The organism is Allokutzneria sp. NRRL B-24872 (assembly GCF_002155965.1).
Taxonomy (GTDB): domain Bacteria; phylum Actinomycetota; class Actinomycetes; order Mycobacteriales; family Pseudonocardiaceae; genus Allokutzneria.
In genome coordinates, this window is sequence record NZ_MUMH01000032.1 from 1 (window position 1) to 55,131 (window position 55,131).

Consider the following 55,131-nt stretch of genomic DNA (forward strand, 5'->3'; position numbering starts at 1 on the left):
TCGCCGAGCACGGTCGTCCGGTGCTGCGCCTGCACCTCACCGACCGGGCAGAGGGCCTGGTCCACCTGGTGAAGGCGGTGCAGGACTCGCTGTGAGTGCCAAGAGCTGGCGCAACCCGCTGCGCGACGAGCGGGACAAGCGACTGCCCAGGATCGCCGGGCCCTGCGGCCTGGTGATCTTCGGCGTGACCGGTGACCTCAGCCGCAAGAAGCTGATGCCGGCGATCTACGACCTGGCCAACCGCGGGCTGCTGCCGCCGGGCTTCGCGCTCACCGGCTTCGCCCGGCGGGAGTGGGCCGACCAGGACTTCGAACAGGTGGTGTACGAGGCGGTCAAGCAGCACGCCCGCACGCCGTTCCGGCAGGAGGTCTGGGACCGGCTCGCCGAGGGCTGCCGCTTCGTGCAGGGCAGCTTCGACGACGACGCGGCCTTCGACAGCCTGGTGGAGACCATCGGCGACCTGGACCGGGTCCGGGGCACCGGTGGCAACCACGCGTTCTACCTGTCCATCCCGCCGGGCGCGTTCCCGGCGGTCTGCCGCCAGCTGGCCCGCTCCGGGCTGTCGGCGCAGAACCCGGACCAGTGGCGCCGCGTGGTGATCGAGAAGCCGTTCGGTTCGGATCTGGCCACGGCCAAGGACCTCAACCGCGTGGTGAACGAGGTCTTCCCCGAGGACTCGGTGTTCCGCATCGACCACTACCTCGGCAAGGAGACGGTCCAGAACATCCTGGCGCTGCGCTTCGCGAACCAGCTGTTCGAGCCGATCTGGAACTCCAACTACGTCGACCACGTGCAGATCACCATGGCCGAGGACATCGGCCTCGGCGGGCGCGCGGGCTACTACGACGGCATCGGCGCGGCGCGCGATGTGATCCAGAACCACCTGCTCCAGCTGCTGGCGCTGACCGCGATGGAGGAGCCCGTCTCCTTCGACCCGGCGGCGTTGCGGGCGGAGAAGGTCAAGGTGCTCTCGGCGACCCGCCCGGCGGGACCGATCGACGAGACCACGGCGCGCGGGCAGTACACCGGCGGCTGGCAGGGCGGGCAGAAGGTGCCCGGTCTGCTGGAGGAGGGCGGCTTCGCCCCCGACTCGGTCACGGAGACCTTCGCCGCGGTCGAGCTGGAGGTGAACACCCGCCGCTGGGCCGGGGTGCCGTTCTACCTGCGCACCGGCAAGCGGTTGGGCCGCCGCGTCACCGAGATCGCGGTGGTGTTCAAGCGCGCTCCGCACCTGCCGTTCGACTCCACGGCCACCGAGGAGCTCGGCGAGAACGCCCTGGTGATCCGCGTCCAGCCGGACGAGGGCATCACGCTGCGCTTCGGCTCCAAGGTGCCCGGCACCGCGATGCAGATCCGCGACGTGACCATGGACTTCGGCTACGGGCACGCGTTCACCGAGTCCTCGCCGGAGGCCTACGAGCGGCTGCTGCTGGACGTGCTGCTCGGCGAGCCCTCGCTGTTCCCGATGAACGACGAGGTCGAGCTGTCCTGGAAGATCCTCGACCCGGTGCTCAAGCACTGGGCCGCGAAGGGCCGTCCCGAGGAGTACAAGGCAGGCACGTGGGGTCCCGCGTCGGCTGACGCGATGATGGCCCGCACGGGCAGGCACTGGAGGCGGCCATGAGTCACAATGCCCGCTCTCGTGGATGCCGACCGGGTGCGGGTGTCCCGCATGAGCGCAGGAGGCGGCCATGATCATCGACCTTCCCTCGACCACGACCTCGCAGGTCAACAAGAAGCTGGTCGAGCTGCGCGAGCAGGGCGGAGCGGTGGCGCTGGGCCGGGTGCTCACCCTGGTCATCGTCACCGACGACGGCGCGCGCACCGAGGAGGCCATCGACGCGGCCAACGACGCCAGCCGCGAGCACCCGTGCCGGGTGATCGTGCTGGCCCGCGGCGCCCGCAAGGCCGCGGCCCGCCTGGACGCCCAGGTCCGGGTCGGCGGCGACGCGGGCGCGAGCGAGGTCGTGGTGCTGCGGCTCTACGGCCCGCTGGCCGACGAGGGCGCGGGCTGCGTGGTGCCGCTGCTGCTGCCCGACGCGCCCGTGGTGGCGTGGTGGCCGTTCGAGTCCCCGGAGAACCCGTCCCAGGACCCGATCGGCGCGCTGGCCCAGCGCCGGATCACCGACGCCGCCGCCGAGCGCAACCCGATCAAGGCGCTCGACCAGCGTCGCGAGTCCTATGTGGACGGTGACACCGATCTGGCGTGGACGCGGCTGACCTCGTGGCGGGCCCTGCTGGCCGCCGCGCTGGACCTGCCGCCCTACGAGAAGGTCACCGCGGCCACCGTCTCCGGCGAGGCCGACTCGCCGTCGACGGACCTGCTCGCGGCGTGGCTGTCGGCGCGGCTGAAGATCGCGGTGACCCGCACCAAGGCCAGCTCCGGCCAGGGCATCGTCTCCGCGGTGCTGGAGCGGCGCTCCGGCAACGTCGAGCTGATCCGCCCCGACGGCAAGGTCGGCACGCTCGACCAGCCCGGCCAGCCCGACCGCCGCGTCGCGCTGCAACGGCGCCCGGTCCGCGACTGCCTCGCCGAGGAGCTGCGTCGGCTCGACCCCGACGAGACCTACGAGGAGACGCTGCGGGCGCTGCCCAAGGTGGTCCGCGGTCGCGCGGCCCCGAGGAAGCCCGCCGCCAAGGCCGCGGTGAAGGCGAAGAAGCCCGAGCCCGCTCCAGCGGCGGAGGCCGATTCCCCGGAACCGGCCAAACCCAAGAAGGCCAAACCGGCCAAGGCGAAGGCCAAGAAGTAACGCGAGAGGGCGTCCACTCCGGTGGGCGCCCTCTTTTTCTCCCCCATTCCGTGCCATCTTGCGGCGGCGGCACAGATTTCACCCCCTTTCCCCACGTCGCGCCCGATTTTCCTTGCCACTACGGAAAAAGTCGATTCGTGCCATGATTGCCTGGCATTTCTCCAGAGCACCCACGGGTGTTTCTGCTCCTTTCGGGCGAACGTGACGCTTCGGCACTCCGAAAGACCTTCCCCCGGGCCGTTACGGGGGTGACCATCAGTGGCACGCGAGGGACTCGGGGGGGAGTCGATGAGCGAACTCGAAGAGGTGCGGGCCGAGCTGCACGCCGTCGACCAGGAGATTCCACTGCCCAGGGTCGCCTCAGCCCACGCACGCCTCGGCGACGTGCACGCCGAACTGAGCGCGGCGTGGGCGAAGTCCCTGGACCGCCGCCCGGACAAGGCCAAGGACCACCTCGTCCACTCCCAGGCCGCCGTCGACCGCTCCCAGCAGGCGCTCGCCCAGGCGCGGGAGCACCTGGGCACAGCGATTTCGGGGCTGTGACGCCATGACCTCCTCCATCCGCGAACTCCGCGCCCGCTTGCAGTCCGCCGTGGACGGCCTCCCGCTCGACGACCTCACCGAGGCTCGCGAGCACCTGCGCCACGTCGTGCTCCCCCGCCTGGAACACCTCACCCTGTCCACCGCGAACCCCTTGCTGCACAAGGCGATCGCCGCACTCCACCAGGCCGGGATCGAACTGGACAACGGGCGGCTGCACGCGCACGAGACGCACCGCGTCACCCGCGACTACATGCACTCGTGCCTCGGCGCTGCCGAGGAGGACGGCCGCACCTACCGCTACGTCGAACCCGCCGTGCACGCTCCGCCCTTCCGCTCGGTCGGGGAGACGTCACCCGTCGTCCTCCCCCGCCGTCAGCCCGCGCCGTGGGTCACGGACGACCGCTCCACCTGGCCGGGCCGAGTCGACGAATCCCTTGTCCCCCAAGACTTCAAGTTCGAGGACGACGAGCGGGTCATCGCGAACTGGCTGGCTCGGCTGTACCCCTACCGCGTCGCCCCCATCCCGAGGAGGAACAGTCCCCGCACCGCCGACTCGGCCGTCAACGGCTACACCGTGGAGTTCAAGACCCTCTGCCCGTCGCCTCAGCTCCCTCGGCACGAGGCCAAGCACATCGGCAGGGCGATCGCCAAGATGCAAAGGGACGAGCCGGGGGGCGCAGGTCAGGGAAACAACATCATCATCGACGCCTCCCGCTCGGGTCTGTCGCGCGAGGAAGCGCTCACGGGACTGAAGGACTACCTGACCCGCTTTCCCGAGCGAGTCGAACGGCTGGCGCGCGTCCGCATTCTGGGCAACGACTACGAGATCGATTGGAACCGCACCCGTGGCTGACTACGTGGAGCTGTACTTCGGCACTCCCCAGGACGTCGACGACACCACCGCTATCACCTACCTCGGCGAACTCCTCGGAGTGCGCTTCGAACCCTCGTCAGAGTCCTACGCCGACTACGAAGCGCACGACGGACGGCGCAACTACGACCTCAACCTCGGCATCGAAGAAGACGAAGACGACCTGGCCGACGACATGCCTTTCACACAGATGCCGTTCGTGCTCACACTGCGCGGCGACCGCAACATGGACGCCGAGATGGAAGCCATCGGCCGCAAGCTCATCCCACAACTGCGCCAACGCGGCTACCTCCCGGCGCGACTCATCTACGGCACCCTGCTCCTCCTAGACAAGGCGGACTAGACATTGGCTGACCACGTGGAGCTGTACTTCGGCTCACCCGACGACACCGGCACTGCGGTCGCCTACCTCGGTGAACTCCTCGGAGTGCGCTTCGAACCCTCGTCAGAGTCCTACGCCGACTACGAAGCGCACGACGAACGACGCCACTACGACCTCAACCTCGGCATCGAAGAAGCCGACGACTCCGATGTCGACATGCCCTTCACGCAAATGCCGTTCGTGCTCACGCTGCGCGGCGACCGCGACATGGACGCCGAGATGGAGCGCGTCGGGCGTGAGCTGATCCCACGACTGCGCGAACGCGGCTACCTCCCGGCGCGACTCATCTACGGCACGCTGCTCCTCCGCGACAAGGCGGGCTGAAGCGGGGGTTTGCTGGTCTTGAAGACTGCTGGACCTCGGCGCGGTTTACTGGCGGGGTGGCGTTCGTGAAGTGGCCGTGGCGCGCGGTGTGCTATCTGTGCAGCACGTTGCCGGTGGCGGTGGTGTGGCTGGTGAGCCTGCTGCCGTTGGGGCCGTTCGCGGGAGTGCCGTTGCGCGCGGTGGAGCGCAGGAGGCTGCGCCTGCTGGACCCGACGGTGACGCCGGAGCCGCGAGCCAGGCACACGCTGCGCGAGCTGATCGCGGCGAGGTCGACGTGGGTGGCGTTGCTGTACGGGGTGGTGTTGCTGCCGCTGGGCACGATCGACCTGACGGTGGCGGTGGTGTGCGTGGCGGTGCCGCTGACGATGCTGGGCCTGCCGTTGTGGAAGAGCGCGGGCGCTGAGCTGGGCGTGGTCGCGGGGATCGACACAAGCACGGTCGCGGGCACGGCGCTGGTGATGGTGCTCGGAGCGCTGCTGGCAGCCTTGGGTGCGGCGTTGGTGACGGCGGTGGCCTGGGGACGGGCAGCGTTCGCGCGGGTAGTGCTGGTGGGGCCGAGGGAACGCGAGCTGGGCGAGCAGCTGGTGCGAGTGCGCTCGTCGCGGCTGAGGCTGGTGGACGCCTTCGAGCTGGAGCGACGGCGGATCGAGCGTGATCTGCACGACGGCGCGCAGCAGCGGTTGCTCTCGCTGATCATGACGTTGGGCCTGTTGCGCCTCGAGGTGCCGGAGCGGGCGCGGGAGCTGGCGGACAAGGCGCAGGGCGACGCGAAGGCGGCGCTGGACGAGCTGCGCGAGCTGGTCAGGGGAATCCACCCGGCGGTGCTGACGGACGCGGGGCTGGTCGCGGCGCTGGACGAGCTGGCGGACCGCTGCCCGGTGCGGGTCGACGTGCGGGCCGAAGCCGTCGATCGCCTCCCACCGACGATCGAGTCGACGGCCTACTTCTGCGTGAGCGAGGCGCTGGCCAACCTCGTGCGGCACAGCGAGGCGGACCTGGCTCGGGTCGCACTCCGCCAACGCGCCGACAAGGTCTTGATCACGGTGTGGGACAACGGGAAGGGCGGCGTGCGCGAGCTGACCTCGATCGCCGACCGGTTGTCCACTGTAGATGGTGAGCTGGCGGTGCTGAGCCCGGTGGGCGGCCCGACCGAGCTGAGGATGGAGCTGCCGTGCGCGTGGTGATCGCCGAGGACGCGGTGCTGTTCCGGGAAGGACTCGTGCAGCTGCTCGGGCAGTTCGGGCACGAGGTGGTCGCGGCGGTCGGCGACGGACCGAGCCTGGTCGAGGCCGTGGACCGGCTGCGCCCGGACGTCTCGGTGGTGGACGTGCGGATGCCGCCCGGCTACGCCGAAGAGGGCCTGCGGGCCGCGCTCGACGTGCGCGAGCGGCATCCGGGCGCCGCCGTGGTGGTGCTCTCGCAGTACGTCGCGCACCGCAGGGCGACGGAACTGCTGGAGAGCGGGACAGCGGGCATCGGCTACCTGTTGAAGGACCGCGTCGGCGACGTGACCGAGTTCGTCGACTCGCTGCGCCGCGTCGCGGAGGGCGGCACGGTGATGGACCCGGAGGTCGTCAGCACCCTGCTGCGGCGCAAGAAGAACCAGCAGCCGCTGGACCGGCTCACCCCGCGCGAGCGGGAGGTGCTGGGCCAGCTCGCGCAGGGGCGGACGAACGCCGGGGCCGCACGGGTGCTCTCGGTCAGCGACGCGGCGATCGCCAAGCACGTCAACAGCATCTTCGCCAAGCTCGGGCTCGAACAGACCCCGGACGACCACCGCCGGGTGCTCGCGGTCCTCGCCTACCTCCAGGGCTGATCGCGGGCGGACGTGCGCGCCGCGATCCGCGCGGGCAGCAGCCCACCGAGCGCTCCGACCACCACAGCGGCGCCGCACACCAGCAGGTACGGCGCAACGGGGAACGGCAGCCAGAGGTCTCCGGTGAGCGCGTAGCCGTAGCCGGTGAGCACCACACCCGCGACCGCGCTTCCGGTCAGGACACCGGTGACGACGGTGACGGCGACCTCGAAGCCGACCGCGCCGACCACGTGCGCGGTCCTCGCCCCGGCAAGGCGGAGCAGGACGAAACCACGGCGCCGGGACGCGGCGGAGCCGGTCAGCACGGTGATCGCGGCGATGCCCGCATAACCTGCGATGACCGCGACCACGGCGTACAGAATCCAGTTGTCACCGCTGCTCTGTCGCGCCACGTCGGCGAGGTGGTCGTTGCGCGACAAAGCATTCAGCCCAGCCAGCGCACCCGGCACATCGGTCCTGACGTAGATACCGCTGTCGAACGGCTCCAGCAGGTGTGGCCGGACGACGTCGCGCGGCACCATCATCGACGCGAAGGTCACCGATCCGGACTCGTAGACCACCGCAACCCGCGCACTGTGCGACGTCCCGTCCGGCAGGAGGAACGAAACCCGTTGCCCTGCTTGCCATTGGTAGTCCTGGGCGATCGTCTGCGAGACCGCGATCGAGTCACCGTTGAAGTCCTTCCAGTCGCCCGAACGCGCGGGCAGGTCGAACATCAGCGGTATGGCCGCCGGGTCGACGCCGAGCGCGTCCACGACAGTGCGCGGAGCATCGCCGTCCAAGGGCAGCAGGCCAGTGGAAACGGTGGCGGACGCGGCGTGCACACCGGGTGTTCGCCGCACCTGCTCCACGACAGAAGCCGGTAGCCCCAGGTGTTCCGCGCCGGTGACGACGACATCAGCGGTGAGCCGCTGGTCGTAGGCGCGGGACTTCGCCTCGGAGGTCGCCGAGTCCTGGAACAGGATCAGGCACGCGAACGCCACCATGAGCATCAACGGCGTGGCGACACCGACGGAGCGCTTGAGGTCACCACGGATCTCCCGATCACCGTAGTACGCCGCGAACACCTTGTCGCGCAACGGAAAGAGCACCGCAAGGACTCCGCCGACGATCTTGTGCCCGAACAGCACGGCGGCCATCACGAGGCTGGGCGCGGCGAGGAACATGAGCACGGGAGCGGACCGGGTGGCCACCGTCCCGCCGACGTTGCCCACGACAACGCCGCTGACCAGGCAGAGCACCGCGAACACCAGGTGCACGAAGCCCCACACCGTCCGACGGCGCGACGGCGCGGCGGGCTGGACGTCGGCGGTGCGCATCGCCTCGCCCGGCGAAACACGTGCGGCACGCCACGCGGGCAGCACTCCGGCGGTGACAGCGGCGACAACCGCGACTCCAGCGCCCACAAGGAACGGCTCAGCGCTGAGCACCACGCCGACATGACTGGGCAACATCCCTTGCGCGACAAAGAATCTGAGCGCGAGGTCGGCGAGCCCGACGCCCACCAAGCCGCCGACCGCTCCCGCCGCCAGGCCGACGAACGCGGCCTCGCCGAGCACGAGCAGCCGGACGCGCCCAGCGCTCGCGCCAACCGTGCGCAGCAACGCCAGCTCGCGCCTGCGCTGCATGACCGAAACGGACAGCGTGCTGGCAATGGTGAAGACCGCGATCGTCAACGCCAGCACCGAGATCGTGCCGAGGAACGTTCCCGCTCCGGCGGCCAGACCTGCCTGCGCAGGATCGAGCACGAACGCCCGACCCTTCGCTTCTCCTTGCAGCACAACGGCTTCGGGAAGGGCTTCGCGGATGCCCTCCACAGCCGTGCCCGGATCGACGCGGAGCAAAGCCATGATCGGCTCGCCGCCCATGCGCGCGGCGGCCGAGGCGGTGAAGAACAGGGCGTGCTCATTCCCCTGCCAGGAGCCGATTCCACTCACGCGGAACCGCTGCTCCCCCGACGCCGTCGTGATCATCACGGTGTCGCCGACACGCTTGCCGTCGAGCCGGTTCAGCACGACCTCGTCGTCCGCGCGCGGCTCGTGCCCCTCAGCGAGGGTGAATGGCTCGGCGAGCGCGGTGCTCCACGGGTGCCCCCACGAGCGGTGCGGCGCGTCGGCGGCTCCGACATAGGCAGGGAACGGGATTTCGCCTGTCACAGAACGAACTCCGCGCACAGATCGCAGCTTGTCGAGCTGCGCGGGCTTCAGGCGGGGCTGTTCGGGCAGCCGCAGCGCCAGGCCGGAGGTCGTGCGCACCTCGTCGGAGAGCTTCACCACGAAGTCGACATCACGGAGATCCCAGGTGCTCAGCGCGCCTGTGGACGACGCGTGCTCCACGGACTGCCCGACGATGAGCGCCGCCGCGGACAGCGCGGAGCCCAGCAGCACCGCCACCACGGACGCGACCGCCGACGGCAGACGCGCGCGCAGGCTCCGCCACGCCATGACGATCATCGCGACACCAGCCGGGCGAGCACTCCGTCACTGGTCGGCGCGACCAGCTCGTCGGCGATCATGCCGTCCCGCAAGAACAGCACGCGGTCGGCGAACGCGGCGGCGAGCGGGTCGTGGGTCACCATGGCCACGCTCTGCCCGGACTCGGAAACGGCTTGGCGGAAGAACTTCAGGACCTCAGCGCCCGCGCGGGAATCGAGGTTTCCGGTCGGCTCGTCGGCGAAGACCAGCTCCGGCCGGTGCACCAGAGCCCGCGCGACCGCGACGCGCTGCTGCTGGCCACCGGACAGCTCGGCGGGCCGGTGGCCCATGCGGTCACGCAGCCCGAGCGCGTCCACGAGGGTGTCACGCCACTCCGGGTCGACGGCGGGACCGCCCAGCCGCGTGCCGAGCGCGATGTTCTCGGCCGCGGTGAGCGTCGGGATCAGGTTGAACGCCTGGAAGACGAACCCGAGGCGGTCCCGCCGCAGCTCGGTCAGCTTCCGCTCGGAAAGCTGCGTGATGTCGGTGTCGCCGATGAGCACACGGCCCTCGTCGGGGCGGTCGAGCCCGGCGAGGCACTGCACCAGGGTGGACTTGCCGGAGCCGGACGGCCCCATGATCGCGACGAACTCACCGCGGTGGAAGGTCGCCGAGACACCGCGCAACGCCGTGACCGCCGTCGGTCCACTGCCGTAGGTCCTGCCGAGCCCGAGAGCTTCGGCCACTGGAACTGTCATGACCGAAGTCCATCGCGATCGTGCGCGGAAAACAGTCACGCCAGCTGGAGAACCGGGGTAGTACCAGTGTTACCCCCTCACTTCCCGAAGCTGCCCACCAGCGCCTCGGCGCGGTCGCGCTTGGCGTAAAGGTCCCAGAAGTGCTCGGCGAAGACCTCGGGGCTGATGACCTCGGGCTCGAAGTCCAGCGGCGTCGCGGTGAGCGCGCGGTGCGGGACGCTGCCCTCGATCAGCGCGCCGACGTTGACGGCACCGACGTAGACGCCCTTATCCGCGAGCGCGGCGTTGAGGTTGTGGAAGTAGTTGCGCAGCGCGGCCTGAGCCATGCCCGCGTTGCCGAGGAACGGCGTCGGGTGGAGGCCGGATTGCCCTGCGGTGAACAGGATCGCGCCGTCTCCACGAGCTTCCATCGCGGGGAGCACGGCCCGCACGAGTGCGACTCCGGAGAGCAGGAAGCGGTCGAGGATCAGCTGGAGGTTCTCCGGTGTGACGTCGAGCGCGGGCGCGATGCCCTCGCCCATGGAGCCGCCCCCTGGGTTGAAGGCCACCGCGTCGAGCTGCCCGAACCGCTCGGTGATCGCTTCGACGGCCGCGGCGATCTGCTCGCGGTCGTAGACGTCGGCGGTGAACCCGGCCGCCTCGATCCCCTCCTCGGCCAGGTCGGCGACGAGGCCGTCGAGCGTCCGCGCGGTCCTGGCGACGAGCGCGACGCGGAAGCCTTCGCGGCCGAAGCGGCGGGCCGTCGCCATGCCGAGCACGGGCCCGGCTCCGAAGATCGCGAGTGTCCTGGTCATGGGGTGTCCCTCCGGTGAAATAAGTTGAGGATGCCCTCAACTACGGCCGACAGTACACATAAGTTGAGGCAGCCTTCAACTTCGCTAGGATGGGCTGCGTGACGACGCCCAAACCCCTGCGCAAGGACGCCCAGCGCAATCGCGAGCAGCTCGTCCGCGCCGCGCGGGAGCTGTTCGCCCAGCACGGGATCGACGTGGCGCTGGAGGAGATCGCGCGCGCGGCCGGGGTGAGCATCGGGACGCTCTACAACCGCTTCCCCACCCGCCAGGACCTGGTGGACGCGGTGTTCGAGGACCGGGCGGAGACCGTGTCGCGGCTCGCGGAGCACGCGCTCGCGCTCGACGACCCGTGGGCCGGGCTCGTGCACTTCCTGGAGCGCGTGTGCGAACTCCAGGCGGCTGATCGCGGCTACAACGACCTGGTCTCCCGCCGCGTCCCGCAGGCTTCGCCCAGCGGGGGTTACCAGCGCGGGTACGAGCTGATGTCGCGGATCGTCGCGCGCGCCAGGGAGAGCGGCCAGCTCAGGACCGATTTCACCTTGGAGGACATGGCTTTCGTGACCTGGGGAACCACCAGGACGGTCGAGGCGGTCGGCGCCGTGCGACCCGAGATGTGGCGGCGGCACCTCGGCCTGCTGCTCGACGGGATGCGAGCCGGTGCCGCGCATCCGCTGCCCGAGCCGCCGCTGCGACCAGAGGAGCTGGCGCGAGCGATGGGCGAGGGCTGCTGAGCGCCGCCCCTCGAATGCGCCGCCTCTAGGATTGGGCCGACCAGGTGATGAGCACGAGAGGACCCAGAGTGACCCGACCGCAGGTAGTGGTGCACAGCTCCCCCGAACTGCTCGCGGCGGCCGCCGCGGCGCGGCTGGTGACCAGGCTCGTCGACGCGCAGACCGCGCGCGGCTCGGCCTCGGTGGTGCTGACCGGCGGCGGCACCGGGATCGCCGTGCTCGAACAGCTGCGTGAGCTGCCCGCGCGGGACGCCGTGGACTGGTCGCGGGTCGACATGTACTGGGGCGACGAGCGATTCCTGCCCGCCGGGGACCCCGAGCGCAACGAGACGCAGGCCCGCGCGGCACTGCTCGACCACCTCCCCGTGGACCCCGCGCGCGTGCACGTGATGGAGCCCAGCGATGGGCGCTTCGGCGACGACCCCGAGGCCGCCGCGGCCGACTACGCGGAAGTTCTCGCGCGCGCGGCTCAGCCCGAGGACCACGGCCCGGTGCCGACCTTCGACGTGTGCATGCTCGGCATGGGCGGCGAAGGCCATGTGGCGTCGGTGTTCCCGTCCTCGCCCGCTGTCTACGAGACCGAGCGGACCGTGGTCGCGGTGCGCAACTGCCCCAAGCCCCCGCCCACCCGGATTTCGCTGACGCTGCCCGCGATCCGGCACGCCACCGAGGTCTGGCTGCTCACCACCGGCGAGGCCAAGGCCGCCGCGGTGTCCATGGCGCTCGGCGAGGCCGGTGAGGTCCAACTGCCCGCCGCCGGAGCACGCGGCCAGCTGCGCACGCTGTGGATGCTCGACCGCTCCGCCGCCGCCAAGGTGCCCGGAGTGTTCGCACCGCGCCTGGTCTGAGGTTCGTCGAGGAAAGGCCCCGGTCCGCTTTCGAGCGGGCCGGGGCTTCTTCATGTTCCCGAACATATGAATGACAACGTCGTCTCCTCATATTCGATCAACGATCACAACTACACACAGGGTGAAACCCTTGGACCGGCGTGGCCCGCCTTCCTACCTTCACGCGGACACCCCAAACTTTTTCGATCAAGGAAGGTCGTCATGCGCAGCATGCGAGCGAAGTTCGACACCCTGACGCTCCTGACGTAGTCAACGATGCTCCTGGGCTCACTTCCAGCGACGACCGCCGGTACCGTCTCCAAGAGAGCGGACCACGGCTGGGACTACGCGATCGCCAGCAACTACTACTCCTGGGAATACGGCCACGAATCGTCGGTCTCGGTATGCGACAAAGAGCCGGACAACAGCTACGTGTGGGGATACTTCACGACGTTCGACGGCGAGAAGATCAGCCTCAGGAACGACTACTGGGCGTCGAACTGCGCATCGAGGAGTTTGCGGGGAAGCGGAAAGCAGATTCGCAGCTTCTACGTGTGCGAGGACGGCGACGGCTGCTCCGCGACGGTGTACCTCGACAGGGCCAGCGACTGAACGACGCCAGGGAAGTCTTCAGGCCCGCCCCGAGCGGCCTGCCCCTTCCCGACCGCCGATGCGTGAGCCCCTCGCATTTGCGCACAGTGTGAATCCGTTGGACCAGCGCGACACACCTTCCTATTATCGCGCAGGCACCATCAGCTTTCAATCACGAAGGATCACCATGCGCAGCACGCGAGCAAAGTTCGGCACCCTGACGCTCCTGACATTGTCCACGATGCTCCTGAGTTCACTTCCGGCGACGGCCGCCGAAAACGTCGAGAAGACGGCGTACCACGGCTGGGACTTGGCGAGCGCCCACAACCACCAGGCCTTTGAGCCTGGCCACGAATCGTGGGTCGCAGTGTGCGACAAAGAGCCGGACAACAGCTACGTGTACGGGCACTTCACCACATACGACGGTGAGACGTTCAGCCTCAGGAACGACTACTTTTCCGCGAATTGCACAAAAAGAGGATTGCGCGGAAGCGGGAAGCAGATTCGCAGCTTCTACGTGTGCGAGGACGGCGACGGCTGTTCCCCGACGTACTACCTCGACAGGGCGACCGGCTGAGCGATCGGCGAGCGAGGGAGTCTGCGCCCAGCACGAGCGGACCCGGACTCCCTCGTGTTTGCGCACAGGATGAAACCCTTGGACCAGCGCGACAAGCCTTCCTACCTTCACGCGGGCACGATCAACTTTTTCGATCATGAAGGGTCACCATGCGCAGCATGCGAGGCAAGGTCGGCACCGTCGCACTCCTCACCCTGTCCACGATGTTGTTGAGCACACTTCCGGCGATGGCCAGAACCGACGACAGGATCTACGACGGCTGGGACATGGCTGGCGCCGCGAACTTCAAAGACAGGGCGGAAATCGCCCTGTGTGACGAGGAGCCGGACAACAATACAGTTTACGCCGAGTTCCGCATGTACAGCGGCGCGCAGATCAATCTCAGCGCCACCACCTGGACCGGGTGCGCTCAGCGCGCCCTGCCCGGAGAGCAGGTCCGCAGCTTCCGGATCAGCGAGGAAGGCGGCGCGTGGTCCCCGCTGGCGATCCTCGACAGGGCCTGAACACCACCGCTTGGCCTGAGCCGGTGAAGGCCCTGGTACTGAACAACTACCGGCTCAGCACGCTGCCGTAGCCGGCGTGGCTGGGCCCCGGCGCGGAGGTCGTGCTCGTCACCGACACGAGCTGCCTCGACGCCGGGCCCGGCTACGCCGATGTGGTGCCGTTCGAGCGGCTCGGGATCGCGGGGCAGGACGTGGCGGGTGCGGCGGCCTTCAGGGACAAGGTCGTGATGAAGCGGGCGCTGGGCGTGCCGATCACGGCGTTCGCGCCGTTAGAGCACGCGACGGACCTCGTCGGTTTCACCCGCGACCACGGGCTTCCGTTGGTGCTCAAGCCGAGGCGCGTTCGGTGGCACCGGACGCACACCGCGCCCCGCCGCCGTTTGCCGACGTCGCGGAAACGCCGCGCTGACGAAGTCGGTCCCAGTGGGAATCATCGCCGGGTCGCTCCCGCTACCGACTGGAGAACCCATGCTCCGCCGAACCGTCCTCGTCGCGGTGGTCGCCGCGCTGCTCGGCACGCCGGTCGCCGCCGAGGCCGCCCCGAAGACCACCAACATCGCGCACCGGGGTGCCTCCCACGACGCGCCGGAGAACACCCTCGCGGCGATGCGCCTCGGCGCGCGCATGGGGGCCGACCTGGTGGAGATCGACGTGCAGCGCACCAAGGACGGCCACCTGGTGCTGCTGCACGACACCACGCTCGCGCGCACCACCGATGTCGAGCAGGTGTTCCCGAAGCGGGCGCCGTGGAAGATCGCCGACTTCACGCTCGCGGACATCAAGCGGCTGGACGCCGGTTCGTGGAAGAACCCGAAGTTCGCGGGCGAGCGCGTGCCCACGCTGACGGAGTTCCTGCGCGCGCTGGCCTCGTCCAAGGCCGGCCTGCTGCTGGAGGCGAAGGCGCCCGAGCTGTACCCCGGGATCGAGCGCGAGATCGCCAGGCAGCTCAAGGCATGGCCGGGTCGGGCGCAGGTGCAGAGCTTCAACTGGCCGTGGATCAAGTCCTACCGGGCGATCGCGCCGAAGGCGGTGCTCGGCGTGCTCGGCACCCCCAAGGTCGAGGAGCTGGCCGAGATCGCCCGCTACTCCGACCAGGTCAACCCGCCGCACGCCGCCGCGACCGCCGAGTACGTCGCCACTGTGCACAAGCACCGGATGAAGGTCAACGTGTGGACCGTCGACTCCGCCGAGCTCATGCGCACCCTCATCGCGCGCAAGGCGGACGGCATCATCACCAACCGCCCCGACATCTTCGCCGCCCTCTAACCCCTTCCCCGTCGCAGTCCCCACCCGCAACCGAACCAATGTGACATTGGTGGCGCCAGACGTACCCAATGCCGCATTGGTTACGTCAGTCCACGCTGAAGACGTTGAGCTGACGGTCAGCAAACGCGGCCTGGTCCTCGGCGTCGCTGCTCGGCGCAGGTCCGGGACTGATCCGACGGTTGCTGGCCGAACTGCCATTCGACGAGTACCACGTCGTCGTCGCGCACCCCAATGTCTGGCACTGGCACGGCTCGTGGTGTGAAGACCGCCGAACCCGGCGACGGCACGCGAACGGCCCGGAAGCGGGAAGGCTTCCGGGCCGCTGTTCGTGTCGTGCGGTGCTACTCGCCGCGCTGCTGGCGGAGCTTGGCGAGGGCCTCCTCGAGGATGGCCTCGCCGTCGGAGTCGGAACGCCGCTCCTTCACGTACGCCAGATGCGTCTTGTACGGCTCGTTCCTCGGCGGGGCCGGGGGCTCGTGCGAGTCCCGTCCCGCGGGAAGACCGCAGCGCGGGCAGTCCCACGTCTCCGGTTCCTCCGCCTCCAGGGCGAAGGACGGCTTCACCTCGTGCCCGTTGGAGCAGAAGTACGAGACGCGGCGCCGCGGAGCGGACTCCCCGCGCTCGGACTCGCCCATCGGACCCGCTCCGACCCTGGTGCCGCGGATCGCGTTACCACCAGCCATCGATCCTCACACTCCCGACCCCGTTAGCCACTCGATCCCCGACAGCGGAGATCGACGCCGTCATGCGCCCGTCTTGAGCAGCAGACCGACCCCGACGATGGAGATCAACCAGACCGCGCCCACGAAGATCGTGATCCGGTCGAGGTTCTTCTCCACCACGCTGGAGCCGGACAGGCTCGACTGCATGCCACCGCCGAACAGGGAGGACAGACCGCCTCCGCGCCCACGGTGCAGCAGCACGAGCAGAATGAGCACCACGCTCGAAGCGATCAACATGATCTGAAGAAAAAGCTGCATCTCACCCTCGCCGTACAGCGGTTGACATCACAGGGTACCGGGTCGCTCGCGGGCTGATGACCGCCCCCGGGCTCAAATCATTGAAGCGAAAGCCCCAATCACCGCTACGGCAGGGGCCCACCGGCGGCGAGGGCGCAGAGCTTGGCGAACTCCTCGCCGTCCAGGCTCGCGCCCCCGACGAGGGCGCCGTCGACGTCCTCGCCCTTCATCAGCTCGCTGATGTTGCCGGACTTGACCGAGCCACCGTAGAGGACCCGGACCGCCGAGGAGATCTCCGGGCCGTACTTCTCGGCCAGCGCCGCCCGCAGCGCGCCGCAGACCTCCTGGGCGTCGGCGGCCGTTGCCACCTTGCCCGTCCCGATGGCCCACACCGGCTCGTAGGCGATCACCACGTCCTTGACCTGCTCGGCCTTGAGCCCCTTGAGGCCCGCGATGAGCTGGTCGGTGCAGTGCTGCACGTGCGTGCCCGCCTCGCGGACCTCCAGCAGCTCGCCGACGCACAGGATGGGCGACATCCCGTGCTTGAGGGTGGCGCGCACCTTGCGGTTGACCACCTCGTCGGTCTCGGCGTGGTACTCGCGGCGCTCGGAGTGCCCGACCACCACGAACGAGCAGCCGAGCTTGGCCAGCATCGGCCCGGACACGTCACCGGTGTAGGCGCCGGAGTCGTGCGGGGAGATGTCCTGGGCGCCGTAGCGCGAGAGCAGCTTGTCGCCGTCGGTCAGCGTCTGCACGCTGCGGATGTCGGTGAACGGCGGCAGCGTGACGACGTCGACCTTGTCGAAGTACTTGGCGGGCAGCGAGAACGCGATCTTCTGCGTCAGGGCGATGGCCTCGAAGTGGTTGAGGTTCATCTTCCAGTTGCCAGCGATGAGCGGCTTGCGGGCCATCGGGTCAGTCCTCCAGAACCGAGACGCCGGGCAGGTCCTTGCCCTCCAGGTACTCCAGCGACGCACCACCGCCGGTGGAGATGTGCGAGAAGCCGTCCTCGGGCAGCCCGAGCTGGCGCACGGCCGCGGCGCTGTCGCCACCGCCGACCACGCTGAACGCCTCGGACTTCACCAGGGCCTCGGCCACCGCGCGGGTCCCGCCGGAGAACGCCTCGAACTCGAAGACGCCCATCGGGCCGTTCCAGAACACGGTGCGCGCGTCGGCCAGCTTCGCTGCGAACAGCTCGCGGCTCTTGGGCCCGATGTCCAGGCCCTGGCGCTCGGCCGGGATGGCGTCGGCCGCGACGATCTCGACCTCGGCGTCGGCGGCGAACTCGGTGGTGGTGAGCACGTCGACCGGCAGCACCAGCTCGACACCGCGCTTCTCGGCCTCGGCCAGGAAGCCGCGGACCTGGTCCAGCTGGTCCGCCTGGAGCAGGGACTTGCCGACCTCGTGGCCCTGGGCCTTGAGGAAGGTGTAGGCCATGCCGCCGCCGACCAGCAGCCGGTCGACCTTGGTCAGCAGGTTCGCGATGACGCCGAGCTTGTCGGAGACCTTCGCGCCGCCGAGCACCACGACGTAGGGCCGCTCGGTGTCGGTGGTGAGCTTGCGCAGCACCTCGACCTCGGCCAGCACCAGGCCGCCCGCGTAGTGCGGCAGCCGCTTCGCGACGTCGTAGACCGACGCCTGCTTGCGGTGCACCACACCGAAACCGTCGGAGACGTAGGCGCCGTCGGAGCCGGCCAGCGCGGCCAGCTCGTCGGCGAGCGCGCCGCGCTCGGCCTCGTCCTTGCTGGTCTCGCGCGCGTCGAAGCGGATGTTCTCCAGCAGCGCGACCTGACCGTCCGCCAGAGCGTCCACAGTGGACTGCGCGGAGTCGGTGACGAGCGCGACCTCGGAGCCGAGCAGCTCGCCGAGCCGCGCCGCGACCGGGGCGAGCGAGAACTTGGGGTCCGGGGAACCCTTGGGGCGCCCCAGGTGCGCGATGACGACGACTCGCGCTCCGGCTTCGGTGAGCTTGGTCAGGGTGGGCAGCGAAGCCCGCACCCGGCCGTCGTCGGTGATCTTCGAACCGTCGAGGGGAACGTTGAGGTCGGCGCGCACGAGCACGCGCCGACCAGCAACACCCTCGGCCAGCAGGTCAGCCAGGGTCTTCAAGGTGGGTTCCTCAGAGCTTGGAGGCGACGAGGGAGACGAGGTCGACGAGGCGGTTGGAGTAGCCCCACTCGTTGTCGTACCAGCCGATGACCTTCACCTGGTTGCCGATGACCTTGGTCAGCGGCGCGTCGAAGATGCACGACGCCGGGTCGGTGACGATGTCGGTGGAGACGATCGGGTCGGTGCTGTAGCGCAGAACGCCCTTGAGCGGGCCCTCCGCCGCGGCCTTCACCGCGGCGTTGACCTCCTCGACCGTGGTCTCGCGGCCCAGGGTGACGGTGAGGTCGGTGGCCGAGCCCGTGGGGATCGGCACGCGCAGCGCGAAGCCGTCCAGCTTGCCCTTGAGCTCCGGCAGCACCAGGCCGATCGCCTTGGCCGCACCGGTGCTGGTGGGCACGATGTTCAGCGCGGCGGCGCGGGCGCGGCGCAGGTCGGAGTGCGGCGCGTCCTGCAGGTTCTGGTCCTGGGTGTACGCGTGGATCGTGGTCATCAGACCCTTCTCGATGGTGAAGGTGTCGTGCAGGACCTTCGCCATCGGGGCCAGGCAGTTGGTGGTGCAGGAGGCGTTGGAGATCACCGTCTGCGAACCGTCGTACTTGCCCTCGTTCGCGCCGAAGACGACCGTGAGGTCCTCGTTCTTCGCGGGGGCGGAGATGATGACCTTCTTCGCGCCACCCTCGTCGACGTGCTTGCGCGCGGCGTCGGCGTTGGTGAAGAAGCCGGTGGACTCGACGACGACGTCGACACCGAGGTCCTTCCAGGGCAGCTTGCCCGGGTCGCGCTCGGCCAGCGCGCGGATGGTCTTGCCGTCGACCGAGATGCCCTCGTCGGTGACCGCGACCTCGCCGTTGAGGCGGCCGAGGATGCTGTCGTACTTGAGCAGGTGGGCCATGGTGGCGACGTCACCGAGGTCGTTGAAGGCCACGATCTCGATGTCCTGGCCGCTGGCCTGGACCGCACGCCAGAAGTTGCGCCCAATACGGCCGAAGCCGTTCACGCCCACGCGAACCGTCACGGTGCCTCTCCTTGGTATGTCGTACCTGAGGTCGTTCACCGTCACCCTAGCGGTGAGCAGAGGCGCTGGTCACAGCGCCCTTGCTCACAACTTGATCGAGTCAGCCACCTGCGCGGACGCGCCTCTCCCGTTTCGTACTCCCAGCCGTGGATGGGAGCGCTCCCTTTCCCGCTAGGAGTACGAAACGGGGATTTCCCTGGCGCCAGTGCGGTCAGGCGTCGAGCATGTCGGCGGTCACGGCCGACTCGGTGTCGGGGATGGAGAGGTCGCGGGCCTTCTTGTCGGCCATCGCCAGGAGACGCCTTATACGACCGGCCACCGCGTCCTTGGTCATCTGGGGTTCGGCCAACTGGCCCAGCTCCTCCAGGGACGCTTGGCGGTGGGCCAGGCGCAGGCGCCCCGCCGCGACCAGGTGGTCCGGGGCGTCGGGGCCGAGGATGTCCAGCGCGCGCTCCACCCTGGCCGCCGCCGCGACCGCCGCCCGCGCGGAGCGGCGGAGGTTGGCGTCGTCGAAGTTGGCCAGCCGGTTCGCCGTCGCGCGCACCTCGCGCCGCATCCGCCGCTCCTCCCACGCCAGCACGCTGGAGTGCGCGCCGAGCCGGGTGAGCAGCGCGCCGATGGAGTCGCCGTCGCGGACCACGACGCGGTCGGCACCGCGCACCTCGCGGGACTTGGCCTGGATGCCCATCCGCCGAGCCGCGCCGACCAGCGCCAGCGCCGCCTCGGGGCCGGGGCAGGTGACCTCCAGCGCGGAGGAGCGGCCCGGCTCGGTCAGCGAACCGTGCGCCAGGAACGCCCCGCGCCACGCGGCCTCGGCGTCGCAGACCCCGCCGGAGACAACGGGAGCGGGCAGGCCGCGCACCGGGCGCCCGCGCGGGTCGAGCAGGCCGGTCTGCCGTGCGAGCCCGTCGCCGTCGCGGACCACGCGCACCACGTAGCGGGTGCCCTTGCGCAGCCCGCCGGAGGTGATCACGTGCACGTCGGAGTTGTGGCCGAACAGCTCGTGGATCTCCTTGCGCAGCCTGCGGGCGGCGACACCGGTGTCCAGCTCGGCCTCCACGACCACGCGCCCGGCCACGATGTGCAGGCCGCCCGCGAAGCGCAGCAGCGAGGAGACCTCGGCCCGCCGACAACAGGTCTTGGTCACCGACAAGCGGCTCAGCTCGTCCTTGACCGCCGCGGTCATCGCCATGGGGTCTCCTCCTCCCGAACGGGGGCGTTCGTACTGCTGGGGAATTCTGGGCTCAAGGTGTCGCCAACGCCTAATACGTGGCGGAAGCTGTCCGCGAGGGCGTCCGGATCGTGCCGGTCGGGGGCTCCCGCGCGGGCTATCCGGCTGAGGCGGGTGGCTCCGCCGAGTGAGGACGCCGCGCGGCGCAGGCGGTCTGGCGTGGGCACCGAGTCGGTATCGGCGATCACCGCGTCCACCCGTAGGCCTGGCGCGTGTTCGGCAAGTACCTGGAGGTGTTGTTCTGGGGAGAAGCCCTCGGTTTCCCCCGGTTGTGGGACAAGGTTGAGCACCACGACGCGGCGCGCGGCGGTGCGCACGAGCGCGTCGTGCAGCTCCGGCACGAGCAGGTGCGGCAGCACGCTGGTGAACCACGAGCCCGGCCCGAGCAGCACCACGTCCGCGTTCAGCACGGCTTCGACCGCCTCCTGGCACGCGCGCGGGGGCCCCGGCTCGGGACCGGCGGAGCGCAGCCGCACGCGCTGCACCCGGCCGGGCGTGCTCGCCACCGCGACCTGGCCGCGGATGCGGCGCACGGCGGCGCGGTCCTCGTCCAGCCCGACGACGTCGGCCTCGATGTCCATGGGCTCGCGGCACATCGGCAGCACGCGCCCGCGCACGCCGAGCAGGCGCGCGACCTCGTCGAGCACCGCGACCGGATCGCCCATGGTCTCCAGCAGCCCGGCGAGCAGCAGGTTGCCGACCGCGTGCCCGGCGAGCGCGCCGGAGCCGCCGAAGCGGTGGTGGAACGCCTCCGCCCACACGGGAGAGTCACCGGCGAGCGCGACGAGCGCCTTGCGCAGGTCTCCCGGCGGCAGCAACCCCAGCTCGCGGCGCAGCCGCCCGGAGGAGCCGCCGTCGTCGGCGACGGTCACCACGGCGGTCACGTCCTCGGTGATCCGGCGCAGCGCCGCCAGCGTCACCTGGAGGCCGTGCCCGCCGCCGAGCGCGACCACCCTCGGCGGCCGTTCCTGAGTGTCCACAGTGGACTCTCGCGTCACTCGCGCCCCAGGTCCCGGTGCACGACCTTGACCGTCATCCCGTCCTCGGACGCCAGCCGCCCGGCCAGCTCCTCGGACATCGCGACGCTGCGGTGCTTGCCGCCGGTGCAGCCGACGGCCAGCGTCAGGTAGCGCTTGCCCTCGCGGTGGTAGCCCGCGCCGATCAGCCGCAGCAGCTCCTGGTAGCGGTCCAGGAAGTCCTCGGCGCCCTCCTGGCTCAGCACGTAGTTGCGCACCTCGGAGTCCAGGCCGGTGTTGTCGCGCAGCTCAGGAATCCAGAACGGGTTCGGCAGGAAGCGCACGTCGATCACCAGGTCGGCGTCCATCGGCAGGCCGTACTTGTAGCCGAAGGAGAGCACGGTGACCCTGGTGCGCGCGCTGGACTCGCTGCCGAAGGCGTCCTCGATCTTGCCGCGCAGCTGGTGCACGGACAGCCCGGTGGTGTCCAGCACCAGATCGGCCTCGTCGCGCAGCGGCATCAGCATCCTGCGCTCGGCGGAGATGCCGTCGGAGAGCCTGCCGTCGCCCTGCAGCGGGTGTCCCCTGCGCACCGACTCGAAGCGGCGGATCAGCACCGCGTCGGTGGCTTCCAGGAAGAGCACCTTCGGCTTGTAGCCGCGCGCGTCCAGGTCCTTGATCACCGAGGCCAGGTCGTCGGTGAACGCGCGGCTGCGCACGTCCATCACCACCGCGACCTTGGTGATCACGCCGCGCGCCTGGGCGCCCAGCTCGACCATGGTGGAGACCAGCTCCGGCGGCAGGTTGTCCACCACGAACCAGCCGAGGTCCTCAAGGCACTTGGCCGCGGTGCTGCGGCCCGCCCCGGACAGGCCGCTGACCACCGCGACCTCGACGCCGGACTTCTCGTCGTTCACTTCGTGTCCTCCCCGTTGCCCGCGCCAAGCGCGGCGAGTACTGCCTCGGCGGTGCGCCGTCCCACGCCGGGCACCTCGGTGATCTGGTCGACGGTCGCGGCCTTGAGCCGCTTGAGCGAGCCGAAGTGCTTGAGCAGCGCGGCCTTGCGCGCGTCGCCGAGCCCGCTGACCCCGTCCAGCGCGGAGGCGGTCATCCGCTTCGACCGCTTCTGCCGGTGGTAGGAGACAGCGAAGCGGTGAGCCTCGTCGCGAACGCGCTGCAACAGGTAGAGCGCCTCGCTGGTGCGGGGCAGGATCACCGGATCGGGGTCGCCGGGCACCCACACCTCTTCGAGGCGCTTGGCCAGCCCGACGACGGCCACGTCGGTGACGCCCAGCTCCGCAAGGACGTCGGCTGCGGCATTGGCCTGCGGTCCCGCACCGTCCACGACCAGCAGGTTCGGCGGGTAGGCGAAGCGCTTCGGCCTGCCCGTTTCCGGGTCGATGCCGGGCAGTTCGCCCGTTTCCTGAGCCGTTTCTTCTTTATAGCGGGCGAATCTGCGCCGGACGACCTCGGCGATGGAGGCGACGTCGCCCTCGGTCGCGGCCTCGCGGATGGCGAAGCGGCGGTACTCGGACTTGCGCGCGAGCCCGTCCTCGAAGACCACGAGCGAGGCCACGACGTCGCTGCCCTGCACGTGGCTGATGTCGATGCACTCCACGCGCAGCAGCGCGGTGTCCAGGTCCAGCGCCTCCTGGAGCTCCTGGAGGGCAGCGGAGCGCGCGGTCAGGTCTCCGGCGCGGCGCAGCTTGTGCTGGGTGAACGCCTCGGCGGCGTTGCGCGCCACCGTCTCCGCGAGCGCGCGTTTGTCACCGCGCTGCGGCACGCGGAGGTCCACGCGGGAACCGCGCAGCTTCGACAGCCAGTCCGCGACCGCCTCGGCGTCCTCCGGCAGTTCGGGCACCAAGACCTCGCGCGGCACGGGACTGCCACCCGCGTCCGCCTGTGCCGCGAGGTCGGCCTGCTCGCCGTAGAACTGCGTGATGAACTGCGAGACCAGCCCGGCGGTGTCGACCTCCTCGACCTTGTCGATCACCCAGCCGCGCTGACCGCGCACCCGCCCGCCGCGCACGTGGAAGACCTGTACGGCGGCGGCCAGCTCGTCCTCGGCGAAGGCCACGACGTCGGCGTCAGTGCCGTCGCCGAGCACGACGGCCTGCTTCTCCATGGCTCTGCGCAACGCGGACACGTCGTCGCGCAGCCGAGCGGCGCGTTCGAACTCCAGCTCGTCGGAGGCGGCCTGCATGTCCTTCTCCAGCTTGCGCACCATGGCGTCGGTGCGGCCGGAGAGGAAGTCGCAGAAGTCCTCGACGATGTCGCGGTGCTGCTGCTCGGTGACACGCTCGACACACGGCGCGGAGCACTTGTCGATGTAGCCGAGCAGGCAGGGGCGCCCCATCTGCGAGTGCCGCTTGAAGACGCCGTTGGAGCAGGTGCGCGCGGGGAACACGCGCAGCAGCAGGTCCACCGTCTCGCGGATCGCCCACGCGTGCGCGTAGGGGCCGAAGTAGCGGACGCCGCGTTTGCGGGGACCCCGGTAGACGTGCAGCCGGGGGAAGTCCTCGTGCAGCGTCACCGCGAGCACCGGGTAGGACTTGTCGTCGCGGTAGCGGACGTTGAAGCGCGGGTCGAACTCCTTGATCCAGGAGTACTCCAGCTGCAACGCCTCGACCTCGGTGCCGACGACGGTCCACTCCACGGAGGTCGCGGTGGTGACCATCTGCCGGGTGCGCGCGTGCAGCGTCGCGAGGTCGGCGAAGTAGGAAGACAGGCGGCTGCGCAGGCTCTTCGCCTTGCCGACGTAGATGACGCGCCCGGTGGAGTCGCGGAACTTGTACACCCCTGGCGCCTCGGGAATCGTTCCCGGGGCGGGGCGGTAAGTCGACGGGTCGGCCACGTCATAAGCCTACGGACAGGTCTGACATCACCCGAGAACGACCCGGTCACCGGCCGCGCGGACGGGTACCGAGGTCAGTCCCCTGGTCGCCGGTCCCTTGCGCAGATCGCCCGTTTCGGCGTCGAAAGTGCTGCCGTGGGTGGGGCAGTCGACGATCCCCTTGGCGGGCGCGCTGACGATCGAGCCGGTGTGCGGGCAGCGCGGGTCGAAAGCGCGCACCTCGCCCGACCTCGTCCGCACGACCAGCAACCGGCCGCCGCCCGGCACGTCGACGAGCTTGCCGCCGCCCTGCGGGATCTCCCCGAGCCCGACGAGCGGGTCACCGGGTTTGGCGGTCCCCGTTCCCGCCGCTGGCTTCGCCGGGGTGGCGCAGCCCGCCACCGCCACTCCCACCAGTCCACACAGGACATTCCTTCTCGTCAGGCCCACTCCCCCAACCTAGCTCCCACGCGGCGGCCGAGTCGCGGATGCTCCCCGGCCTGCTGGCGCCCGGGATGGGGATCACCGTCGGGGACAGCGAGAGCAGCCAGGCCAGGCACACGCGCTGCGGGCTGACGCCGAGGTCCCTGGCCATGCGGTGGAACTCAGTTCCTTCCGGTACCGAGGCCGCGCGGTCGAGGGAGCTGCGCGAGATGCCGCCGAGCGGGCTCCAGGGGAGGAACGCGAGTCCCAGCTCCGCGCACAGCCGGAGTTCCGGTTCCGAGGTGCGGACTCGCGGCGAGAACTCGTTCTGGACCGAAACGAACGTGGAGCCGAGCAGCTCGCGGGCTCGGCGGATCTGCGCGGAGTCCACATTGGACAGGCCGATCGCGCGGATCTTGCCTTCGGCGTGCAGCTCGGCCAGCGCGCCGAGGGAGTCCTCGAAGGGCACGACCGGGTCCGGCTTGTGCAGTTGGTAGAGGTCGATCACGTCCACGCGGAGGCGGCGCAGCGACCCTTCGCACGCGCGCTTGAGGTGCTCCGGCGAGGCGTCGACCGTCCACGAGCCGTCGCCGGGCCTGCCGCGCCCGCCCTTGGTCGCGATCAGCACGCCCTTGAGGCCCGCGAGCAGTTCCTCGTTGTGCCCGACCTCGTCCGCGTGCCAGTGGTAGGAGTCGGCCGTGTCGATCAACGTCACGCCCGCGTCCAGCGCCGCGCGAACGGTGGCGAGAGCGCGTTCGCGGCTCGGCCTGCCCTCGATCGACAACGGCATGGCACCGAGCCCGATCGCGCTGACCTCGACGTCGCCGAGCTTGCGGGTGATCATGCGCCGACCACTTCCGGCAGCCAGTTCTTGGTGTGGGAGAAGGAGAATCCGAGTTCGCTCGCGCGGCTGTTGTCCATGCCGTAGTAGTGGCCGAACGCGTAAGGCGACACGTCCTCCCCCACCTCGAACCGCGGTGCTCCCGGGATGTGCTCGCACAGGTCGAACACGGTCAGCTCGCCGTGGGAGCGCGCGTTGACCGGCCCGGTGAAGTCGGCGAAGGCGGCCCAGCCCAGGAACTCCGCGATCTCGCGGTGGTGGATGAACGAGGACGGGTGGTTCTCCTGGTGGACCACGACGGGGCGACCCTCGCGCACCCGGTCGAGGTAGTGCGCGAGCCTGCCGGTGAAGTCCTCGCCGCCCAGCACGTGGCCCGAGCGCACCGTGACGAAGTCGAACGGCGCCCTGGCCGCGAAAACGGCTTCGGCCTGGCGTTTTCCCTCGCCGTAGCCCTGCGGCGCGACCGCGTGCGGATCGACCGCCGACTCCGGCAGCGGAGCCGTCGCCCGGATGTGCTCGTAGACCTCGATCGTGGAGGTCATCACGTAGCGCCCGGTGCGGCCGACGAACGTCTCGATGGCGGATTCCGCGTCGGCCGGGGTGTAGCAGACCTGGTCGACCACCACGTCGAACGTCCGCGATCCCAGGGCTCCGGCCAGGTCGGCGCGATCGGTGACGAGGTGGTCGACCCCGGGCGGCGCGGCGACGGAGCCTCGGTTGACGACGGTCACCCCGACGCCCGCGTCCCGCAGGTTGAGCACCAGGTCACGGCCGAAGTAACGGCTTCCCCCGATGACGCACACGGTCTTCATGCGTCCAGCCTCGCGCCGTAGAGTCCTTAGCAGAAGTGATGTCTTGCTTAACGAGCTGTTAGGAACGCTGATGATCGATGTGCAGCGGCTGCGAGTGCTGACCGAGGTCGCGCGGCACGGCAGCTTCAGCAAGGCCGCCGCCGCGCTGCTGTTCACGCCTTCTGCGGTGTCGCAGCAGATCGCCGCGCTCGAAAGGACCGTGGGCACGGAGGTGGTGCTGCGCGGGGCTCGCGGCGTCACGCTGACCGACGCGGGGCGGCTGCTCGTGGAGGCGGGCGAGACGATCTCGGCGGAGCTGCGGCACACCGAGGCCGCGTTGGCGCGTTTGGCCAGCGGGGTCGACACGATCACCGTCGCCACGTTCAGCACCGGCGGCCGGCACCTGCTGCCCCGCGCGCTGGCGAGCTTGGCCGCCGAGCACCCGGGCGTCGAGATCACCGTGGTGGAGCGGGAACCCGAGGACAGCATTCCCCTGGTGCGCTCCGGTTCGGCCGACCTGGCGCTGGTCTACGAGTTCGACCGGCCGCTGCCGTTGGAGAAGTTGACGCTCCTCCCGGTGATGAGCGACCCCATGTCGTTGGTGCTCCGCCGTGATCACCCGCTCGCCAAGCGGAAGTCCTTGTCGCTCAACGATGTCGCTGACGAGAAGTGGGTGTTCGGCTGTTCGAAGACGTCGGCGTTCCTCCATGGCTACGCGTCGGACAGCGGATTCACACTGCGGGTCTCGGCCAGCACGACCGACTACTTCTTCGCGCAGGCGCTGGTCGAGGCCGGAGTCGGGATCGCGCTGATTCCCCTTGTGGCGCTTCGCGAATCCGCCGACCTGGTCGCGATCCCCGTGGAGAGACCTCGGCCGACGCGCAAGATCGGCGTCGTGGTCGCGCCCCGGGCTCGGCGGCGAGCACCTGTGGTCACGCTCGTCGAAGCACTGCGTTCAGCGACATGAGTTCAGCGACGTGAATCGTTGACGGAAATAGGAAAGGCGTGCACGGTCGAGGGACCGCCCCGGATTGGGAGGCACCACCGATGTTCCGCTTCACATCCGTGATCACCGCGACCCTGCTGCTGACCGCGCTGCCCGCGCAGGCCCGGCAGGCGTCCGTCGGCACCCCCGCCGAGCTCGTCGCCGCGCTGGCCGCCGCCAAGCCCGGCACCACGATCGAGCTGCGCCCCGGCGTCTACGACGGCGCGTTCTTCGCGACCGCCTCCGGGACCGCGAGCGCGCCCATCACGCTCACCGGGCCGCGCTCCGCCGTCCTCAAGAACACCAAGAAGGCGTGTGACCCGAACGTGCCACCGCCGCGCAAGGCTCAGGGCGTGAGCTACTGCGGCTACGGGCTGCACCTCAACCTCGTGAAGCACTGGGTGCTCAAGGGTTTCAGCGTCGCCGACGCCGCGAAGGGCATCGTGCTCGACGGCTCCGACAACAACGTCATCGACGGCGTGGAGGTCAGCCGGATCGGTGACGAAGGGGTGCACTTCCGGGCGAACTCCAACGACAACGTGCTGCGCAACTCCTCCGTCCACCACGTCGGCACCGCGCAGCCCGCGTACGGCGAGGGCGTCTACTTCGGCTCCGCGAAGGGCGCGAACTGGGGCAAGTACGGCGACAAGCCCGGCGACCAGAGCGTGCCCGACACCAGCGACCGCAACCAGGCGCTGGACAACCGGCTCGGCCCCAACGTCGCCGCCGAGCACGTCGACGTCAAGGAGGGCACCACCGGCGGCAAGGTGCTGCGCAACTCCTTCGACGGCGTCGGCATGACCGGCGAGAACTCCTCGGAGAGCTGGGTCAACGTCAAGGGCAACGACTACGAGATCTCCGACAACAAGGGCGTTCGCAGCTTCGAGCACGGCTTCAAGGTGATCCAGCGGCTCGACGGCTGGGGGTGCGGCAACGTATTCCGCCGCAACGTCGCCGACGTGCGGGCCTCCGGCTACGGGTTCCAGTTCCCGCACAACAAGAAGTGCGCCGCCAAGCCCAACCTCGTGTACCGCGACAACACCGTCACCAACGCCGCCAAGGGTTTCTCCGACGTCCCACCCGTCGGATGAACCCACGCCCACTCCCGCTCAACGTGCGCTGGGCACCCCAAATCCGTTTCGTACTCCTACCGGGTGTTGGGAGCGCTCTTTTCCCGCTAAGAGTACGAAACGGGAGGGTCTAGACCACGGCGGCGCGCGTTGAGGGGAGCAGGGCCGTGGTGTGCATGGGGTGAGTTTACGCGGTCAGAGGCCTCGGCGGGCCAGTTCGGTGAGCAGTGGGCGGTTGCCGGAGCACTCGCGCTTCAGCTCCTCCACGTAGCGGTGGAACTTCGCGCGCCCGTCGTCGGCCGCCTTCTCCCACGCCATGCCGAGGCTCTCCAGCAGCTCGACCACGTCCGCGGGGTGCTCGGGGCCGCCGACCGCGATGCGCCTGCGGACGAGGCGGCGGTAGACCGGCAGCACCTGCTCGGGGTGCTGCATGACGCGCTCCGCCGCCAGCGCCGCCCACACCTGGTCGGAGCACCCGCGCTCGGTGGCGACGGCCCACGCGGTGTCGATCTCGGAGTCCCACAACAGGATCTGCACGAGCACGGAGTTGCGGCCGGGGTCCTCGCCCTGCGCGCGCAGCCACCGCCGCGCCCACTCGCGCTGCGCGGGCCATCGGTCGGCCCGATCGGCGACGGTGCGCAGCCGCAGGTAGGTGTCCAGGCCTGGCCAGTCCCGGAAAGCGTTGCGCGCCAACTGCAACGCGCGCGTGGTCTTGCCGAGCCGCAGGCACGCGTCCACGGCCATGTCGACGAGCCGGACCTCAGCGCGGCTGCCCTGCGTCGCGACGAGCCCGCGCTCCACCCAGGCCAGCGCCTCGGCCGTGCGCCCGGCGTCCTCCAGCACGGTGGCGATCCGCAGGTACTGCCAGGGGGTGGACAGGTCGGTCGCCAGCCACTGCACCTCGACGTCGACGTCCCCGGTGAAGCGAGCCAGCTCCTCCATCAGCCGCAGCACCGCCCAGCGCCTGCGGTCGTAGCGCGGAGTGCGCCCGAACGGCACGGTCGGCAGCTCGCGGCAGGCCCGGCGCGCGGTCCTGCGGTAGGAGGTGATTCCCTCGTGCCCCAACGCGTCCGCGTACTCGCTGAGCGCGACCTCGGGGCCGTCCGGGTAGTTCAGCTGGAAGCGCACCAGCCAGCTGGCGAGGCGGTGCGGATCGGGCCTGCTCCTGCGGCAGGCCGTCGCGTGCCCGGCCAGCGCCTGCTGCATCAGCTCCGGCAGCTCGCCCGCGTTGCCGGTGACCTGTTGGGCCGCCGAGCACAGCACCTCGATGACCTGTTCCGCGTAGTCGACGGCGTGGTCGGCGCGGCCCGCCTCGGCCTGGTCCCTGAGGCCGCGCACCACTTCGCGCAGGCGTACCCAGTGCTCGGCCTCGCGCTCCCCGTCGAACGGCGGCAGCTCGCCACGCAGGCCCCGCAGAGCCGCCACGCCGTAAGGCTCATCGCCCCCCATGCCGCCCACCTGCTGAATCAAACCGCACGGCGCCCGCATCGCGCCGGACTTGACTCCGAAGGAACCAAACCTGACATCCGAACGGCGGCACCCCGTGAGGTGCCGCCGCGCAGACGGTGATCAAGCGGTGATCAGCCGGTGACCCGGCTTCAGCCCACGGCTCCGACGGGCACCGTGCGCGTGGTGCCCGAGACGGTCCAGATCGTGTGCGCGATCGCGTTGGTGTGCCGCTCAAGGGACTGCGCGTTGATGTTGCTCGTGGTGTCGCAGGACTGGTGGTAGCACTTGTCGAAGGCCACTCCGGCCTGGCCGCCCCACTTCTGCGCTTGGGCTGCCGTCTTGCGGACCTCGGCGCCGCTGAACGTGCCGCCGGTGGGGATGCCCGCCCGCGCGAAGGCCGCGTGGTCGGAGCGCCCGCCGACGTTGGTGGTCTCGGTCGGCACGTTGATCGACTTGAAGTAGCCCTCCAGCGCCGCCTGGAGCTTCTCCGACCCGGCGGGCTGGCCGCTGGAGGAGTAGACGAAGTACGCCGGGTTCGGCGAGCCCGTCATGTCGAAGTTCACGTAGCCCTTGATCTTGGACTTCTCGGCCGCCGGCAACGTGTTCACGTAGTTGGTCGAGCCGACAAGGCCCAGCTCCTCAGCGCCCCACCAGCCGAAGCGCAGGTGCTGCTTGGGCTTGAGCTGCTGCTTGGAGACCGTCAGCGCGACCTCCAGCAGCCCGGCCGAGCCGGAACCGTTGTCGTTGATGCCCGGCCCGGCGCCCACGCTGTCCAGGTGGCCGCCCGCCATCAGGACGTTGTTCTCATCGCCCCCCGGCCAGTCGGCGATCAGGTTGTAGCCCTTGGTGCCCCAGTTGGTGAACTCCAGGACCTTGGTCTGGTAGCCGGCCGCGTCCAGCTTCCCCTTGACGTAGTCGACCGACGCCTTGAACCCGGGCCTGCCGTGCGCCCGGTTGCCGCCGTTGGCGGTCGCGATCCGCTGGAACTGGTTCAGGTGCTCCTGCACCGCCGAGACGGGGATGGTCGGCGCCGCGGCGACCTCAACGGTCGCGGCGCCGCTCGGTGTGGCGAGCACGCCGAGGACCAGGGTCGAGGCAAGGGCGACCGAACCGACTGTCGCTCGGATCTTCACTGTGTGACCTCCCAGCAGGGTGGACGCCACTCAGGCAAGTGACGTAGAGATCACGGGCAGTGTCTGGGACGGTTCAGGCGACGCGGTAGGGACTTTCGAGGGGTGCCTTTCACATCCCGCCGACGACCGTAAAAACCATCCTGCGAACGGAGTCTGGCTCCGGCGGCGCGCTCGCGCGGTCGGCGAAGAGCATGTGCGCCGCGCCGATCAGCGTCGGGGCGAGCACGTCCACGTTCGCCTCCGGCGCGAGGCGGCCGAGTTCCCGCTCGGCGGTGAGGTAGGCCGCGATCATGACCGCCGCCTCCGTCAGCACCGGGACGCCCGCGGGCAGTGCGTCGCGCAACCGCACGCGGAGTTCGTCCCGGAAGGTCACCAGAGCGACCACCGAGACCGCGACCGATTCGAACAGCGCGGTCAGCGCTCCGGTGAGGTTGTCGACGACCGTGCCGCTGCCCGCGGAACCGAGCAGCGCGGCGGCTTCGGCGTCCATGCGGTTCACGCGGGCGAGCACGAACTCCGCGAGGAAGGCGTCGAAGTCGTCGAAGTGCCGGTGCAGAACGCCCTTGGCGCAGACCGCCTCGTCGGTGACCGCGCGACTGGTCAACGCGTTCGGCCCCGCCCGCCGCAGCACCCGTTCGGCCGCCGCGAAGAGCTGTTCGCGCACGTCGCGGATGGACACCCCTGTCGGCACCCGGTTCCTCCTTGTCGAGTGGGCAAGCGCCCACTACCGTGGGCACATGCCCACTCTAGATCCCGGCCGGTCATTCGGCGCCGAGGCCGACCGCTACGATCGCGCCCGCCCCAGCTACCCCGCCGCGATGCTGGAGCGCGTCATCGACGCCAGCCCCGGCCCGCGCGTGCTCGATGTCGGTTGCGGCACAGGCATTTCCGCCCGCCAGTTCGCCGCGTCCGGCTGCCAGGTGCTCGGTGTCGAGGTCGATCCGCGCATGGCCGACGTCGCCCGGCGCCGCGGACTCGACGTCGAGGTGTCGGCCTTCGAGGACTGGGACCCGGCCGGCCGCCGGTTCGACACCGTCGTCGCCGGGCAGACCTGGCACTGGATCGACCCCGTGGCCGGAGCCGCGAAGGCCCGTGAGGCACTGCGTCCCGGCGGGCTGATCGCCTTGTTCTGGAACGTCTTCCAGCCGCCGCCCGAGATCCTCGCCGCCTTCTCCGGCCCCTTCGCCGAGATCTGGAAGCGGCCCGTGCTCCACACCTACTCGACGATGTTCTCCATGGCCACCAACGGCATTCACGAAGCCGGCGGTTTCGCGGACGCCGAGCAGTGGCGGTTCGAGTGGGAGCGCCCTTACACCCGTGCCGAGTGGCTTGACCAGCTACCAACGCATGGCGGCTACCCCACGCTCTCGCAAGCGCAGCAGGCCGATCTGCTGTCCACCTCCGGCGCTGCCATCGACGCGCTCGGCGGCAGCTTCACCATGCCCTACACCACCGTCGTCGTCGCGGCACGGCGCGACTGAGACGACGTTCCCTGAGCAACGCGGTGGGCTATCTGTCGACGTCCTGCCAGGCGACGCTGGTGGGGCGCATGCCAGTGACTGCGAACTCGTGCACGGCGGCGAGCAAGCACGGCAACGGAATCGGCGCGTCTGTCGGGTACTCGGTCGGCGTCCCCATGTAGCTGTACGCCAGCGTGTCGAAGCCGCTCGGTTCCCCTCGGCTCACCCAGAGGCCGCCGCGGTCGCTGTATTGCACGACACCGATCGGCGCACCGCCACCCACACCGACCAGGAATTCGTACGGGGGCGGAAATTCCTCAAGGTCAGCCGCCCGAAACAACGCGATCAGCGAGGCACCGGGTTCAGCCGCGAGCGTCGTCAGCAGTCGATCCAGCGCGGCGTCGTCCTCGATCGCGACACCGTCCTCGTCATGGCTGTGGTCGTACCACGCCCGCATGGCGGTCACGGCATCTGCCTCCTGAACGTGCGGTGATACCCACCAGGCCCGTGCACGGTGAGCGATTCGCCAGGTCGAAGCAACCTCGGGAGCATCTTCGCGCAGCCCCACGGGCCGCCGCAGCACTCATTGTTGATCACGATCGTGGCATGTCGCCGCCCGGTCTCCCGCATCAGGGCAAGTGCCTTCACCTCGACGTGCAACCCGATGTTGAGCCGGGAAAACCCAGCTTCCGCAAGCAATCCGTCGGCGGCACGGGAGTCTTCGTCAGTTCCTGACACGAGCGCCTTGACGACGCTCCCGTTCTCGTCCAGCACTCGACCATGGGTGGGCTGGACCGGCTGTCCGAGCGGCCGAGGGTTGCACATCGGAGGTGGAAGGCCGCTCAGCACCTCAGCCGCACGCGCGATCCATCCCGGTTCCAGTGGCTGATCGGCACCGGTGTCGCCGCCAAGGCCAGCGATCCACGATTCGACCAGCGCTGGCAGCCCGCGCGGCAGCCGCCGCACACCACAAATGTCGTCCTTGGCCGCTTCGAGGAGGCTGTGCACCTCGATGCGAGCAGGCTCAGGACTGCCCCTTGTCGCGTGGTCCCACAGGATTGCTGTCTCATCGATCGCGTTCTCCGCGATGTCGACCAGCTCCAGCGGGAGGTCGGCCACGGCGGCGCGCGCGGCTGCGGCGACCTCCGAACGGATCGACATCCCTTCAGATTGTCGCGCGGCGACCGTTCTGGAAGCCGTCCCGGGCAGCTCTACCCGATCGATGACTCAGCGGAGAGGCCGAGCGACTGGCGCCCGAGCACGAGGCCCGGGCGCCGGGGTGATCACTTCTCCTCGTCGGCCAGTTCCGTTGAGCCCGAGGAGATCCGAGGAGAGCCCGTGCTCAGCTCGGGGGTGCCGGTGCCGAGCGGGCCCGGGACCTCCTTGCGCGCGACGGCTTCGGCCTCCTGGACGGCCTTCGCGACGTGCGGGTCGGGCGCGGTGTCGAACCAGCCCGCGGTCTCGTCGTCGTCGGACTCGGGCTTGCTGACCGTGTCGTCAGCGGGCGGCTGGTAGCGGAAGACGCCGTCGTCTCCCTTGTCGCCGAACATCTTCGCGAAGCCCTGCAACGCGTCACCGAACTGGCTGGGCACCATCCACACGGTGTTGGAGTCGCCCTGGGCCATCTGCGGCAGCGTCTGGAGGTACTGGTAGGCCAGCAGTTCCGGCGTCGGCTTGCCCGCCTTCACGGCGGCGAAGACCTTCTCGATCGCCTTGGCCTGGCCCTGCGCCTGGAGGTAGCGCGCGGCGCGCTCGCCCTGCGCGCGCAGGATGCGGCTCTGCCGCTCACCTTCCGCGCTGAGGATGGCGGCCTGCTTCTGGCCCTCGGCCGAGAGGATCGACGCCTGCTTCTGGCCCTCAGCGGTCTTGATCGAGGCTTCCCGCTGACCCTCGGCAGTGAGGATCATGGCGCGCTTCTCGCGGTCGGCGCGCATCTGCTTCTCCATCGAGTCCTGGATCGATGGGGGAGGGTCGATGGCCTTCAGCTCGACGCGGGAGACGCGGATGCCCCAGCGGCCGGTGGCCTCGTCGAGCACGCCGCGCAGCTGGCCGTTGATGGAGTCGCGGGAGGTCAGCGTCTCTTCGAGACTCATCCCGCCGACCACGTTGCGCAGCGTCGTCGTGGTCAGCTGCTCCACGCCGATGATGTAGTTGGAGATCTCGTAGACCGCCGCGCGCGGATCGGTGACCTGGAAGTAGACGACGGTGTCGATGGAGACCGTCAGGTTGTCCTGGGTGATCACCGGCTGCGGCGGGAAGGACACGACCTGCTCGCGGAGGTCGATCCGCGCGCGCACCTTGTCCAGGAACGGCAGCAGGAAGTTCAGCCCCGGTGCCGCGACCGCGCGGAAACGGCCGAGGCGTTCGATGACCGCGGCCTGCGCCTGCGGGATCACCAGCACCGCCTTGGCCACGGTGACCAGCACCAACAGCACCAGAACTGCCACCACGACGAGGGTGACGACTCCTGCATCCACCTAGATCTCCTCTGACCAGACGATCGCTGTAGCTCCGGAAATGCTCATCACCGTGACGGTGCTGCCTACTTCGAGGACCTGGGTCTCGTCGTAGCTGCGCGCGGACCAGACCTCGCCGCCGAGCTTCACCTGCCCACCACTGCTGTCCACAGTGGACAGAACGACGGCCTTGGCACCGACGAGCGCCTCGGTGTGCATCTTCATGCTGTCGCCCGCGATCAGCCGCCGTTTGATGGCGGGGCGGGCGACGGCGATCAGGGCGATCGAGGCGATGCCGAACACGATCGCGTCCACGAGCAGGGCGGCCCCCAGCGCGGAGGAACCCGCGGCGGCGAGGGCGGCAAGGCCGATCATCAGCAGGACGAAGTCCCCGGAGAGCACCTCGGCTGCGATCAGCAGCACGCCGGCGATCAGCCACACAAGAGCGGCCATGCCCCCATCGTGGCAGAACAGCGGCTCCGGTGTCCCGCGCAACACCCCACGTGACCCACGCGTGATCTTCGAATCGCGCCGACGCCGCGTTCGGTCCGCTCAACGCGCTGAATGAGTCATTGAGGTACTTGGCGCCCTCAACGGGTCATTGAGGTACTCCAGAGCCCCGAACGGGTCCTTCGGATACTTGAGCGCACCAAACGACCCGTTCAGGGCTCCTCCACACGCACCAAACGGGTCGTTCGGGGCTACCAACGCACTGAACGGGTCGTTCAGGGCTTCAACGCCCTCACTGAGTCATTCGGGTACTTCACGACGGCACGGTCACGAAGTCGATGAGGCGTTCGACCGCGCCGAGCAGCGGCGACTCCAGGTCGCGAAATCCCTTCACGGACGCGAGCACCCTGCGCCAGCCTTCGGCGGGTTCACCCCAGCCGAGACGCGCGCAGACGCCTTCCTTCCACGGAGTGCCCTTGGGGATCACAGGCCACTCCCGAATGCCGAGCACCGACGGCTTCACGGCCTGCCAGACGTCGACGTACGGGTGCCCCGTGACCAGCACGTGCGGGTCGGTGACCGCCGCGACGAGCCGGGACTCCTTGCTCCCCGCCACGAGGTGGTCCACCAGGACGCCGAGCCGCCGGTGCGGGGCGGGAGCGAACTCCGCGACGAGGCCGGCCAGCTCGTCGACGCCGTGCAACGGCTCCACGACGATGCCCTCAACGCGCAGGTCGTGGCCCCACACGCGTTCGACCAGCTCAGCGTCGTGGATGCCCTCGACCCAGATCCGGCTGGCAGCGGCTGTGCGGGCCCGCTGCCCCTCAACGCGCACGGAGCCGGAAGCGCTGACGCGCGGAGCAGCCGGAGCCGCGACGGGGCGCACGAGCGTGACGGGCTGGCCGTCGATCAGGAACGCCGCCGGGGTCATCGGGAACAGCCGCCGTCGACCGGCCGCGTCCTCCAGCAGCACCGAGCCGGACTCGACGCGCACCACCGCACCGCAGAAGCCGCTGTCGGGGTCCTCGGCGACGACACCGACGTCGGCGGCCACCTCGGGGACCACGCGCCGTTTGCGCGGTGTGGACAGAATGTCCTTGCCGTAGTTGAAGGAACGCACAGCCAGAACCTACCCGTATCCTTGAGCACCGTGTGTGTTCCCAGCGCTTCCCTGGCCGTGTGGGCCTCCGCGTGGCTGAACGGTGCCGCCGCCGCTGACGACGTGCTCGACGCGCTGTCCGCGTGGGGCGAACTCCAGGAGTTCGTCGCGGCCGACCAGGAGACGGCCGACCGCACCGGCCTGCCCGTCGACGGAGAGCGCGCCGCGGGCCCCGCGCTGTGGCTGGCGGCGTTGCGCAGGCTGGGCGCGGACAACGCGGCGCTCGTGCTCCCGGTCCCCGGCGACGTCCGCGGGCTCGGCGGCCCCGGCCCGGTCGCGCGCCCGGCGTTGGAGCGCGGTGAGGCGGCCGTGTTCTCTTCAGCAGCTCTCGCGGCGGTTCCGAACAACGTCGCAGACGGAGTGCTGCGCTGGACGGTGTTCTCGCTCTCCGGCTCCCCCATCGCGGATCACACGCCGATCGGCGAAGCGGAGCACGGGATGACCATCGCCGTGCGCGAGGCCGCCGCGACGCTGGTGTCGCTGGACGTCGCACGGCACCGGCCGAACGTCCGCGCGGAGATCGCGGAGTTCATCTCCACGCGCCCCGGACTGGCGTGGCCGAACGGGATGCCGCCGCGCTCACTGCGTGTGCTGGAGCGCTCCGTCGAGGTCGAGGCGATCCTGCGTGCCGCCGTTGAGGGAGACGGTGGTGCGGTGTCGGCCTCAGCGGCGCAGGCGCGCGCGGATGCCTTGCGGCCGTTGGGTGACGCGGTGCGCTCAGCCCGCTGCGCCGCGATCGCGGAGGCCGTGCGCCAGCTCAGCGGCCAGTACCGCAAGGGCTGAGGCACACGAGCCACCCGCTGTCCCGGAAAGACGTTCACCATTCGGCGGGCACCGATTCGTCCACTGTGGACCAACGGGTGAAAAAAAGTTCCCGCCGCGCCCTGACGAGCCACAACGGACAGTGGTGATCGTCGCGGCTTCAACGTCTTCGAAACGTCCGGAGCACGCCTCGCGGCAGCGCTGCACAGTGGTCTCACCGCAATGACCACTGCGAAAGGCAGAGCAATGGACCAGTTCGACCTGGACGTCAACGTCACCTCCCCGGCCGAGTTCGGCGACGCGGAGACCCTCGCGAAGACCGCGATCTTCCAGTGCCCCACCTGGCCCTGCTGACCCACTTCCCCCGCACGCGGTCACTTCGGCCAAGACGCCAGGAAAGGCTCCACAGCATGAACCCCGATCTGGACCAGTTCGACCTCGACGTTCGCGTGGCCACCCCGCGCGAGCTCGCCGACGGGTACACCCCCGCCGGGATCTCCACCAAGCAGTGCACCTCCGGGATGATCTGCTCGACGCCGTTCGTCGCACCGGTCAACTGACGCGGCGGGCGGGACCCGGGCGCGGTCCGGGTCCCGCCTTCCGCTCAGCCGGAAGCCTGGTTCCGGGGCTCCGAAAGGATTGCACAGTCACGCCGGTGGGGCCGAAGGTCGTTGTCCCACACAGGAATGAGGTGCCCGATGAATCCGGACCAGGCAGTGCTGGACCAGTTCGACCTCGACATCCGCGTGAGCGGGCCGAACGAGCGCGCCGACGTCGAGGGCGCGTCGCTCTCGGTCTTCGCGTGCAGCCTCCGCTGCACGATCGTCGGCTGCTGACCCTGCCCCAGCAACAGAAAGGCGCGAGGACATGAACCCCGACCAGAACAGCATGGACCAGTTCGAGCTCGACGTGCGGGTCGCCAGCCCGCGCGAGCTCGGTGACGCCGAGGCGTTCGCCACGAGCAGCCCGATCACCAGCTGCAAGGCGTGCCCGCCCGGCGCTCGCTGATCGCCACGAAGGGACCGGGTGCCACGCGGCACCCGGTCCCGCCCGTGCCCAAGCCCTGAGGAGTGATCGCGGTGCACCCGGCCCTCGCCGAGCGCGCTCGGCACACGGCGAAGCTGCTGCTGACCCGGCTGGCCGATCCCACCGTCGTCGCGGACGCCGTCGCGGCCTCCGAACAGCGAGCCACTCTCCCTTACGGCTGGGGCGGCCCAGGGCTGTTCGTCGGGCACGCGGGCAGCGCGCTGGCCTTCCAGGCCGCCCACCGCGCGTTCCCGGATGAGGCGGCGCACTGGCGCGGCCTGGCCCACCAGCACCTGGTCACCGCCGCCAAGGCCAGCTTCGACAGTCCCCTCAACCACGCGGGCATGTCCTCGGGCACTGCGGGACTCGCCTTCGCCTTCGCCGACTCCCTGTACGAGGAACCCCGCTACGGCGGCACCCTCGACAAGCTCAACTCCCAGCTGGCCGACCAGGTGCTGGACGCGCCGAGCTGGCAGGGCCGGGACGGCGTGCGGGACAGCGACTACGACGCGATCTCCGGAGCGGCCGGAACCCTCGCTCACCTGAGCCTCGTTCCCGAGCCCGATCCACTCGTGCGGCGGGCGACCGACTCGCTCGTCGACGACCTGAGCTGGTTGTGCCAGGGCAACTGGGTGATCCCGCCGCGCAACTTCCCGCTGCCGGAGTACGCCGAGAACTACCCGCACGGCTACGTCAACCTCGGCCTGGCGCACGGCATCCCGGGCGCCATGGCGGCGCTGGCCTTCGCGCACCGGGCCGGGCACCGGCGCGACGGCGTGGTCGAGGCGATCCGGCACACCGCCGACTACCTCGCCGGGCAGAGCCACCGCTGGCCCGCCGGAATCCCATTGAGTGAATCCGGGGCCGAAGTTCCCGATCTTGCCAAGCCCGGCAGACTCGCCTGGTGCTACGGCGCGCCCGGGGTGGCATGCGCCCTGCTGAACGCCTCGATCACCTTGGGGGACAACGACCTTCGCCAGGTCGCGGCGGACGGCTTCGCGGCGGCGCTCGACGGCTTCGACGGACTGCCGGAGGCCACCTTGTGCCACGGGGTCGCGGGCGTTCTGGTCATCAGCACGATTTTTTCTGTGCACACTCGAGGTGGCCCGGCAGCTGTGGAGATGCTCACCGAACACCTGCTTTCCCACTGCGACAAGGACTTCCCCCTCGGAGTGCGGGAGAACGGCCTGGACGACCCGGGCCTGCTCACCGGCTCGGCGGGGGTCGCCCTCGCACTGCTGACCGCGACCGGGGACATCGACCGGCACTGGCAGCGCGCACTGCTCATCGACTAGAAGGCTTGGGAGGCAAGGACATGGCTGGACAAGAACCGCTCTACCGCGCGGCGGGCTTCTTCATGGTGCGCACGCCCACCTTGCCCGCCGCCGAGTTCCTGTCGATCACCGGTGGCTCGCCGGAGGACGCGCGGCACCGCCTGCGCGAGCTGGCCGAAAAACCCTTGGTGCGCCAGGCTTTGCACGTCGCGAGTCCCAGTCTCACGGCCGGGTTGGCTCACCTCGGCTCCGCGTCCACGAAGTCGGCAGCGAAGAAGTCGACGCGCGCGTACTCCTCGCTGCTGCGCTACCTGACCAGGATGTCCACCCGGCCGACGCCGTACGGGCTGTTCTCCGGCGTCGGGGTCGGCAGGTTCGGCGAGCGCACCACGCTCGCACTCGCCGTCGACCCGGTCGAGCGCACCCGCACCCGCGCGGACCTCGGCTGGCTGCTGACGCTGATCAAGCGGCTCGACGAGGACGAGTCCCTGCCCGACGAGACCCGCGTCGCGGCGAACCCCTTGCTGTACCAGGTCGGCGGGCGTGCCGTGCTGCCCTACGCCGACGTGCACGGGCAGTCGGACAACCGCAACATCGGCTTCCGGTTGACCGCGCCCGTCGCGATCGCCCTGCGCATGGCCGACGAGCCCGGCACCACGATCGGCGACATCGTGCACCGCGTCGTCGCGGACGTTCCAGGGGCCACCGAGGACAAGGCGCGCGGCATGATCAGGCAGCTGTGGGGCCTGCACGTGCTGACCAGCGACCTGCGCCCGGCGATGACCGTGGCGCTCCCGGAACAGGAACTGCTCAAGCAGCTGGACCACGGCGAGGTGCGGGACGGTCTCGAACGGACCCGCGCGCTCGCCTCGGCCGTCGACGAGCACCCCGGCCGGGCCGACGCGTCCACTGTGGACGAACTCGTCCGACAGCAGCGGGCGTTGGCGCCCGAGCACACCAAGGACACCTTCCAGCTCGACACCGCGCTCGCCCTCACCGGCGCGGAGCTGTCGGAACGGGTCGGAGCCGACGCGGCGGAAGCCGCCGAGCTGCTGATGCGCGTGGGCAGTTCGACCCGTCGCAGGCCGCACATCGTCGAGTACCACACGGCCTTCCTGGAGCGGTACGGAATCGGCGCGGAGATCCCGGTGCTCGACCTGCTCAGCCCGGAACGCGGGCTCGACGCTCCCGCGAGCTACACGATGCCGGTGCGCGCCACCCCGCTGCCGCGCGTGGCACCGGAGCACGACGGCACCCGTGACCGCGTCCTGCTGCCCGTGCTGGCCGAAGCCTTGCGGCGCGGGCAGGACGAGGTCGAGCTGACCGATGAGCTGCTGGACCGGCTGACCACGTGGCGGCCCACCGAGGAGAAGGCCCGGCCGCGCCCGTCGCTCGACCTCTACGCGCAGATCGCCGCGGCCTCGCGCGAGGCGGTCGACGCGGGCGACTACCGCCTGGTCGTGGCCCCCGGCACGGTGTCCGACGGCGGGCGCACGTTCGGCAGGTTCTTCGACCTGGTCGCCGAGCCGGACCTGGCCGAGCTGCGCGAGTTCGCCCGCGCGGAGGAAGCGCTCTGCCCCGACCTGGTCTTCGCCGACATCAGCTACGCCTCCGCGAGGGGCCGCAACGGGAACGTGGCCGTGCACCCGCAGGTGCGCCGCTACGAGATCTGCGTGAACACCGCCCCCTCGGTGCCCGCCGAGCACCGGATTCCGTTGTCCGACATCGTGGTCGGCGCGACCGTCGACCGCTTCTACCTGCGGTCGCGGCGGCTGGACAAGGAACTGCGCGTCACCCAGGGGCACATGCTCAACCCGATGACCGCGCCGAACGTGTGCCGCTTCCTGCTGGAACTGTCGGAGGACGGGTTCGCACCGCTGGCCGACTTCGCCTGGGGCGCGGCGGACAACTCCCCGTTCCTGCCTCGCGTGCGACGCGGCCGGATCGTGCTCTCCCCCGCGCGCTGGCGGCTGTCCCCGAACCAGTTCCCCGAGGACGGCGCGGAGTTCGCGGAGGCGCTGGCCCGGTGGCGCGCGGAGTGGCGGGTACCGAGGTACGTCTTCCTCGCGGTGTTCGACAACCGGCTCGCTCTCGACCTGGAGCACCCGCTGTGCGCGGCGGAGCTGCACGCCGAGCTGGCCAGGGCCAAGCGCGCGGAGCAGGAGCAGCCGATCGTGCTGCACGAGCTGCTGCCGGGCTTCGCCGAGACGTGGTTGTCCGATGTGGACGGTCGAGGTCACTTCTCCGAGATCGTCGTGCCGATGCTCGCCAGCACCGAGGAGTCGGTGCGGCGCAAGCCCGTCTCGCTCGCCCCGACCGCGCACGACCCGGAGTCCCGGCGGCGGCTCGTCGGGGACGAGTGGATCTACCTCAAGCTGTACTCCGCGCTGTCCCAGCACGACGACATCGTGGGTGGACCGCTGTCCGAGCTGGCGGCGGCGCTGCGCTCCGAGGGCGTGGTGGACCGCTGGTTCTTCATCCGCTACAGCGATCCCCACCCGCACCTGCGGTTCCGGCTGCGCGTGCCCGACCCGGCCGCCGTTCCCGGCGTGCTCGCGCGCGTGCTGGCGTGGGGCAAGCAGGTCGTGGAAGCCGGGCTGGCCAACGACATCGCGCTGGCCAGCTACGACATCGAGCTGGAGCGCTACGGCGGCCCCGACGCCTACGACGCGGTGGAAGCCACCTTCGAGGCCAACAGCGCGGTCTGCTCCGGCCTGGTGCGCTACCTCAAGGCACACCCCGATCTCTCCCCCGATGTGGTGTGCGCGCTGGCCCAGCACTCGCTCTACCGTGACTGGGGCGTTTCTCCGTCCATTGTGGACAGAATCTCCGACGCGGCGCGCACGCGGTTCAAGGAGGTCCGGACGCTGCTGTGCGACCTCCTCGAACCGTGGGACGCCCACCCCGACCCGAAGGCCCGCGAGCACCTGGACGCGCTGACCGCGATCCTCGCCGGTCAACGGGAAAGCCTGCGCGCGGCAGGGAAACGCGTCCGCGAGGTGGCCGCCCGCGGTCGCCTCGTCGGCACCGAGAGCCGCGTCCTCGGCAGCCTCGCGCACATGCAGGCCAACCGGTTGCTCGGCATCGACACCACGCGGGAGGACGAGTGCTACCAGCTGTGGTCGCTCGCCCTGCGGCTGATCAAGGGACGGCCCTCGTGAAGGACCGGGGCAACTGGGCACGCGCGCTGCGGCTGCTGTGGGAGGTCAGCCCGTGGCACGTCGGCAGCGTGATCGCGGTGGCGGCGCTCACCTCCCTGGTGCCCGCCGCCACCGTGCAGCTGACCACGCTCGCCGTGCAGGGCGTGGCCGACGCCGTGGCGACCAGGGGCGCTCCGGCCGCGGTGGACAGCGCGTTCACCGCCGGAGTGGCGCTGTGCGCGCTGATGGTCATCACGCACGTGCTCTCGACCTGCCGGGCCTACCTGGAAACCCTGCTCCAGCTGCGGATGTCCAACACCGTCAACGAGCAGATCATGGCCAAGGCGACGCGGCTGCGGCTGGAGCACTTCGAGGACTCCACCACCTACGACCGGCTCCAGCGCGCCAGCCGCGAGGCCGCCTACCGGCCGTACCAGATCTTCGCGCACCTGATCACCACCGTCTCCAGCGCGGTGTCGCTGGTCGCCGTCAGCGTGGTCCTGCTGTCCTGGAACGTCGGCGTGGCCGTGGCGATCCTGCTGGCGCCCCTGCCCTCCCTGGCCAGCAGGGTGTTCTACAGCCGCGTCGGGTGGAAGATCGAGAACGAGCGCTCCGCCGACCGCCGCCGCGCCACCTACCTCCAGTACCTGGTGACCAACGACCGCTCCTTCAAGGAGACGCACCTCTTCGGGCTCGGGCCGCTGTTCCTCGGCCGCTACCGGGACCTGATCTCGCGCTTCTACCGGGTGGACCGCGACCTGGAGCGCAGACAGGCACTGGTGTCCGGGGTGCTCGGGCTGCTCAGCGTGTGCGCGGCGGTGGGCGCTGCGCTCTTCGCGCTGAACGTGACCATGGCCGCCGGGCAGGTCGGGCAGTTCGCCGGCTACCTGTCCGCGATCACCCTCGTGCAGGCCACCGTGCAGTCGCTGTTCGGCGGGATGGCCATGCTCTACGAGCACAACCTGTTCCTGGGCAACCTGTTTGGCTTCCTCGACATCGAGGAGAGCGGACCGGCCAGTGGCACGCGGCCGTTCCCGCCGGTGCTCAGCACGGGCATCGAGTTCCGCGACGTCAGCTTCACCTACCCCGGCACCGACACCCCCGTGCTCTCGGGGCTCGACCTCGTGCTGCCCGCCGGGAAGTGCGTCGCGCTCGTCGGGCAGAACGGCGCGGGCAAGACCACCCTGGTGAAGCTGCTGGCCCGCTTCTACGAGCCGACCGGCGGCCAGATCCTCATCGACGGCGTCCCGCTGGCCGAGTACGACCTCGACGACCTGCGCGCCAACATCGGCGTGATCTTCCAGGACTTCGTGCAGTACGAGGCGAGCGCGCGGGAGAACATCGGCTTCGGGCGCGCCGCCGACCTGGCGGACACCGCCGCCATCAGGGGCGCGGCCGGACGCGCCGACGCACTGTCCTTTGTGGAGTGTCTGCCGAAGGGGCTGGACACCCAGCTCGGCAGGTGGTTCGCCGGGGGCAGCCAGCTCTCCGGCGGCCAGTGGCAGAAGGTCGCGCTGTCCAGGGCCTTCCTCCGGGACGCGCCGATCATGGTGCTGGACGAGCCGACCGCGGCCATCGACGCCGCCGCGGAGGCCGAGATCTTCACCCGGATGACCGAGATCGCCGGACGCGCGACCACCCTGCTGATCGCGCACCGCTTCTCCACCGTGCGCACCGCCGACCACATCGTCGTCATCGACAACGGCCGAGTCCTCGAAGAGGGCGCGCACAGTGACCTGATGGCGGTCGATGGCGTCTACGCCAAGCTGTTCCGCCTCCAGGCCGCTGGCTACACCTGAGCCCTACCGCAAGTCCTCGTGATCATCCGCCGCGAGGACACGGCACCCGGGGAAATGCGTGCACCAGGCGAACGACTACGGGCGAACTACGGTTTCGCGGGGCGGCGCTGGGGCTCGCAGCACAGCGGCGCGCACGGAGCGCCGTTCACGGTGCAACCGCCGTGCGGCAACACGGAAAGCTTGCGCGGCGCAACGCCTTCGATGTGCTCGCGAACGAGTTCCACCACCAGCTCCGCGAAACGCGGGTCCGGTCCGGCCGTCCCGGCGCGCGCCCACGACATGCCGAGCTTCTCCGCGTGCTCGCGCGCCTCGGTGTCCAGGTCCCAGATGACTTCGAGGTGGTCGCTGACGAAGCCGATCGGACACGCCACCACGGCGCTGACGTTCTCCGCGTTGAGCGCGTCGAGGTGGTCGACGATGTCCGGCTCCAACCACGGCACCTGGGGCGGGCCGGACCGCGACTGCCACACCACGTCGTGCTGCGGCATGTCGGCGGCCAGCGACACCAGGCGCGAGGCCTCGGCGATCTGCCGCGAGTAGCGGTGTCCGCCCTCCTCCGGCGGCCCCGACGCGCGGTCCGCGCTCGTCGGGACGGAGTGCGCGGTGAAGACGAGCCGCGCTCCGGCGCGCTGGGCTTCCGGCAGCTCCTCGCGCGCGGCGAGGACCGCGTCGGTGCACGCGTCGACGAACAGCGGGTGGTCGTAGAAGTGGCGCAGCTTCACCAGTTCCGGCGCGGACTCCCCGACGGCGGCGCGAGCGCGCTCGATGTCCTCGTCGTACTGGCGGCAGGCGGAGTAACCACCATAGGCACTGGTGGCGAACACGAGCGCGCGCTTCACGCCGTCCTCGGCCATCTTCGCGACGGTGTCCTCCACCATCGGGTGCCAGTTGCGGTTGCCGAAGTAGACCGGCAGGTCGAGCCCGCGGCGCTCCAGCTCCGCGCGCACCGCGTCGATGATCTCCAGGTTCAGCCGGTTGATCGGCGAGACACCGCCGAAGTGCTGGTAGTGCTCCTCGACCGCGTCCAGGCGCTCAGGCGGGACTCCGCGGCCCCGCACCACGTTCTCCAGGAACGGGCGGACCTCTTCAGGTCCTTCCGGTCCGCCGAAGGACAGCACCAGCACCGCGTCGAAGCCACTCACACCAACCATCCTGCCCGTCCGCGAAGTCTTTCGCTCGCGCGGGGTGCCCAACGCGAACCGCCCCCGACCGAGAGGCCGGGGGCGGTCGCGGACAGCTCGTGCGGGATCAGTCCTTGGGCGTCGGCGCGAACGGCTCGACGCGGTCACCGATGGCCGAGAAACCGCCGTCGGCCCAGACCATCGTGCCGGTGGTGACGGGCATCCAGTCGGAGAGCATCACGCAGCAGGTCTTCGCCGCGCCCGTGCGGTCGGCCGGGTTCCAGCCGAGCGGGGAGCGCGCGTTCCACTGGCTCTCCATCTCGCTGAAGTTCGGGATGGAGCGCGCGGCCGTGGTGCGCAGCGGGCCCGCCGAGACCAGGTTCACCCGGATCTTGTGCAGCCTGCCCATCTCGCGGGCGAGGTAGCGGTTGATCGACTCCAGCGCCGCCTTGGCCGCGCCCATCCAGTTGTAGTTCTGCCACGCGTAGCGCGCGTCGAAGTCCAGGCCGACGATCGAGGCGCCCTCGCCCATCAGCGGCAGGCACGCCTTGGTCAGCGACGCGAAGGAGTACGCGGAGACGTGCATCGCGGTCGCGACGTCCTCCCACGGCGTGTCCAGGTAGTCGCCGAGCATGCAGGACTGCGGCGCGAACCCGATGGAGTGCAGCACCCCGTCGAGCCCGTCCACGTGCTCGCCGACGCGCGCGGCGAGGGTGTCCAGGTGCTCCTGGTTGGTCACGTCCAGCTCGAGCACGACCGGCGGCTCGGGCAGGCGCTTGGCGATGCGCTCCACCAGGCTCATCCGGCCGAAGCCGGTGAGCACGACCGTGGCGCCCTGCTGCTGCGCGATCTTCGCGACGTCGAACGCGATCGAGGACTCCGTGATCACGCCCGTGATCAGCAGTCGTTTACCGGCAAGCAGACCCGACACCTAGCACCCTCCGAAGTGGACAGTCAGAACGAGGAAGAACTTAGTGGCCCATGCCCATGCCGCCGTCGACCGGGAGCACCGCGCCGGTGACGTAGGAGGCCGCGTCGGAGCCTAGGAACACCGCGGCGGCCGCGATCTCCTCGGGCTTGCCCGCGCGCCCCGCAGGCACCCGCGCCATCTCGGCGTCGAGCTTCTCCTTGAGGTGCGCGGTCATGTCGGTCTCGATGAAGCCGGGCGCGATCACGTTCGCGGTGATGTTGCGCGAGCCCAGTTCCCTGGCCACCGAGCGGGCCATGCCGACCAGACCGGCCTTGCTGGCCGCGTAGTTGACCTGGCCGGGGCCACCGGAGAGGCCGATCACCGAGGAGATGAAGATCATCCGCCCCCAGCGCTTGCGCAGCATCCCCATGGACGCGCGCTTGGCCACCCGGTAGGCGGCGGTGAGGTTGGCGTCGATGACGCGGGTGAACTGCTCCTCCGACATCCGCAGCAGCAACGTGTCGTCGGTGATGCCCGCGTTGGAGACCAGGATCTCGACGGGACCGTGCTGCCGCTCGATCTCGGAGAAGGCCTCGTCCACCTGAGCCGCGTCGGTGACGTCGCAGCGGACCCCGAACAGCCCGTCCGGCGCGCCCGAACCGCGGTGGGTCACCGCGACCTTGTCACCCTGCTCGGCGAAGGCCCTGGCGATCGCCAGTCCGATCCCACGGTTGCCACCAGTGACCAGTACGGACCGAGACACAGAGCACTCCCTCAACAGCCGTCGCGCGAACGCCGGTCAGGCTATCTGGTCAGCGACAAACCCGAATACCCCGCCCCCGCGCGCCAACCACACGCCACGCTCACACCCGATCATTAGCCTTTTCTCCACATAATCGATTATCTGGAGGATGAGCTCATGGACGTGCGCAAGGTGACCAGGCGGACGCTGCTGGCCGGCGCCGCGTTCGGGATCGGGCTGGCCGGGGGCTGCGACTACGAGCAGTGGCGCGGTCTCGGCGCCGGGGGCATCCCGAACACCCCCGCGGGCTGGCTCCAGGTCAGCTGGCTGCGGACGCAGAAGCGCGAAGCCAGGGACCCCGGCGTGTTCCGCCCGCTCGTCGGCCGGCCCGGTGACGGACGCTGGCTCGGGCCGATCCCGCACCGGCAGGGGCCGCGGCCGAGCGTCGCCCCGCACCCCGTGCCGCACCGGCAGACCGACCAGCCCGGGTCGCTGCGCGGTCGCGTCGCCGCGCTCGACCACTTCGACGCCCGCGCGGCGCGCGAGCCCGCCGTCATCGGCTACCGCAGGAGCTTCTTCGAGAAGCACAGCGACGCCATCACCGTCGTCGACCTCGCTCGCGCTCCCGAGGTGATCCGCGTGACCCACGGCGAGGCCGCGCACATCCACCCCACCGACGGGTCCATGCACATGATCTTCAGTCCCACCGACGCGATCACCGTGCTGGAGACCGGTTGGGGCGAACGGCACCCGCTCGCCGGCGACTACCCGAACATGCCCCTGCCCTACGTGTTCGTCTACTCGCCGCGCACCGTCGAGGAGGCCGACGTGGTCCGGCGGTTGCTCGACGCCTCGGCCGGTTACGCCAGCAGCGCGCCTCAGCTCTCCGCGTGACAGCCGTCGGTCAGGCCCGCCGCCGTGAGGGTCAGGTGCTCCGCGAGTGCCTGACTCGCCGCGTCCGCGTCGCGGGCCAGCGCCGCCTCCTCAAGGCCTCGGTGCTCCGCCACCAGGTCCCGCGCCGGGTTCCGGTTCAGCGACCAGCGCCTGGCCAGCTCGCTCGCCACCCACATGCGGTCGAAGCTGTCCAGCAGCACCGCGTTGCCGCAGCCCTCCAGCAGCGCCCGGTGGAAGTCCCGGTGCGCCACCGACCAGGCTTCGCTGAAGTACTCGCCCTCCTCCGGCACGTGCATCGGCGTCCTCGACAGCCTGTGGTGCGCCGCCCGCACCCGCGCCTCCCACTCGAGGTCGCCGCGCTCGATCGCCATCCGCAGCACCACCGGCTCCACCGTCCTGCGGGCTTCGGCGATCTCCTGCCACCGCTGGTCGGAGAACGCCGGAACCGCGAACCCCCGGTTCGGCAGACGGTCCGCGATGCCCTCGCCCACCGCCCGCACCAGCGCTTCGCGCACCACCACCAGGCTCACCCCGTGGCGCGTCGCCAGCTCCTGCGGCTTCAACGCCTGCCCCGGCACGAACTCGCCGCGCATGATCGCGTCCCGGAGGTCGGTGTACACCTGCTCCGTCAGCATCCGCTTCGGCGAACCGTCCACCCGCTGAGCCATGCCCTGACTCTAAGCCGTGTCCTGCACGTCACGGGGCGTGCCCGTCTTCAAGTCCGTCGCGGAGGCGGCCCAGCTCCGCCAGGACCCATCGGCGGGTCGAGCCGGATCACCCGATCCACAGCCCGGAAGAAGTCGCACTCCTCCACCGGGATGACGTATCCCTGCCACGCCGTCGACCTCGTCCCTTGCGACGACCTTCAGCCCCACGTCGAACCTCGCCGGCTCCGTACCCTGACGCTCGCCAGGTCCACCACCCGCTACGGCCGCTGTGGATCAAGGGCAAGGGCCAGCTGGGCTACATCCGCATGGCACTCGTCACGTAGCGGTCGTGCGAAGTCGGCGGTGATGGCGCACGATCTCGGAGTGGACACCGAGGCGGTCATCACGGAGCTGTACGGCCTGGAGCCGGGCGAGTTCACGGCGGCGCGCAACGCGCGGGTCTCGGAGGCGAAGCGGGACGGGAGGACCGAAGCGGCGGAGGCGATTTCGGGGCTGCGCAAGCCTTCCACGTCGGCGTGGTTGGTGAACCGGCTCGTCCGCGAGCACTCCGGGGAGGTGGACGGGCTCCTGGAACTGGGAGTCGATTTGCGGACCGCGCACACCACGCTCGACGGGGCGAAGCTGCGGGAGTTGGGGCAGCGGCGGCACAAGGTGGTGCGCGAGCTGATCCGGTTGGCCGCCGGGATGCACTCGCTCAGCGCGACGGTGGAGCGGGAGCTTGAGCAGACACTGACGACCGCGCTGAGCGACCCGGAAGCGGCGGCGGTGTTGGAGGCGGGGCGGCTGACCACGACGTTGCGGCTGGACGACCGCGCGAGCTGGCCGGAGGTGACCGCGGCCCTGCCGGTGAAGCGCGCCAAGGAAAAGCCCAAGCTCGACAGGAAGAAGCTCGCGGAGGCGGAAGCGGAGTTCCGGGCCGCGGAGACCGAGCGGGCGGAGGCGCGGCAACAGCTGGACGCGGCGCGCGAACGCTTGGCAGCGGCGGAAAAGCTCGTCGACCAAGCACGTGAGAAGGTCGACCGCCTCAAGCAGGGGTAGCCGACCGGAGCAGTTCGGTCAGCACGGAGATGCTGTCGCCCGCATGGCCTTCGGCGACCGCGCGGCGGAGCAGGTCGTGCATGGGCGCGAGCCAACTGACGTCGATGCCGCTCTCCCGGCCGACCTCCTCGTCGTGGGCGATGCCCTCGTGGAACAGCCCGAGCGACGAAGCGGGCTCGCCGTAGCTCCCCGAGTCGATTTCCCTTGCCAGGCTTGGCAGAACCGAGCCGATCATCTGGAGCCAGGACACGGTGTACGGCACCAGGGAACTCGCGGGCAGACCTCGGCCGGTGACCAGTGCGGCGGCTTGGAAGAACCCGAGCAGAGCGGGCAACAGCGTTCCGCCGACGGCGTACTCGTAGAGCGCGGCAAGGTCGATCTCCTCGCCGAGGTGCACGGTCTGACCGCCGAGCACGCGCAGCGTCTCCTCGTAGCGGTCGAACACCGCCTTGTCGCCGCTGTAGCAGAGCAGCGTGTCGGGCGCGCCCACCGCGGCCGGAACGTTCTTCACCGCACCGTCGAGGTAGGCAGCGCCACGCTCAGCAGCCCACTCGGCAGTTCTCCTTGCGCCACCAGGGGTTCCGCTGTTCAGCGTGATCAGCGTTCGGCCTTCGAGACGCGCGGGCTCCAACGCCGCGACGGTGGCCTCGTAGGTGGTGAGGCAGGTGATCACGAGCGGACTCGCCGCAACAGCGTCCACAATGGACAGCTCGTGCACCGCGCCTTCGGCGGCCAGCGCGGCGCCCTTCGCCCCGGTCCTGTTCCACACGGTGGTGCGATGGCCAGCCCGCACGAACGCGCGCGCCAGCTCGGCCCCCATCGAGCCGAGACCGACGAGCGTGACGTCCACGCGGTTGTTGTTGTCCGACATGTGATTCATGCTTGCCGTGCACGCACCATCGGACAAGTACCCACCTTTTCGTCAGTGAGGAAGCCCGTGAAGAAGCGGACCTACACCTGCGGCATGGACGCGGCGCTGGACGTCGTCGGCGGCAAGTGGAAGGCGCTGATCCTGTGGGCGCTGCACGAACAGCCGCTGCGGTTCGGCGCGCTGCGCAGGGAGGTCCCGGGCATCAGCGAGAAGATCCTCACCGCGCAGCTGCGCGAGATGGAGGCCGCCGAGCTGGTCTGCCGCGAGGTCCACGACCAGGTGCCGCCAAAGGTCGTCTACTCGCTCACCGAGTTCGGGCAGTCGCTCAACACCGCGTTGGTCCCGCTCGGCGTGTGGGGCGAGGACAACATGGAGCGGATCGTCGCGATCCCTCGTGCAGGACAGCTGGCGGTGCCGTGACCGGTGCCGCGCTGACGCACCGGTCACGACGTCCATGTCAGCAGGTCTCGCCCATGTAGGACGGCTCGCGCAGGACGCTGGGCCGCTTGGCGATGTAGAACTCCTCGCCGGGAGCGACGCACTTCTGGACGGTCAAGGCCATTCCGGCGGCCCAGATGTCGGCGGACACGAGCACCTTGCTGCCGTCGCTCGTGCAGTGGCGGTACCAGCTCTCGTCGTCGTTGAGGTCAGGCGTGCCCATGTCCTTCCAGAACGCCCCTCCGACACAGGGCAGCGGAGCGGCGGCGTTGGCGGCGGGCACCGCTACGAGACCGGTCGCCAGAACGGCGCCGACGAGGACCGGAAGCGTGCGTGCGCGCAATGACATGGAGTTCTCCTAGCGGCGGGAAATGATCATGAATCATGCTCGGCCGCGGCGCGCATCGCGCAAACGTTTTCACCAGACGTGAATGCTTCACTGGAGGAGTGATCGATCAGGAGCGCTCGACCCAGCAGTTGCGAGAGCTCGGCGTCGCCGGTCGAGGGCGGTCCGCTCGGCGTGATCTCCGCGCCGTACGACGTGCGGAGGACGCCGAGCTGGAACATGGGGGTTGTCGCGGAGACGTTCTGGCAGCTGCCGGGAGTGCTCCGAGGTGACCACCCGACGTCGACCTTCGCCGCGGTCGGACCGCACGCCGAACGGATCGTCGCGCCGCAGCCGCTCTCCCCGCCGCACGGCCTCCACAGCCCGGTTGGCAGGGCGCACGAGAGGACCGGGTGCTCGTGCGCGACGGTGGCAGCCTCCGCGAAGTGGTGATCACCGAGCCCAACCACCGCTGCCAGGGTTTCGCCGCCGCTGACGACTGGCTGCGCGAGCAGGGAGCACTGCGTGAAGGCCGTGTCGGCAACGCCGAAGCCCGGCTGTTCGCGGCGCAAGACCTCGTGCGAGTCGTCGTCCCTCGGCTCTCCGCCGAGCCGATGCGGCTGCTGTGCGCGCGGGGCTCCGGCTGCGAGGACGCCTGGCTCTCCGTCCTAAGCGACTGTTAAGTCTCGCCCGGTCGTCTTGCCGGGTCCTGGCCTTCGCCCTGACTGTGATCGCAGTCATGAGGAGGCCAGATGTCAGTTGAATCCCGCCCGTCGGCGCAGCCGGGCGAGCCGCAGCACAACGAACGCCGTGTCGTCGCCAACGTGATGAAGGGTTCGATCGGCAACCTGGTCGAGTGGTACGACTGGTACGCCTATACAGCTTTCGCGATCTACTTCTCGGGCGCGTTCTTCCCCAAGGGCAACACCACCGCTGAGCTGCTGAACACCGCCGCCGTCTTCGCGGTCGGCTTCCTGATGCGCCCGCTCGGCGGGTGGATGCTGGGACGCTACGCCGACCGCTACGGCAGGCGCGCGGCGCTGACGCTGTCGGTGACGCTGATGGCGGCCGGGTCGCTGATGATCGCGCTGACCCCCTCCTACGCCACGATCGGCGTGTTCGCCCCGATCCTGCTGGTCGCGGCGCGGCTGCTGCAGGGCCTGTCCGTCGGCGGCGAGTACGCCACGTCGGCCACCTACCTCTCCGAGGTCGCCTCGCCCGGCAAGCGCGGGTTCTACTCCAGCTTCCAGTACGTGACGCTGACCGCCGGTCAGCTGCTCGCGCTCGGCGTGCAGATCGTGCTCCAGCAGGTGCTGTCCGAGCAGCAGATGTCCTCGTGGGGCTGGCGGATCGCCTTCGTCATCGGCGCGGCCGGAGCCATCGTCGTGATGTGGTTGCGGCGCAGCATGGAGGAGTCCGAGAGCTTCACCAAGGCCGCGTCGGAGGAGAAGGGCGAGCCCGGCTCCCGCGGCACCCTGCGCGCGCTGCTGGCCCACCCCAAGGAGGTCGCGCTCGTCATCGGGCTGACCCTCGGCGGCACCGTGGCGTTCTACACCTACACCACCTACCTCCAGAAGTTCATGATCAACACCGGTGGCATCTCCAAGCCGGACGCCGCGTGGATCAACTTCTTCGCCCTGCTGGTGTTCGTGATCCTGCAGCCGCTGGCCGGTCGCCTGTCCGACCGCGTCGGCCGCCGTCCGCTGCTGCTGTTCTTCGGCGTGTGCGGCACCCTGTTCACCGTGCCGCTGATGACCGTGCTCGGCGGCACCAGCTCGCCCGTCGCCGCGTTCTTCCTGATGCTCGGCGGACTGGTGATCGTCACCGGATACACCTCGATCAACGCCATCGTGAAGGCCGAGCTGTTCCCCACCAAGATCCGCGCGCTCGGCGTCGGCCTGCCCTACGCGCTGACGGTGGCGGTCTTCGGCGGCACCGCCGAGCTGATCGCGTTCTGGCTCAAGGACATCGGGTACGAGTCGGCGTACTTCTACTACGTCTCCGCCTGCGTCCTCGTGTCGCTGATCGTCTACAGCACCATGCGGGAGACGTCGAAGGACTCCCCGCTGGAGAAGTAGCGATCGGCCGACCGCCTCCGGCTCCCCCAGCGGGCCGGAGGCGGTCACCTGCCCGCCAACTCCGCTTCGAACGCTTGCTTGCGCAGCGGCGGGCAGGTCGAGCGCAGCCGCGCGATCACCTTGTCCGCCTTGCCCTTCGGGTAGCCGGACGGGGCCGTTCCCCGGGACAGCAGGACGTTCACCAGTACGCGCAGCCCGGTGTCGCTCAGGCTCCACGCCGCCTCGGTCGCCACCGCCGCCAGCTCCGGGTCGGCGAGGTGGCGGGCGACGTCCTCGGCGTGCACCCACGACAGCTGGCCGGAGCGCAGGCACTGCGCCACCACGCCCCGGTCCGGGTGGTGCAGCAGCGCCAGCAGCCAGAACACGGCCATGCTCTCGTCGTCACCGGCGAACGCGGCGGTGAACTCCGCGTTGTCCGGCAGGATCGACGGGATCGGACGCCGGGCCAGCAACGACTCCACGTCGACCACGGCCGGAACGGTGATCGGTCCCCGGCTCCAGATCTCCCCGGTCCACTCCCCCGTCAGCACCACGGTCTCCGCCGCTCGCCCACTTCCGAACCATGCCACCGGAACCACTGTCCTCTCGCCTCACCGCGCCGGGCGGCGAGCGTAGGGCGACTGCCTCGGGACCGGTCCCGCTGGTGTGGGAGCGCGGGCGCCGGGGCACTCTGGTGGGCATGCGGGTGTTGATGATCTCCGACACGCACGTGCCCCAACGCGGGCGCGTGGTGTCTGAGCAGGTGTGGCGAGCGGTGGACGAGGCGGACCTGGTGATCCACGCGGGCGACTGGGTGGAGGAGTCCGTGCTCGACGCTTTCTCCGAGCGGGCGAAGGTGCTCGTCGGGGTGCACGGCAACAACGACGACGCGGGCATCCGCGCGCGGCTGCCGGAGGTGGCGCACGTCGAAGTCGGCTCGCTGCGGATCGGCGTGGTGCACGAGACGGGCGATGCGAAGGGCCGCGAGCAGCGCTGCGACGCCCACTTCCCCGGCGTCGACGTCCTCGTGTTCGGGCACAGCCACATTCCCTGGGACACAACGACTCCTGGCGGAATTCGGCTGCTCAACCCCGGCTCTCCAACCGACCGCCGCCGCCAGCCAGCGCACACCTACCTCACTGCCACGATCGGCGAACACGGCCTCACCGATGTGCGGCTGCACGAGTTGCCGCCGCGCTGACGCCGAAAGCGGTCGCCAACCACAACGGCGGTGACTACCGTCCGCCCATGAGCTTGTTCCCCGCCGAGCAGCCGGAGGACGACGCGGTCCTGCTCCCCGGCGTCACCGCGATCCTCGACCAGCACAGCATCAGCGAGCATCCGCACCGCTTCGAGGACGGCTCGCTCCCGGTGTACGCCGTGGGCGACGATCTCGTGCTCAAGCTCTACCCGCCGGTCTACCGCGCGGAGTGCGCGCTGGAAGCGGGCGTGCTCGCCGACCTCGCCGGAAGTCTGCCGACGCCGACCCCGGAGGTGGTGGCGACGGGCGAGCTGGAGGGCTGGGGCTATCTCCTGATGACGAGGCTGCACGGCCGTCCTCTCGGCGAAGCGTGGCCGGAGCTGAGCGCACGAGAGCGC

The 55,131-nt window shown here is 70.0% G+C and carries 61 protein-coding genes and 1 pseudogene (1 of these 62 only partly in view); 32 read left to right on the top strand and 30 right to left on the bottom strand.

The annotated features are described in order from the left end of the window. Positions 1–91 precede the first annotated feature (91 nt). From zwf to CCN37_RS09635, 8 genes are all read left to right on the top strand, one after another. Positions 92–1,624 carry a glucose-6-phosphate dehydrogenase gene (zwf, locus tag CCN37_RS09600; protein WP_086820354.1) on the top strand — a complete coding sequence of 511 codons (1,533 nt, stop codon included), beginning with the start codon at positions 92–94 and terminating at the stop codon, positions 1,622–1,624. Between the two features lie 67 nt (positions 1,625–1,691). After that, positions 1,692–2,750 (top strand): glucose-6-phosphate dehydrogenase assembly protein OpcA, encoded by a 1,059-nt coding sequence (gene opcA / locus CCN37_RS09605; RefSeq protein ID WP_143261532.1) that lies wholly within the window; start codon positions 1,692–1,694, stop codon positions 2,748–2,750. Positions 2,751–3,038: 288 nt separating this feature from the next. Continuing rightward, complete coding sequence (locus tag CCN37_RS09610) at positions 3,039–3,293, top strand: hypothetical protein (RefSeq protein ID WP_086820355.1); 255 nt, start codon at positions 3,039–3,041, stop codon at positions 3,291–3,293. Between the two features lie 4 nt (positions 3,294–3,297). Next, complete coding sequence (locus tag CCN37_RS09615) at positions 3,298–4,146, top strand: hypothetical protein (RefSeq protein ID WP_086820356.1); 849 nt, start codon at positions 3,298–3,300, stop codon at positions 4,144–4,146. Then, positions 4,139–4,507: a hypothetical protein gene (locus CCN37_RS09620; RefSeq protein ID WP_086820357.1), complete on the top strand. Its 369-nt coding sequence runs from the start codon at positions 4,139–4,141 to the stop codon at positions 4,505–4,507. The genes CCN37_RS09615 and CCN37_RS09620 overlap by 8 nt, the downstream gene beginning before the upstream one ends. Positions 4,508–4,510: 3 nt before the next feature. Continuing rightward, complete coding sequence (locus CCN37_RS09625; RefSeq protein ID WP_143261533.1) at positions 4,511–4,870, top strand: hypothetical protein; 360 nt, start codon at positions 4,511–4,513, stop codon at positions 4,868–4,870. 56 nt (positions 4,871–4,926) lie between these two features. Next, positions 4,927–6,054, top strand: coding sequence for a sensor histidine kinase (locus CCN37_RS09630; RefSeq protein WP_086820359.1), 1,128 nt, complete (start codon positions 4,927–4,929; stop codon positions 6,052–6,054). Then, on the top strand, positions 6,042–6,686 hold the full coding sequence (locus tag CCN37_RS09635; protein WP_086820360.1) for a response regulator transcription factor: 645 nt from the start codon (positions 6,042–6,044) through the stop codon (positions 6,684–6,686). Before CCN37_RS09630 ends, CCN37_RS09635 begins: the two co-directional genes overlap by 13 nt. Here the strand turns inward: CCN37_RS09635 and CCN37_RS09640 are convergent. The 3 genes from CCN37_RS09640 to CCN37_RS09650 all read right to left on the bottom strand — a co-directional run bounded on the left by CCN37_RS09640 (position 6,671) and on the right by CCN37_RS09650 (position 10,652). After that, positions 6,671–9,139 carry an FtsX-like permease family protein gene (locus CCN37_RS09640; protein WP_086820361.1) on the bottom strand — a complete coding sequence of 823 codons (2,469 nt, stop codon included), beginning with the start codon at positions 9,137–9,139 and terminating at the stop codon, positions 6,671–6,673. The genes CCN37_RS09635 and CCN37_RS09640 overlap by 16 nt on opposite strands. Further along, entirely contained in the window at positions 9,136–9,858 is a 723-nt protein-coding gene (locus CCN37_RS09645) for an ABC transporter ATP-binding protein (protein WP_086820362.1), read from the bottom strand. The genes CCN37_RS09640 and CCN37_RS09645 overlap by 4 nt, the downstream gene beginning before the upstream one ends. Before the next feature lie 77 nt (positions 9,859–9,935). Then, complete coding sequence (locus tag CCN37_RS09650) at positions 9,936–10,652, bottom strand: SDR family oxidoreductase (protein ID WP_086820363.1); 717 nt, start codon at positions 10,650–10,652, stop codon at positions 9,936–9,938. A 98-nt stretch (positions 10,653–10,750) separates the two neighbouring features. On the opposite strand from CCN37_RS09650, the gene CCN37_RS09655 reads away from it, so the two are divergent. The 6 genes from CCN37_RS09655 to CCN37_RS09680 all read left to right on the top strand — a co-directional run bounded on the left by CCN37_RS09655 (position 10,751) and on the right by CCN37_RS09680 (position 15,147). Further along, positions 10,751–11,383 carry a TetR/AcrR family transcriptional regulator gene (locus CCN37_RS09655; protein ID WP_246842918.1) on the top strand — a complete coding sequence of 211 codons (633 nt, stop codon included), beginning with the start codon at positions 10,751–10,753 and terminating at the stop codon, positions 11,381–11,383. Positions 11,384–11,451: 68 nt separating this feature from the next. Continuing rightward, the gene (gene pgl, locus CCN37_RS09660) at positions 11,452–12,231 is read left to right on the top strand and encodes a 6-phosphogluconolactonase (protein ID WP_086820365.1); all 780 of its coding nucleotides are present in this window, start codon (positions 11,452–11,454) and stop codon (positions 12,229–12,231) included. A 255-nt stretch (positions 12,232–12,486) separates the two neighbouring features. Then, positions 12,487–12,822, top strand: a complete 336-nt coding sequence (locus CCN37_RS09665) for a hypothetical protein (protein ID WP_086820366.1) — start codon at positions 12,487–12,489, stop codon at positions 12,820–12,822. A 97-nt stretch (positions 12,823–12,919) separates the two neighbouring features. Next, complete coding sequence (locus CCN37_RS09670) at positions 12,920–13,378, top strand: hypothetical protein (RefSeq protein ID WP_143261534.1); 459 nt, start codon at positions 12,920–12,922, stop codon at positions 13,376–13,378. A gap of 149 nt (positions 13,379–13,527) precedes the next feature. Next, a complete protein-coding gene (locus CCN37_RS09675; protein WP_086820368.1) occupies positions 13,528–13,881 on the top strand; it encodes a hypothetical protein in 354 nt (117 codons plus the stop codon). Between the two features lie 468 nt (positions 13,882–14,349). Beyond that, entirely contained in the window at positions 14,350–15,147 is a 798-nt protein-coding gene (locus CCN37_RS09680) for a glycerophosphodiester phosphodiesterase family protein (protein ID WP_086820369.1), read from the top strand. 341 nt (positions 15,148–15,488) lie between these two features. Here the strand turns inward: CCN37_RS09680 and CCN37_RS09685 are convergent, their stop codons facing one another. From CCN37_RS09685 to CCN37_RS09740, 12 genes are all read right to left on the bottom strand, one after another. After that, positions 15,489–15,830: an RNA polymerase-binding protein RbpA gene (locus CCN37_RS09685; RefSeq protein WP_086820370.1), complete on the bottom strand. Its 342-nt coding sequence runs from the start codon at positions 15,828–15,830 to the stop codon at positions 15,489–15,491. A 60-nt stretch (positions 15,831–15,890) separates the two neighbouring features. Beyond that, positions 15,891–16,127, bottom strand: a complete 237-nt coding sequence (secG, locus tag CCN37_RS09690; protein WP_086820371.1) for a preprotein translocase subunit SecG — start codon at positions 16,125–16,127, stop codon at positions 15,891–15,893. 104 nt (positions 16,128–16,231) lie between these two features. Next, positions 16,232–17,017, bottom strand: coding sequence for a triose-phosphate isomerase (tpiA, locus tag CCN37_RS09695; protein WP_086820372.1), 786 nt, complete (start codon positions 17,015–17,017; stop codon positions 16,232–16,234). 4 nt (positions 17,018–17,021) lie between these two features. Then, the gene (gene pgk, locus CCN37_RS09700; protein WP_086820373.1) at positions 17,022–18,215 is read right to left on the bottom strand and encodes a phosphoglycerate kinase; all 1,194 of its coding nucleotides are present in this window, start codon (positions 18,213–18,215) and stop codon (positions 17,022–17,024) included. 10 nt (positions 18,216–18,225) lie between these two features. After that, the gene (gene gap, locus CCN37_RS09705; RefSeq protein ID WP_086820374.1) at positions 18,226–19,230 is read right to left on the bottom strand and encodes a type I glyceraldehyde-3-phosphate dehydrogenase; all 1,005 of its coding nucleotides are present in this window, start codon (positions 19,228–19,230) and stop codon (positions 18,226–18,228) included. Positions 19,231–19,441: 211 nt separating this feature from the next. Beyond that, a complete protein-coding gene (gene whiA / locus CCN37_RS09710) occupies positions 19,442–20,422 on the bottom strand; it encodes a DNA-binding protein WhiA (protein ID WP_086820375.1) in 981 nt (326 codons plus the stop codon). Further along, a complete protein-coding gene (yvcK, locus tag CCN37_RS09715; protein ID WP_246842919.1) occupies positions 20,413–21,441 on the bottom strand; it encodes a uridine diphosphate-N-acetylglucosamine-binding protein YvcK in 1,029 nt (342 codons plus the stop codon). Before yvcK ends, whiA begins: the two co-directional genes overlap by 10 nt. A gap of 14 nt (positions 21,442–21,455) precedes the next feature. Continuing rightward, positions 21,456–22,334, bottom strand: coding sequence for an RNase adapter RapZ (gene rapZ / locus CCN37_RS09720; RefSeq protein ID WP_086820377.1), 879 nt, complete (start codon positions 22,332–22,334; stop codon positions 21,456–21,458). Further along, positions 22,331–24,271: an excinuclease ABC subunit UvrC gene (gene uvrC / locus CCN37_RS09725; RefSeq protein ID WP_086820378.1), complete on the bottom strand. Its 1,941-nt coding sequence runs from the start codon at positions 24,269–24,271 to the stop codon at positions 22,331–22,333. The genes rapZ and uvrC overlap by 4 nt, the downstream gene beginning before the upstream one ends. A 27-nt stretch (positions 24,272–24,298) precedes the next feature. Next, positions 24,299–24,652, bottom strand: coding sequence for a Rieske (2Fe-2S) protein (locus CCN37_RS09730; RefSeq protein ID WP_246842920.1), 354 nt, complete (start codon positions 24,650–24,652; stop codon positions 24,299–24,301). Further along, positions 24,591–25,517 carry an aldo/keto reductase gene (locus CCN37_RS09735; protein ID WP_086820379.1) on the bottom strand — a complete coding sequence of 309 codons (927 nt, stop codon included), beginning with the start codon at positions 25,515–25,517 and terminating at the stop codon, positions 24,591–24,593. Before CCN37_RS09735 ends, CCN37_RS09730 begins: the two co-directional genes overlap by 62 nt. Next, complete coding sequence (locus CCN37_RS09740; protein ID WP_086820380.1) at positions 25,514–26,326, bottom strand: NAD-dependent epimerase/dehydratase family protein; 813 nt, start codon at positions 26,324–26,326, stop codon at positions 25,514–25,516. Before CCN37_RS09740 ends, CCN37_RS09735 begins: the two co-directional genes overlap by 4 nt. Before the next feature lie 70 nt (positions 26,327–26,396). Between CCN37_RS09740 and CCN37_RS09745 the strand changes: the two genes are divergently transcribed. Both CCN37_RS09745 and CCN37_RS42140 read left to right on the top strand, forming a co-directional pair. Beyond that, a complete protein-coding gene (locus CCN37_RS09745) occupies positions 26,397–27,272 on the top strand; it encodes a LysR family transcriptional regulator (protein WP_086820381.1) in 876 nt (291 codons plus the stop codon). A gap of 80 nt (positions 27,273–27,352) precedes the next feature. Continuing rightward, positions 27,353–28,381: a right-handed parallel beta-helix repeat-containing protein gene (locus CCN37_RS42140; protein ID WP_086820382.1), complete on the top strand. Its 1,029-nt coding sequence runs from the start codon at positions 27,353–27,355 to the stop codon at positions 28,379–28,381. Between the two features lie 174 nt (positions 28,382–28,555). Here CCN37_RS42140 and CCN37_RS09755 read toward each other — a convergent pair whose 3' ends face one another. From CCN37_RS09755 to CCN37_RS09765, 3 genes are all read right to left on the bottom strand, one after another. Further along, complete coding sequence (locus CCN37_RS09755; protein WP_143261535.1) at positions 28,556–29,809, bottom strand: DUF6880 family protein; 1,254 nt, start codon at positions 29,807–29,809, stop codon at positions 28,556–28,558. A 149-nt stretch (positions 29,810–29,958) separates the two neighbouring features. After that, the gene (locus CCN37_RS09760) at positions 29,959–30,942 is read right to left on the bottom strand and encodes a M28 family metallopeptidase (RefSeq protein WP_086820384.1); all 984 of its coding nucleotides are present in this window, start codon (positions 30,940–30,942) and stop codon (positions 29,959–29,961) included. Between the two features lie 109 nt (positions 30,943–31,051). After that, positions 31,052–31,633: a TetR/AcrR family transcriptional regulator gene (locus CCN37_RS09765; RefSeq protein ID WP_086820385.1), complete on the bottom strand. Its 582-nt coding sequence runs from the start codon at positions 31,631–31,633 to the stop codon at positions 31,052–31,054. A 46-nt stretch (positions 31,634–31,679) separates the two neighbouring features. Here CCN37_RS09765 and CCN37_RS09770 point away from each other — a divergent pair, with 46 nt between their 5' ends. Beyond that, a complete protein-coding gene (locus CCN37_RS09770; protein ID WP_086820386.1) occupies positions 31,680–32,423 on the top strand; it encodes a bifunctional 2-polyprenyl-6-hydroxyphenol methylase/3-demethylubiquinol 3-O-methyltransferase UbiG in 744 nt (247 codons plus the stop codon). A gap of 28 nt (positions 32,424–32,451) precedes the next feature. On the opposite strand, the gene CCN37_RS09775 is transcribed toward CCN37_RS09770, so the two are convergent. The 5 genes from CCN37_RS09775 to CCN37_RS09795 form a co-directional block, all read right to left on the bottom strand. Further along, the gene (locus CCN37_RS09775; protein ID WP_246842922.1) at positions 32,452–32,859 is read right to left on the bottom strand and encodes an Imm1 family immunity protein; all 408 of its coding nucleotides are present in this window, start codon (positions 32,857–32,859) and stop codon (positions 32,452–32,454) included. A 5-nt stretch (positions 32,860–32,864) separates the two neighbouring features. Further along, entirely contained in the window at positions 32,865–33,521 is a 657-nt protein-coding gene (locus CCN37_RS09780; RefSeq protein ID WP_168200599.1) for a DddA-like double-stranded DNA deaminase toxin, read from the bottom strand. A 164-nt stretch (positions 33,522–33,685) separates the two neighbouring features. Next, positions 33,686–34,879, bottom strand: coding sequence for an SPFH domain-containing protein (locus CCN37_RS09785; RefSeq protein WP_086820389.1), 1,194 nt, complete (start codon positions 34,877–34,879; stop codon positions 33,686–33,688). Next, positions 34,880–35,311, bottom strand: a complete 432-nt coding sequence (locus CCN37_RS09790; protein ID WP_086820390.1) for an NfeD family protein — start codon at positions 35,309–35,311, stop codon at positions 34,880–34,882. Between the two features lie 310 nt (positions 35,312–35,621). Then, the gene (locus CCN37_RS09795) at positions 35,622–36,428 is read right to left on the bottom strand and encodes a DUF3097 domain-containing protein (protein WP_086820391.1); all 807 of its coding nucleotides are present in this window, start codon (positions 36,426–36,428) and stop codon (positions 35,622–35,624) included. Between the two features lie 30 nt (positions 36,429–36,458). On the opposite strand from CCN37_RS09795, the gene CCN37_RS09800 reads away from it, so the two are divergent. From CCN37_RS09800 to CCN37_RS09815, 8 genes are all read left to right on the top strand, one after another. Beyond that, entirely contained in the window at positions 36,459–37,250 is a 792-nt protein-coding gene (locus CCN37_RS09800; RefSeq protein ID WP_086820426.1) for a hypothetical protein, read from the top strand. A 225-nt stretch (positions 37,251–37,475) separates the two neighbouring features. After that, positions 37,476–37,583: an FDLD family class I lanthipeptide gene (locus tag CCN37_RS40715; protein WP_210407945.1), complete on the top strand. Its 108-nt coding sequence runs from the start codon at positions 37,476–37,478 to the stop codon at positions 37,581–37,583. A gap of 56 nt (positions 37,584–37,639) precedes the next feature. Then, on the top strand, positions 37,640–37,789 hold the full coding sequence (locus CCN37_RS39725) for an FDLD family class I lanthipeptide (RefSeq protein WP_168200600.1): 150 nt from the start codon (positions 37,640–37,642) through the stop codon (positions 37,787–37,789). 138 nt (positions 37,790–37,927) lie between these two features. Then, positions 37,928–38,065, top strand: coding sequence for an FDLD family class I lanthipeptide (locus CCN37_RS39730; protein WP_168200601.1), 138 nt, complete (start codon positions 37,928–37,930; stop codon positions 38,063–38,065). Between the two features lie 31 nt (positions 38,066–38,096). Further along, a complete protein-coding gene (locus tag CCN37_RS39735; RefSeq protein ID WP_168200602.1) occupies positions 38,097–38,237 on the top strand; it encodes an FDLD family class I lanthipeptide in 141 nt (46 codons plus the stop codon). A gap of 71 nt (positions 38,238–38,308) precedes the next feature. After that, positions 38,309–39,550 carry a lanthionine synthetase C family protein gene (locus CCN37_RS09805; RefSeq protein ID WP_168200603.1) on the top strand — a complete coding sequence of 414 codons (1,242 nt, stop codon included), beginning with the start codon at positions 38,309–38,311 and terminating at the stop codon, positions 39,548–39,550. Positions 39,551–39,570: 20 nt separating this feature from the next. After that, positions 39,571–42,690, top strand: coding sequence for a lantibiotic dehydratase (locus CCN37_RS09810; RefSeq protein ID WP_086820393.1), 3,120 nt, complete (start codon positions 39,571–39,573; stop codon positions 42,688–42,690). After that, positions 42,687–44,468: an ABC transporter ATP-binding protein gene (locus tag CCN37_RS09815; protein ID WP_086820394.1), complete on the top strand. Its 1,782-nt coding sequence runs from the start codon at positions 42,687–42,689 to the stop codon at positions 44,466–44,468. The genes CCN37_RS09810 and CCN37_RS09815 overlap by 4 nt, the downstream gene beginning before the upstream one ends. Before the next feature lie 86 nt (positions 44,469–44,554). On the opposite strand, the gene CCN37_RS09820 is transcribed toward CCN37_RS09815, so the two are convergent. The 3 genes from CCN37_RS09820 to fabG form a co-directional block, all read right to left on the bottom strand. Further along, positions 44,555–45,610, bottom strand: coding sequence for a ferrochelatase (locus CCN37_RS09820; protein ID WP_371503887.1), 1,056 nt, complete (start codon positions 45,608–45,610; stop codon positions 44,555–44,557). Between the two features lie 106 nt (positions 45,611–45,716). Beyond that, positions 45,717–46,520, bottom strand: a complete 804-nt coding sequence (fabI, locus tag CCN37_RS09825; protein WP_086820396.1) for an enoyl-ACP reductase FabI — start codon at positions 46,518–46,520, stop codon at positions 45,717–45,719. A gap of 40 nt (positions 46,521–46,560) precedes the next feature. Further along, positions 46,561–47,262, bottom strand: a complete 702-nt coding sequence (fabG, locus tag CCN37_RS09830) for a 3-oxoacyl-ACP reductase FabG (RefSeq protein ID WP_086820397.1) — start codon at positions 47,260–47,262, stop codon at positions 46,561–46,563. Positions 47,263–47,418: 156 nt separating this feature from the next. Between fabG and CCN37_RS09835 the strand changes: the two genes are divergently transcribed. Beyond that, entirely contained in the window at positions 47,419–48,135 is a 717-nt protein-coding gene (locus tag CCN37_RS09835; protein WP_086820398.1) for a luciferase family protein, read from the top strand. On the opposite strand, the gene CCN37_RS09840 is transcribed toward CCN37_RS09835, so the two are convergent. Continuing rightward, the gene (locus CCN37_RS09840; protein ID WP_086820427.1) at positions 48,120–48,770 is read right to left on the bottom strand and encodes a GntR family transcriptional regulator; all 651 of its coding nucleotides are present in this window, start codon (positions 48,768–48,770) and stop codon (positions 48,120–48,122) included. The two genes, CCN37_RS09835 and CCN37_RS09840, sit on opposite strands and share 16 nt — an antisense overlap. 378 nt (positions 48,771–49,148) lie before the next feature. On the opposite strand from CCN37_RS09840, the gene CCN37_RS09845 reads away from it, so the two are divergent. Then, positions 49,149–49,841 carry a hypothetical protein gene (locus tag CCN37_RS09845; RefSeq protein WP_086820399.1) on the top strand — a complete coding sequence of 231 codons (693 nt, stop codon included), beginning with the start codon at positions 49,149–49,151 and terminating at the stop codon, positions 49,839–49,841. Here CCN37_RS09845 and CCN37_RS09850 read toward each other — a convergent pair. Beyond that, positions 49,828–50,712, bottom strand: a complete 885-nt coding sequence (locus CCN37_RS09850) for an NAD(P)-dependent oxidoreductase (protein ID WP_086820400.1) — start codon at positions 50,710–50,712, stop codon at positions 49,828–49,830. The genes CCN37_RS09845 and CCN37_RS09850 overlap by 14 nt on opposite strands. 93 nt (positions 50,713–50,805) lie before the next feature. Between CCN37_RS09850 and CCN37_RS09855 the strand changes: the two genes are divergently transcribed. Further along, positions 50,806–51,132, top strand: coding sequence for a helix-turn-helix domain-containing protein (locus CCN37_RS09855; RefSeq protein ID WP_210407948.1), 327 nt, complete (start codon positions 50,806–50,808; stop codon positions 51,130–51,132). A 37-nt stretch (positions 51,133–51,169) separates the two neighbouring features. On the opposite strand, the gene CCN37_RS09860 is transcribed toward CCN37_RS09855, so the two are convergent. Continuing rightward, positions 51,170–51,499 (bottom strand): hypothetical protein, encoded by a 330-nt coding sequence (locus CCN37_RS09860; RefSeq protein WP_086820402.1) that lies wholly within the window; start codon positions 51,497–51,499, stop codon positions 51,170–51,172. Between the two features lie 216 nt (positions 51,500–51,715). Between CCN37_RS09860 and CCN37_RS41400 the strand changes: the two are divergent. Beyond that, positions 51,716–52,158, top strand: a pseudogene (locus tag CCN37_RS41400) (AAC(3) family N-acetyltransferase). A gap of 69 nt (positions 52,159–52,227) precedes the next feature. Next, positions 52,228–53,553 carry an MFS transporter gene (locus CCN37_RS09875; protein WP_086820405.1) on the top strand — a complete coding sequence of 442 codons (1,326 nt, stop codon included), beginning with the start codon at positions 52,228–52,230 and terminating at the stop codon, positions 53,551–53,553. Positions 53,554–53,597: 44 nt separating this feature from the next. On the opposite strand, the gene CCN37_RS09880 is transcribed toward CCN37_RS09875, so the two are convergent. Then, complete coding sequence (locus tag CCN37_RS09880; protein ID WP_143261536.1) at positions 53,598–54,122, bottom strand: hypothetical protein; 525 nt, start codon at positions 54,120–54,122, stop codon at positions 53,598–53,600. 110 nt (positions 54,123–54,232) lie between these two features. On the opposite strand from CCN37_RS09880, the gene CCN37_RS09885 reads away from it, so the two are divergent. Both CCN37_RS09885 and CCN37_RS09890 read left to right on the top strand, forming a co-directional pair. Then, entirely contained in the window at positions 54,233–54,733 is a 501-nt protein-coding gene (locus CCN37_RS09885) for a metallophosphoesterase (protein WP_086820428.1), read from the top strand. Positions 54,734–54,780: 47 nt separating this feature from the next. Continuing rightward, positions 54,781–55,131 carry the 5' end (the start) of a phosphotransferase gene (locus CCN37_RS09890; protein ID WP_086820407.1) on the top strand. 543 nt of this gene lie beyond the right edge of the window, so only the first 351 of its 894 coding nucleotides appear in the window; its start codon is at positions 54,781–54,783; its stop codon lies off the right edge, out of view.

Excerpts from the sequence above, each read along its gene's own strand:
- CCN37_RS09685 (WP_086820370.1), bottom strand. The coding sequence starts at position 15,830 with ATGGCTGGTGGTAACGCGATCCGCGGCACCAGGGTCGGAGCGGGTCCG.
- CCN37_RS09835 (WP_086820398.1), top strand. The coding sequence starts at position 47,419 with ATGGACGTGCGCAAGGTGACCAGGCGGACGCTGCTGGCCGGCGCCGCG.
- CCN37_RS09755 (WP_143261535.1), bottom strand. The coding sequence starts at position 29,809 with ATGGGGGGCGATGAGCCTTACGGCGTGGCGGCTCTGCGGGGCCTGCGT.
- CCN37_RS09850 (WP_086820400.1), bottom strand. The coding sequence starts at position 50,712 with ATGTCGGACAACAACAACCGCGTGGACGTCACGCTCGTCGGTCTCGGC.
- CCN37_RS09770 (WP_086820386.1), top strand. The coding sequence starts at position 31,680 with ATGCCCACTCTAGATCCCGGCCGGTCATTCGGCGCCGAGGCCGACCGC.
- CCN37_RS39725 (WP_168200600.1), top strand. The coding sequence starts at position 37,640 with ATGAACCCCGATCTGGACCAGTTCGACCTCGACGTTCGCGTGGCCACC.
- secG (WP_086820371.1), bottom strand. The coding sequence starts at position 16,127 with ATGCAGCTTTTTCTTCAGATCATGTTGATCGCTTCGAGCGTGGTGCTC.
- CCN37_RS09840 (WP_086820427.1), bottom strand. The coding sequence starts at position 48,770 with ATGCTGACGGAGCAGGTGTACACCGACCTCCGGGACGCGATCATGCGC.
- CCN37_RS09680 (WP_086820369.1), top strand. The coding sequence starts at position 14,350 with ATGCTCCGCCGAACCGTCCTCGTCGCGGTGGTCGCCGCGCTGCTCGGC.
- CCN37_RS42140 (WP_086820382.1), top strand. The coding sequence starts at position 27,353 with ATGTTCCGCTTCACATCCGTGATCACCGCGACCCTGCTGCTGACCGCG.
- tpiA (WP_086820372.1), bottom strand. The coding sequence starts at position 17,017 with ATGGCCCGCAAGCCGCTCATCGCTGGCAACTGGAAGATGAACCTCAAC.
- CCN37_RS09790 (WP_086820390.1), bottom strand. The coding sequence starts at position 35,311 with ATGGCCGCTCTTGTGTGGCTGATCGCCGGCGTGCTGCTGATCGCAGCC.
- CCN37_RS39735 (WP_168200602.1), top strand. The coding sequence starts at position 38,097 with ATGAACCCCGACCAGAACAGCATGGACCAGTTCGAGCTCGACGTGCGG.
- CCN37_RS09640 (WP_086820361.1), bottom strand. The coding sequence starts at position 9,139 with ATGATCGTCATGGCGTGGCGGAGCCTGCGCGCGCGTCTGCCGTCGGCG.
- CCN37_RS09740 (WP_086820380.1), bottom strand. The coding sequence starts at position 26,326 with ATGAAGACCGTGTGCGTCATCGGGGGAAGCCGTTACTTCGGCCGTGAC.
- CCN37_RS09650 (WP_086820363.1), bottom strand. The coding sequence starts at position 10,652 with ATGACCAGGACACTCGCGATCTTCGGAGCCGGGCCCGTGCTCGGCATG.
- CCN37_RS09675 (WP_086820368.1), top strand. The coding sequence starts at position 13,528 with ATGCGCAGCATGCGAGGCAAGGTCGGCACCGTCGCACTCCTCACCCTG.
- CCN37_RS09855 (WP_210407948.1), top strand. The coding sequence starts at position 50,806 with ATGGACGCGGCGCTGGACGTCGTCGGCGGCAAGTGGAAGGCGCTGATC.
- CCN37_RS40715 (WP_210407945.1), top strand. The coding sequence starts at position 37,476 with ATGGACCAGTTCGACCTGGACGTCAACGTCACCTCCCCGGCCGAGTTC.
- CCN37_RS09775 (WP_246842922.1), bottom strand. The coding sequence starts at position 32,859 with ATGCGGGCGTGGTACGACCACAGCCATGACGAGGACGGTGTCGCGATC.
- CCN37_RS09885 (WP_086820428.1), top strand. The coding sequence starts at position 54,233 with ATGCGGGTGTTGATGATCTCCGACACGCACGTGCCCCAACGCGGGCGC.
- whiA (WP_086820375.1), bottom strand. The coding sequence starts at position 20,422 with ATGGCGATGACCGCGGCGGTCAAGGACGAGCTGAGCCGCTTGTCGGTG.
- CCN37_RS09845 (WP_086820399.1), top strand. The coding sequence starts at position 49,149 with ATGGCGCACGATCTCGGAGTGGACACCGAGGCGGTCATCACGGAGCTG.
- CCN37_RS09665 (WP_086820366.1), top strand. The coding sequence starts at position 12,487 with ATGCTCCTGGGCTCACTTCCAGCGACGACCGCCGGTACCGTCTCCAAG.
- CCN37_RS09735 (WP_086820379.1), bottom strand. The coding sequence starts at position 25,517 with ATGATCACCCGCAAGCTCGGCGACGTCGAGGTCAGCGCGATCGGGCTC.
- CCN37_RS09645 (WP_086820362.1), bottom strand. The coding sequence starts at position 9,858 with ATGACAGTTCCAGTGGCCGAAGCTCTCGGGCTCGGCAGGACCTACGGC.
- CCN37_RS09860 (WP_086820402.1), bottom strand. The coding sequence starts at position 51,499 with ATGTCATTGCGCGCACGCACGCTTCCGGTCCTCGTCGGCGCCGTTCTG.
- CCN37_RS09875 (WP_086820405.1), top strand. The coding sequence starts at position 52,228 with ATGTCAGTTGAATCCCGCCCGTCGGCGCAGCCGGGCGAGCCGCAGCAC.
- CCN37_RS09615 (WP_086820356.1), top strand. The coding sequence starts at position 3,298 with ATGACCTCCTCCATCCGCGAACTCCGCGCCCGCTTGCAGTCCGCCGTG.
- CCN37_RS09745 (WP_086820381.1), top strand. The coding sequence starts at position 26,397 with ATGATCGATGTGCAGCGGCTGCGAGTGCTGACCGAGGTCGCGCGGCAC.
- opcA (WP_143261532.1), top strand. The coding sequence starts at position 1,692 with ATGATCATCGACCTTCCCTCGACCACGACCTCGCAGGTCAACAAGAAG.
- CCN37_RS09610 (WP_086820355.1), top strand. The coding sequence starts at position 3,039 with ATGAGCGAACTCGAAGAGGTGCGGGCCGAGCTGCACGCCGTCGACCAG.
- CCN37_RS09810 (WP_086820393.1), top strand. The coding sequence starts at position 39,571 with ATGGCTGGACAAGAACCGCTCTACCGCGCGGCGGGCTTCTTCATGGTG.
- CCN37_RS39730 (WP_168200601.1), top strand. The coding sequence starts at position 37,928 with ATGAATCCGGACCAGGCAGTGCTGGACCAGTTCGACCTCGACATCCGC.